Source organism: Isoptericola sp. NPDC057559 (assembly GCF_042801555.1).
GTDB lineage: Bacteria > Actinomycetota > Actinomycetes > Actinomycetales > Cellulomonadaceae > Isoptericola.
Map to the genome: position 1 here is coordinate 25,932 of NZ_JBHVFQ010000005.1, position 56,305 is coordinate 82,236.

The following is a 56,305-nucleotide window of genomic DNA, read 5'->3' on the forward strand; positions in this document are numbered from 1 at the left end:
CGGGGCCGGGGGCGGGGGGGGGGGGGGCCCCCCACCCCCCCCCGGGGCGCGGGGGGGGGGGGGGGGGGGGGGGGGGGCCGGCGGGGGGGGGGGGCGCCCCCACCGCGAGGGGTGTGGGTGACGGGCGTCAGGGGGCGGTGCCGGCCGCGGCGGCCTGCTCGGCCTGCTCGTTCGACTGGTCCAGCAGCTCCTGCATGCGCGGCTGCACCTCGGCGAGGTAGTCCGCGGCCTTGGTCTTGCCGTCGAGGACGGGCTGGATCCCCACCCACAGCTCGTCGTACCACTCGGCCCCGTACGTGAACGACGCCGGCATCTCCCGCCCGTAGTCCTGGGCGATGTCGAGGAACTCCTGGCGGTTCTTCGGCTCGAGGGCGTCGTCCTCGTCGACCTCGGCCGCCCACTCCTCGGCGGTGTCGATCCGGTTCGGGATCTGCACGCTGGCGTCGACGAGGGTCTGCTGCGCGGACTCGTCCGTGGAGAGGTACGTCGCGAGCTTCACGGCGTCCTCGGGCAGCTTCGTGGTGTTCGAGACGCCGATGCCGAGAGAGCCGACCCAGGTGGCGGGCTCACCGGTCCTGCCGACCGGCCAGGGCATGAGGTCGTACTCGAAGTCGAGGTCGTTGTAGACGCTCATGTCCCACGGCCCGACCGGGAAGAACCCGATCTCGCCGGCCATGAAGCGCTGGTAGGTGTCGAGCGTCTGCGCCTGCTCGGGGTTCGGCGTGACGCCGTCCTCGTTCGTGAGGTCGGCGATGAACTGGATCGCCTCGGCGAACTCGGGCGTGTCCACGGTGACCTGCGTGTGGTCCTCGTTGGTCCAGTCGCCGCCGTTGCTCCACACGAAGGCCTGCGAGTTCCACTGCACGTTGAGGCCGGTGCCCCACTGGTCGGTCTCGCCGTCGCCGTCGGTGTCCTGCGTGAGCTTCTTGCAGATCTCGAGCCACTCGTCCCAGGTGAGGGGCTCGTCGGGGTCCGGCCGGTCGACGCCGGCCTCCTTCAGCAGGTCGGCGTTGTAGCCGAACGCGAACGGGCCGATGTCCTTCGGCAGGCCGTAGAGCTTGCCGTCGGGCGTGCCCTGGGTGGTGCCGTCGAAGCGGTAGGAGTCGACGCCGTAGGGCCAGACGTTGTCGAGGTCGACGCCCTGCTCGGCGACCTGGTCCGTGATGTCCATGAGCACGCCGGAGCTGACGTAGGACTGGAGGCTGGCCTGCTCGATGTAGAAGACGTCCGGGACCTTGTTCCCCGCGACCGCGGCCTGGAGCTTCTGGGCGTACTGGTCGGCCGAGGTGACGATCATCTTCACCTTCACGCCGGTGTCCTCGGTGAAGCGGTCGATGGCCTCCTGGTAGGCCTTCTTCTCGTCGTCGCCGCCACGGAACATGAACGTGAGCGTGCCGTCGTCGGAGCCGCTCCCGCCGCCGGAGCTGCAGGCGGTGACGGTGCCGGCGGCCACCACGGCTGTGACGATGCCGGCGATCAGGCGTGACTTCCTCATCACGGGGTCCTCTCGGAGATCCGGTCCGCGGCCGGGGCGGCGTCGCTCCGGGCGGTTTACATCGATGAAGAGCCATCGACGGCGCCCAATCTGACACGGGCCGCGCGCCGCGGTCAAGTGGCCCAGGTCACGGCTCTGCAACGATGAACAGCCGGGCGCCGGGGCCGCGCCGACGCGGCTCCGGGTGTCGCGGAGCGATTGACCGGGCCGGGCGGAGCGGGGCAGGATGGCCGCGTCTACAACGATGTACTCGGTGCCGGAGGGCGCCGCGAGGGGGAGCGATGCCGCACGACCCGACCGACCGGGCCGCCACCCGGGCCGCCAGCGCGCGGGCCGCGACGGCCCGCCCGCCCATGGGCTGGAACTCGTGGGACAGCTACGGCACCACCGTGACCGAGGACGAGGTGCTGGCCAACGCGCGGTTCCTGGCCGGGCACGACGGCGGGGCGATGGCCCGCGCGGGCTGGGACACCGTCGTCGTCGACATCCAGTGGTACGAGCCCACCGCGCGGCCCGGCGGCTACAACGACGCCGCCCCCGTGCTCTTCGACGAGCGCGGGTTCCTGCAGCCGGTGGTGGCGCGCTTCCCGTCGGCCGCCGAGGGCCGGGGCTTCGCGCCCCTCGCCGCCGCCGTGCACGACCTCGGCCTGCGGTTCGGCGTCCACCTCATGCGCGGCATCGCCCGCCGGGCCGTCGAGGCCGACCTGCCCGTGCCCGGCACGCCGTACCGCACCGGCGAGATCGCGGACCCCGCCAGCACCTGTCCGTGGAACTCCGACTGCTACGGGCTGCGGACCGACCACCCCGGCGCCCAGGCGTGGCTGGACGCGATGATCGACCACGTCGTCGGCTGGGGCGTCGACTTCCTCAAGGTCGACGACATGCTGGCGCCGTACCACGCGGGCGCCGTCGAGGCGCTGTCGCTCGCCGTCCGCCGGGCCGAGCTGCGGCACGGGAGGCGCGTCGTGGTGTCCCTGTCGCCCGGCACCGAGCTCTCCCTCGCGCACCTCGAGCACCTGCGCGAGCACGCCGACATGTGGCGCGTCTCCGACGACCTGTGGGACCGCTGGCCCGACGTCGAGGCGCAGCTCGGCCGCATGGCCCGCTGGGCGCCGCACTCGGGGCCCGCCGGCTGGGCCGACGCGGACATGCTGCCGCTGGGACGGATCGGCGTGCGCGCCGAGCGGGGTGCGCCGCGCCAGTCGCTGCTCACGACGGACGAGCGGCGCACGATGCTCACCCTGTGGTGCCTGGCCCGCTCGCCCCTGTTCGTGGGCGGCGACCTGCCCACCTCCGACGCCGCGACGGTCGCGGACCTCGTCCACCCCGGCGTCCTCGAGGTCGCCCACCGGTCCACCGGCGGGCGGGAGCTGCTGCGGGAGGGCGCCGCGGGCGCCGAGACGGTCGTCTGGGGCGCCGCCACGGGCGACGGCGAGGACGCCACGCGCTGGGTCGGGCTGTTCAGCACCGCGGACGAGCCGCGGCGCGTGCGCGTGCTCGCGGCCGCCGCCGGCCTGCCCGGGCGCCCCGCCGCCGTCGTCGACGTGTGGACCGGCGAGCGGGTGGCGCTCGGCGCCCCGGGGCCCGCGACGGGCGGCGACGGCGTGCTCGACCTCGAGGTCCCCGCGCACGGCGTGCGCCTGCTGCGCCTCGACGGCGCCGACCGCCCGGCGCCCGCCGCGTGAGGCGCGCCGCGACGGCGGCGGTCGGCCTGGCACGACGACGCCCGGCCCGTGGCGAGGTGGTCGGGAGGCGAACCGTCCCGCGGGAGCCACGGCGGCGGGCCGAGGGGATCGGCTAGGATCGCGAGAGTCGCGACTGGCGTACAGGTGGATCACCACCGGGGAGCGACGCGCTGTGCAGACGACGGGTCGTTCGCCTGGGCCCGGTCGCCCGATTGACACGATGGTCCGGCACCATGTCCGACATCGTCCGACCGCCGTCCGACACACAGCAGGAGAACGCCTGATGAGCACTCCCGACCCCACGTTCAACGCGCCCCTGGCGGAGCTCGACCCCGAGATCGCCGCCGTCCTCGACGGGGAGCTGGCCCGCCAGCGCGACACCCTCGAGATGATCGCGAGCGAGAACTTCGTCCCGCGTGCCGTCCTGCAGGCGCAGGGCAGCGTGCTCACCAACAAGTACGCCGAGGGCTACCCCGGCCGCCGCTACTACGGCGGCTGCGAGCAGGTCGACATCGCGGAGAACCTCGCGATCGCCCGCGCGAAGGACCTGTTCGGGGCCGAGGCCGCCAACGTGCAGCCGCACTCCGGCGCGCAGGCCAACGCGGCCGTGCTGCACGCCCTCATCAACGCCGGCGACAAGATCCTCGGCCTCGAGCTGGCCCACGGCGGCCACCTCACGCACGGCATGAAGATCAACTTCTCCGGCAAGCTCTACGACGTCGGCGCCTACGGCGTGGACCCGCAGTCGTACCGGATCGAGATGGACGAGGTGCGCAAGCGCGCCCTGGAGCACCGTCCCGACGTCATCATCGCGGGCTGGTCGGCGTACCCGCGCCACCTGGACTTCGCCGCGTTCCGCGAGGTCGCGGACGAGGTCGGCGCCAAGCTGTGGGTGGACATGGCCCACTTCGCGGGCCTCGTGGCCGCGGGCCTGCACCCGAGCCCCGTGCCGCACGCGGACGTCGTGAGCTCCACCGTGCACAAGACGATCGGCGGCCCGCGCTCCGGCTTCATCCTGAGCAAGGAGGAGTACGCCAAGAAGATCAACTCGGCCGTGTTCCCGGGCCAGCAGGGCGGCCCGCTCATGCACGTGATCGCGGCCAAGGCCGTGGCCTTCAAGGTCGCGGGCACCGACGAGTTCAAGGACCGCCAGGAGCGCACGCTGCGCGGCGCGCAGATCATCGCGGAGCGCCTGTCCCAGGCCGACGTGGCGGAGCAGGGGGTGTCCGTCCTCACCGGCGGCACCGACGTGCACCTGGTGCTCGTGGACCTGCGCCACTCGGCGCTCGACGGCCAGCAGGCCGAGGACCTCCTGCACGACGCGGGCATCACCGTGAACCGCAACGCCGTGCCGTTCGACCCTCGCCCGCCGCGCGTCACCTCCGGCCTGCGGATCGGCACGCCGGCGCTCGCCACCCGCGGGTTCGGCGACGCCGAGTTCACCGAGGTCGCCGACATCATCGCGGTCGCCCTGCGCGACGGCGCGGCGGCCGACGTCGACGCCCTCTCGGCCCGCGTCGCGAAGCTCACCGCCGACTTCCCGCTCTACCCCGGGCTGCAGCAGTGACGGCCCGGTTGCTGCCGGGCAAGCCGGTCGCGGACGCGGTCTTCGCGGACCTTGCCCCGCGGATCGACGCGCTCGTCGCCGCGGGGCACCGCCCCGGGCTCGGCACGATCCTCGTCGGGGACGACTCCGCGAGCGCCGGCTACATCCGGATGAAGATGGACAAGGCGACCGAGCTCGGGTTCACCTCGCCGCACATCCACCTGCCGCAGGACGCCACCCAGGCGGACGTGCTGGCGGCGGTGCGGGAGATGAACGACGCCGAGGACGTCGACTCCGTCCTCATCCAGAACCCGACGCCGCCGCAGATCGACTTCGACGCGGCCATGCTCGCGCTGGACCCGGACAAGGACGTCGACGGCCTGCACCCCGTGAACATGGGGCGCCTCGCGCTCGGGATGCCCGGCCCGGTGCCGGCGACCCCGGCGGGGATCGAGACGCTGCTGGCGCACCACGAGATCCCGGTCGCCGGTCGCGAGGTCTGCATCCTCGGCCGTGGCACGACGCTCGGGCGGCCCCTGGCCCTGCTGCTGTCGCAGAAGCGCCCGACGGCGAACGCGGCCGTCACCGTGGTCCACACCGGCGTGCCGGACTGGCCGGAGTACACCAGGCGTGCCGACATCGTGATCGCGGCCGCCGGTGTCCCGGGCATCCTGCAGCCCGAGCACCTGACGCCGGGCGTCACGGTGGTCGGTGGCGGTGTGCGGTACGAGGGCCGCAGGCTGCTGCCGGACGTGGACGAGTCGTGCGCGGAGGTCGCCGGGGCGATCACGCCGCGCGTCGGCGGCGTGGGGCCGACCACGATCGCCATGCTGTTCCGCAACGCGGTCGAGGCCGCCGAGCGATCGATCGCCTGACCGGCGGAGCGGTACGCGGCGCGACCCGCGACGACACCCGGGCCCGTCGACCCCGTTGGGGGCGACGGGCCCGGTCGCGTCCGCCATGATGTGCCCATGATCGCGAAGAGCCAGCGTGGGTGGTCGGGCGAGCCGGGCGAGCTGCTGCGGGTGGGCGAGGGGTTCCGCCTCGCGGACGTCGACCCGGGCTCGAAGCCCGGGTACGGCGGGAAGAAGAAGGACGGCGCCGCCGACCTCCGTGCCGGCGAGGAGGAGCTCGACGAGCTGCAGGAGCGCCTCTACGCCCAGAGCCGCGAGGACCCGTCCGCGCCGGCGGTGCTGCTCGTGCTGCAGGCGATGGACTCGGCGGGCAAGGGCGGCATCGTGCGCCACGTCATCGGCGCGACCGACCCGCAGGGCGTCCACCTGGTGGCGTTCAAGAAGCCGACGCCCGACGAGCTGGCCCACGACTTCCTGTGGCGGGTCGAGCGGGAGGTGCCGGCCGCGGGCTACATCGGCGTCTTCGACCGCTCGCACTACGAGGACGTCCTCATCGGGAGGGTGCGCGAGCTGGCGCCGCCCGAGGAGATCGAGCGGCGCTACGGCGCGATCAACGCGTTCGAGGCCGAGCTGGCCGCGCGGGGCACCCGCATCGTCAAGGTGATGCTGCACATCTCGCCCGAGGAGCAGAAGGCGCGGCTCGGTGAGCGGCTCGAGCGCCCCGACAAGCACTGGAAGTACAACCCGGGCGACGTCGACGAGCGGCTGCTGTGGCCCCGCTACATGGACGCGTTCCAGACCGTCTTCGAGCGCACCTCCACCGAGCACGCGCCCTGGTACGTCGTGCCGGCGAACGCCAAGTGGTACGCGCGCCTCGCGGTGCAGGCCCTGCTGCTGGACGCCCTGGAGGACATCGACCCGCAGTGGCCCGCGGCCACGTTCGACGTCGAGCACGAGAAGGCGCGCCTCGCCGCCTCGTGACGCTCAGCCGGCGACGGCGGGCACGGCCTCCTGCGCGACGTCGTCGGGCAGGTTGGCGTCGAGCGGCTCGCGGTCGGTCTTGGTCCACCCGCGGTGGCCGAGCAGCTCGCGGACCAGCGCCACGGTCACCACGGGCCACAGCAGCCACGTGTAGAGCATGTACGGGATCAGCCCGAAGACGGCGCGCAGGAACGGGTGCCGGCCGGGCTCCGTCGTCATGAGCAGGGTGAGGAAGCTCGGCACCAGGGTGAGCGTCGCGAAGAAGACCAGCGACGGCCACCAGCCGGAGACGAACGGCACGTCGCCGAACAGCCAGAACGCGAGCGACAGCACCAGCCCGAGCCCCATGAGCAGCTGGAGCAGCGGCATGAGCAGGTAGGCGACGTGGTCCAGCCGTGCGCCGACGGAGACCGGGGTCCTGAGCGCGCCGCGCAGGAGGGAGAACGCCTGCCAGTTGCCCTGCGCCCACCGCACGCGCTGCTTGAACAGGCGCCGCAGCCGGGTCACGCCCTGCTGGTCCACGCTGGTCAGCACCGTCTGGCGCCCGCGCCAGCCGGCGCGGACGAGGCGGACGCCGATGTCCTGGTCCTCGGTGAGGCGGTCGCGCCACGGGCCGCGCTCGACGCCCGGCGGCAGCCCCTCCGTGACGACGACGTCGTCCAGCGCGGCGAGCCGCACGTACTGGCCGTTGCCCCCCATGTTGGCCGTGCCCCAGGCCGACCGCCCCAGCTGGTAGACGTACGCCATGACGCCGAACTCGACGTCCTGCCCCCAGGTCAGGTAGTGCCGGCGGTTGTAGATGCGCACGAGCGCCTGCACACCGCCCACGCGCTCGTCCGTGAAGGCCCCGGCCAGGGCGCGCGGCGCGTCGGCGGGGATGCGCCCGTCGGCGTCGACGACGCCGACGACGACCCGCGTCGTCGGCCAGCCGGCGTACCGGCCGGTGAGGACCTCGTCGTGGACGAACTCCCACGCGTCGTCGAGACCCGCGGACTTGCCCACGCGGGCGTTCGGCAGCTCGCGGCGCAGCACCTTCAGCTCGGGCACCTCGGCGCGCAGCCGCGCGAGGACCTCGGGCGTCCCGTCGTCGGACCCGTCGTCGACGACGACGATCGCCTTGTGCGTGGCCTGGACGGCGACGAGGCGGCTGACGCTGTCGGCGATCGTCACCTCCTCGTTCAGCGCCGGGACGACGAAGACCCACAGGTACTCGTCCTCGTGCGCGGTCTCGGCGGCGCGGCGCTGCCGGCGACGTTCGAACCACGCCCGCACCACGAGCCACACGATCACCCCGACCGTGACGAGCGTGAGCGCGAGCAGGAACCACATGAGCACCTGCACGCCCACCGGCATCCCGCGGTACGGGTCCCACCACGGAGCCGTCGCGGCCACCGTCGCGGCGGTCGCGAGGCCGCTCACGCGGACGCCCCGATGGTCGGGGCGTCGTACGGGTCGGCCGTGGACCTCGGGGCGATGACGACGTCCTCGAGGTCCGGGGCGACGTGGTCCACGGGGGTGGGCTCGCGCACGAACCCGGGCCCGTCGACGGCGTCGGTGCGGCGGAACCCCGCCCACTCCAGCACCTGGGCGCGGACGAAGCCGGGGCCGGAGGTGTGCGGCACGGGCGAGTCGAAGACGAGGTGCTCCACCGCGTCCACGATGCGCTCCGCGGCGTGCCCGTCGCCGTAGGGGTTGGGCTGGCGCGAGAAGGCGGCGTGGGCGGCCGGGTCGGTCAGCACGCGGGTGGCGGCGGCGACGATCGTGCCGGTGTCGGTGCCGACCAGCTCGAGGGTGCCCGCCTCGACGCCCTCCGTGCGTTCCGTCGTGGTGCGCGCGACGAGCACGGGCACGCGGAGCGCCGGGGCCTCCTCCTGGATGCCGCCGGAGTCCGTGATCACCAGGGTCGACCGCGCCAGCAGGCGGGCGAACGTGTGGTACTCCATGGGCGCCGTGAGGGTCACGGCGGCGACGGCACCGAGCTCGTCGCGCACCGTCTGCGCCGCGCGGGGGTTCGGGTGCACCGGGACGACGAAGCGGACGTCCGGGTGCGCGTCGGCCAGCTCGTGCACGGCCCGAGCGATGCTCGCGATGCCCCCGTTCCAGTTCTCCCGGCGGTGGGCGGTGACGGTGACGACGCGCGACGCCGTGTCGTCCTCCAGCCACGCCAGCTCGGGCCGGCCGTACGGCACCTGGCGGGCGGCCGCCCAGCGCAGCGCGTCGATGCCGGTGTTGCCGGTGACGAACGTGCGCCCGATGTCGACGCCCTCGCGCACCAGGTTCTGCACGTTGCTGCGGGTGGGCGCCGCGTGGAAGGAGGCGATGCGCGCGACGAGCTGGCGGTTGAGCTCCTCGGGGAAGGGCGAGAGCGTGGTCCCCGTGCGCAGGCCGGCCTCGACGTGGAGCACGGGGATGCGCAGGTGGAACGCGGCGACCGCGGCCGCGGCGGCGCTGGACGTGTCGCCGTGCACGATGCAGGCGGCGGGGTAGTGGTCCTCGCGGACGCGACCGCTGATCCGCTCGGGGGGAGGTCCGTACCGCCCGGTGACGAACTCGTCGAGCCCGGCGATCACCGACGAGGACAGCTGGTTCAGCGTCAGGCCCGGGCGGCCGACGCCGAGGTCGCCGGCCACCGCGCAGCCGGCCTCCTGCAGCACGTGGTCGACGAGCTCCTTGTGCTGCCCGGTCGTGACGACGACCGGGCGCAGCCGCGGATGCTCCTGCAGGCGCTGGATCAGGGGGAACAGCTTGATGGCCTCCGGGCGGGTGCCCAGGACGACCAGGATCTCGGGGCTGACGGGAAGCGGCATGTCTCTACCTTCGTCGGACATTCGGCCGATGGGATGCACCGACACCGATGATTTCCGGTTCGTCGCGCGGTCGGGACGTGTGCCGCGCCGGCCGCGAGGGACGGTGCCCGTCAGGAGGGAGCGGTCATGGTGACCGCACGCACGCACCTGTGGTTCGGGAACAACCGCGCGCACGAGGCGGCGGCCTTCTATGCCGAGCACATCCCTGGGTCGTCGGTGGACTCCGTGCTCACGTCGCCCGAGGGGGTGCCGGGAGCCGAGGCCGGCGAACCGTTCGTCGTCGAGTTCACCGTAGCCGGGCTTCCTGTGACCGGCCTGAACGCCGGCCCCGAGTTCCAGCTGAACGAGGCCTTCAGCTTCTACCTGCGCGTCGACTCTCAGGAGGAGGTGGACCGCTACTGGGACGTCCTCACGTCCGACGGCGGCGAGCCCGGGCCGTGCGGCTGGTGCAAGGACAGGTTCGGCATCTCCTGGCAGGTGATCCCGAAGCAGCTCGAGGAGCTGTCCGGCGACTACACGACCGAGGCGAACCTGCGCACCATGAACGCGATGCTGACGATGGGCAAGATCGACGTCGCCGCGCTGGAGGCCGCCTACCGCGGGGAGTGACGCACCCGACGTCGCGCGGCTGCGGAGGTGTCGGCGTCCTGTGATGGGATGTCGGGCGTGCTGACCGTCGCCACCGCCAACGTCAACGGCATCCGTGCCGCCTTCCGCCGCCGCATGGACACCTGGATCGCCGCCCGCACCCCCGACATCCTGCTGCTGCAGGAGGTGCGCGCCCCCGACGAGCTGGTCCACGAGTACCTCGACGGCTGGCACGTGGCGCACCTGCCCAGCGAGATCAAGGGCCGCGCCGGCGTGGCGGTCGCGTCGCGGCTGCCGCTCCAGGCCGTGCGCACGGGCCTGGCCGCCCACGGTCCGGACGGCGAGCCCGAGCCGCCCGTCGACACCGGCCGCTGGGTCGAGGCCGACGTCGAGCTGCCCGGGGGCGGCCTGCTCACCGCCGTCTCGGCGTACCTGCACTCCGGGTCCACCGGCGCGGGGCAGGAGCACACGATGGTCGCCAAGTACGCGCACCTCGACAAGGTCACCGCCCGCCTGGCCGAGCTCGCCGCCGCCGACCGCCCGGCCGTGGTGGCCGGCGACCTCAACATCGCGCACCGCAACGCGGACATCGCGAACTGGAAGGGCAACCTCAAGAACGCCGGCTTCCTGCCGGAGGAGCGCGCCTACGTCGACCGGTGGACCGGCGAGCTCGGCTGGGCCGACCTCGGTCGGGAGCACGGCGGCGAGGGCCCCGGCCCGTTCACGTGGTGGTCGTGGCGCGGGCAGTCGTACGTCAACGACCGCGGCTGGCGCATCGACTACCAGCTCGCCAACCCGGCGCTCGCGGCCCGCGCCGTCAAGGTCGAGGTCGACCGCGCGCCCACCTACGACGAGCGATGGAGCGACCACGCGCCCGTCGTCGCCACCTACGACCTGTAGTCGTCCGTGCGGCCACCGCCGAGCCTCGGCGGTGGCCGCACGGACACATCGCCTGCCGGAGCGCGTCGTCGGCGATCACGCAGGCGGTGATCGGTCAGGCGGTGCGGCCCGCGGGGGCCGACGGCGGCGCGAGGAGGAAGCCCGGCGCGCGCAGCCCGGCGTCGTCGAACGCGGCCTGGACGGCCGCGACGACCGCGTCGACGTCGCCCGCGCGCACGAGCGCGATCGCGGAGCCGCCGAACCCGCCGCCGGTCATGCGGGCGCCCAGCGCGCCCGCGCCGAGCGCGGCGTCGACGACGAGGTCGAGCTCGCGGGCCGAGACCTCGTAGTCGTCCCGCAGCGAGGTGTGGGAGGCGATCATCAGCGGCCCGACCTCGGCGACGCGGCCGGCGGTGACGAGGTCGCGGAAGCGGGCGGTGCGCTCGATCTCGGTGACCACGTGCTGCACGCGCCGGCGCAGCACGCCGTCGGGGTCGTGCGGTGCGAGCGCGGCGAGGGTCTCGGCGAGCTGCTCCGGGTCCACGTCGCGCAGGGTCGGGACCCCGAGCAGCGCCGCGGCGCGCTCGCAGGTGGCGCGCCGCTCGGCGTACTGGCCGTCGACGAGGGCGTGCTCGGCCCGCGTGTCGACCACGAGCAGCGTGAGGCCCGCGGCCTCCAGGTCGAACGGCACCGGCGTGCCGGACTCCAGCGCGGACAGCCCCGGGCGGGAGTCCACGAGCAGGGCGTGCCCGGCGGTGCAGCGCAGCGAGGCGGCCTGGTCCATGCCGCCCGTCGGCGCACCGGCGATCTCGTTCTCCGCGCGCACGCACGCCTCCACGAGCGTCGCCCGGCCGGCGTCGTCGCCCGCGAGGCCCAGCCCGCCGGTCTCGTCGAGCGCGACGGCCACCGCGCACTCGAGGGCCGCCGAGGAGGACAGCCCGGCGCCGAACGGCACGCACGAGTCGACGACGGCGTCGAAGCCGCGGACGCCGTGGCCGGCCTCGCCGAGCGCCCACGCGACGCCGGCGACGTACGCGCCCCAGCCGGAGACGGCGCCGGGGGCGACGTCGGCCAGCCGGGCCGTCCAGAGCCTGCCCGGGGCCTGCGCGGAGCCGAGGCGGACGACGTCGTCGTCCCGGTGCCGCAGGGCGACGTAGGTGCGGTGCGGCAGCGCCGTCGGCAGCGCCAGGCCGCCGTTGTAGTCGGTGTGCTCGCCGATGAGGTTGACGCGGCCCGGGGCCGACCAGACGCCGTCGGGCTCACCGCCGTCGTCCGCGAAGACCCGCGCGAACAGGTCGCGCACGCGCTTCGCCCCCTCGTCGTCGGACCAGGACTCGAGCCACTCGGGCGTGCTCATGGCGGGACAGCTCCTTCGCAGGGGACGGCGGTGGCGCGCCGGCAGGGCGCCCGGGGGAGGGTATCGCGCGTCAGCCGGTGACGGGGCTGAGGTTCAGCCGCAGGCCGGCGAGCCCGCGCGACCGCCCGGCCAGCGCGCGGGCCACGTCGCGCAGCACGCGCGCCCCGGCGGAGTTGGGGTCGCTGAGCACCACGGGGGTGCCGTCGTCGCCCGCGGCGCGGACCGCCACGTCGAGCGGCACCTGGCCGAGCAGCGGCACCGCCGTCCCGAGCGTGGCGCCCAGCCGGTCCGCGACGCGCTGCCCGCCGCCCGAGCCGAACACCTCGAGGCGCGTCCCGTCCGGCTGCTCCAGCCAGGACATGTTCTCCACGACGCCCACCACGCCCTGCGACGTCTGCGTGGCGATCGACCCGGCGCGCTCCGCGACCTCGGCCGCCGCGGCCTGCGGCGTCGTGACCACGACGATCTCGCTCCCCGGCAGCAGCTGCGCCACGGAGATCGCGATGTCGCCGGTGCCGGGCGGCAGGTCGAGCAGCAGCACGTCGAGGTCGCCCCAGAACACGTCCGCGAGGAACTGCTCCAGCGCGCGGTGCAGCATCGGCCCGCGCCACACGACCGGCTGCCCCGCGGGCACGAACATGCCGATCGACACGACCTTCACGCCGTGCTCGATGGGGGGCAGCAGCATGGAGTCCACGCGCGTCGGCTGGCGGTCCACGCCGAGCATGCGAGGGATGGAGAAGCCGTAGATGTCGGCGTCGACGACGCCCACGCTGAGCCCGTCGGCCGCCATCGCCGCCGCGAGGTTCGCCGTCACGCTCGACTTGCCGACACCGCCCTTGCCGGAGGCGATCGCGTACACCTTGGTCAGCGAGCCGGGCTGCGCGAACGGGATCACCGGGTCGCCCGTGCCCCCGCGGAGCGTGGAGCGCAGCGACTGCCGCTGCTCGGGCGTCATGACGCCCAGCTGCACGTCCACGCCCGTCACGTCGTCGACCGCCTCGACGGCGGCGGTGACGTCGCGCACCAGGGTGGACTTCATGGGGCAGCCGGCCACCGTGAGGTCGACGCCCACCGTCACGTGGCCGCCGTCGCGCACGTCGACGGAGCGGACCATGCCGAGGTCGGTGATGGGGCGGCGGATCTCCGGGTCGACCACCGACGTGAGGGCGGTGCGGACGCGGTCGCTCAGCGGTCGGGGGCCGTCGGGGGAGCCGGTGGTCATGCCTCGATCCTAGGCGCGGCGGGTGGCGGTGCCGGTGCGTCGTGGGTCACGGCCGGAGAGGACCGCCGCGACGCGGTGCGCCAGGAGCGTGACGTCCACCGGACCGCCGGTGTCCACCCGCAGGACGGGTCCGAGCGCGAGCGGCGCGCCGTGCTCCGCCCACCGGGCCCAGTCGGCGGCGAGGTCGCGGCCGTCCGCGTGCACCGGGTGCCGGGCGGCGGCGCGGGCCTCGAACCGCTCGCGCGCGACGTCGGGCGGCACGTTGCACCAGACCTCGACGACGGCGTCCGCACCCGCCGTGGCCAGGCCGCGCAGCGCGTGGTCCAGGTCCCGGGGCCGGAACCACCAGGACTCGACCACGACGCGCGGCAGGGGGGCCGCCGCCAGCCGCCAGAGCGCCTCCGCGGCGGCGATGCCGACGCCGGGGTACGCGGCCGGGTCGACGGCGTCCGCCAGCGCCTCCTTGAGGGCGTCCTTGGCCAGGAGCGGAGTGCCGAGCCGGGCCGCGAGCGGGGCGGCGAGCGTCGTCTTGCCGGAGCCGGGGAGCCCGTTCACCAGCACCACCTGCCGAGCCACGCGTCCTCCTGCGTCCGTTCCGGCCGTCCCGTGCGATCCCTGCCCCGGGAGGTTAGCGGTTCGGGCGGGCAGTGCCGCGGCGCGCCGCCCGGCGCGTCCCGGCCACGCCGGCCGGTGGGCGTCCGGGCGGGGAGGGGTCAGGACGGCGAGGCGTCCCGGCTGCGCTCCGACTCCTTCTCGTCCAGCTCCTCGAGCAGGTTGCGGATCTCCGAGCGGACGAAGTCGCGCGTCGCGACCTCGCCCAGCGCGATCCGCAGCGCCGCCATCTCGCGCGCCAGGTACTCCGTGTCCGCGAGGTTGCGCTCGGCGCGCTGACGGTCCTGCTCGGCGGTGACCCGGTCGCGGTCGTCCTGCCGGTTCTGCGCGAGCAGGATGAGCGGCGCCGCGTAGCTCGCCTGCAGCGAGAGCATGAGCGTCAGCGCCGTGAAGCCGTTCGACGCGCTGTCGAACCGCAGCGCCTCCGGCCCCCACGAGTTCCAGGCCAGCCACACCGCGCAGAACACGGTGAGGTAGATGAGGAACCGGGGCGTGCCGAGGAAGCGGGCGATCCCCTCCGTGGCGCGGCCCACCGCGTCCTGGTCCATCTGCGGCCGCGGGATGAGGGTGCGCCGCGCCTCCTTCGGCTGGTCGAGGCGGTCAGCCACGCGGCACCTCCTCCATGTCCTCGTCCACGTGCTCGCGCCAGTCGTCGGGGAGGATGTGGTCCAGCACGTCGTCCACGGACACCGCGCCCAGCAGCCGCTTCTCGGTGTCGAGCACCGGCAGCGCGAGCAGGTCGTAGGCCGCCAGCAGGCGCGTCACCCGCCCGACGGGGGCGTCCGGGGTGAGCCACTCCGTGTCCGTGTCCAGCACCGACCCCACCGACGCGTGCGGGGGCTCCCGCAGCAGGCGCTGGAAGTGCGCGACGCCGAGGAACCGGCCCGTGGGCGTCTCCAGCGGCGGCCGGGCCACGAACACCATCGACGCCAGCGCCGGCGGCAGGTCCTGCTTGCGGATCTGCGCCAGGGCGGTCGCGATCGACGTCTCCGGGCCGAGGATCACCGGCTCCGTGGTCATGAGGCCGCCCGCCGTGTCCTCGTCGTAGGACAGCAGGCGGCGCACGTCCTTCGCCTCCTCCGGCTCCATCAGCTCCAGGAGGCGGGTGGCCTGCTCGTCGGGCAGCTCGTTCAGCAGGTCGGCCGCGTCGTCCGGCTGCATCGCCTCGAGCACGTCGGCGGCGCGGCCCGAGTCGAGGCGGGACACGATCGAGACCTGGTCGTCCTCCGGCAGCTCCTCGAGGACGTCGGCCAGCCGCTCGTCGTCGAGGGCGCTCGCCACCTCCAGGCGGCGCGTGTCGCCCAGCTCGTGCAGCACGTCGGCCAGGTCGGCCGGGCGCAGGTCCTCGTACGCCTCCAGCAGCTTCGTGGCGCCCTGCTCGGCCGTGGACCCCGCGAGGCCGGTGACCGCGGTGACCGGCACGACGAGCGTCTCGCCGCGCCGCCGCAGCGACAGCCCCCGCGCGGGCTGCCCGCGCCGCACGAAGAGCTGGTCCACCAGCCAGTCGCCCGTGCGCTGGCGCGTGATCGACAGGTCCTCGACCGTCGCCTCGCCCGAGCCGTCCGTGAACCGCACCGTGCGGTCCAGCAGCTCGCCCAGCACCAGCGACTCCATCGCCCGTTGCTCGAAGCGGCGCATGTTGAGCAGCCCGGTCGAGATCACCTGGCCCGCGTCGATCGCCGTCACCCGCGTCAGCGGGAGGAAGACGCGCCGGCGACCCGGGACCTCGACGACCAGCCCGACGGCGCGGGGCGCGCCCTTGGCGCGGATCAGCACGACGGCGTCGCGCACGCGCCCCACCTCGTCACCGATCGGGTCGAAGACCTGGGTGCCGGCGAGCCGTGCCACGAAGACCCTCGTTGCCGCGCTCACGTCGGTCAGCCTACGCGGGGCGGCCCCGTCGGTCCTGGTAGGGGGCACGCGGTGTGGTGCCGGGGGCTGGACTGGGCCAGACTGGGCGAATGAGCTTCAGCCGCCCGAACGCCGTGCCCCGCGTCCCGACCCCGCCCGCCGGGGACGAGGTCGCCGCGTACGACACCTACCTCGAGGCCCAGCAGGCGGTCGACTACCTGTCGGACCACAAGTTCGCCGTCGAGCACGTCACCATCGTCGGCACCGACCTGCGCATGGTCGAGCGGGTCACCGGGCGGCTCACCTACGGCCGCGTGGCGCTCGCGGGCGCGCTCTCCGGCGCGTGGTTCGGCTTCTTCGTCGGCCTGCTCCTCAGCCTGTTCGGCGGCACGACGGCGGGCGGTGTCCTGCTGGTCGCCATCGGCCTCGGCGCCGGGTTCGGCCTGCTCTTCTCGGTGCTGTCGTACGCGCTGACCGGCGGGCGTCGTGACTTCACGTCGTCGTCGCAGATCGTCGCGTCCACGTACGCCATCCTCTGCGCCACCGAGCACGCCGGCGACGCCCGGTCCATGCTGCTCGAGTCCCCGGGCGGGCTGGGCAAGGCGCGCCGTGGCTCGACGGCGCCCGCCCCGGTGGTCCCGGCGCCCGGCGCACCCGTCGCGACCGCCCCCGCAGCCCCCGCCGCGCCCCGGACCCCGGACCCCCGCTGGACCACGCCGAGCGGCGCCCCGCGGTACGGCGCCATGCGCCCCACGGAGGAGCAGCCCCCGGCCCCGCAGGCACCCCCGGCCCCGGCGCAGCCGGCGGAGCCGACGGAGCCGCAGGCTCCCGAGCAGCCGGAGGGCACGGAGCCGAAGGCGACGGACGACCCCTACCGTCCGCCCCAGCCCTGATCGGTCTCAGGTCGGCAGTCCGTACTCGGGTCGGTACATATGTGTGCCGACCCGAGTACGGACTGCCGAACTGTCGAGCCTGCCCCCAGGACGGGCCCGTCCACAGGTCGACACGGGCCGCCGCACGGCTCTCCGGGCTCCCGAGACACTGCCGGCATGGCGAACGGGAGCAGCAGGATCGTCCTGGCACGTGAGGTGCACAGGCCCGGACTGGGAAGGGCGCTCGCGGCCGGCACCGTGGAACGCGTGCGGCACGGTGGGTATCGCACGGTCGGCGGGTGCGCGGACCAGGGCAGCGACCCGCACGCCGCCGAGCGGAGGCTGGCCGTCGACCATGTGCGGGCGGTCCACCGGCAGCTGGTCGCACCGCACGTCTTCAGCCACGAGTCCGCAGCTCTGCTCTGGGGGTGCGCGCTGTGGCGGGCCCCCGCCCGCACGCACGTCGTCCAGGGCTACCGGGCCTCCGGTCGCGCCGCCGCCGACGTGGCCAGGCACAGGACCCCGGTGCCCGCCGACCAGCACGCCGAGATCGACGGGATGCCGGTCACCAGCCTGGAGCGCACCGTCGTCGACTGCGCGCTGACCATGCCGCCCCTGGACGCGCTGGTCGTCGCGGACTCGGCCCTGCGCCACGGGCTCGACCTCGGGGAGGCGCGCGCGATCCTCGCCGGGAGCCGGGCGCGCAACGGCCGGCGTCGCGCGACGTGGGTGCTGGAGCACGCCGACGCAGGTGCGCAGTCCCCGTGGGAGACCTGGCTCCGCTACGTCTGCCTCCGGGCCGGGATGCCCAGGCCCGCGACGCAGGTCCCGGTGCCGACGCGACTCGGAGAGATGCACTGCGACATCGGATGGCCCGAGTGGGGCCTGTTGGCGGAGTTCGACGGGCGGAGCAAGTACCGCGACGGAGCCCTGGGTGCGGCACACGACGGCACGACCGAGCTGCTGCGGGAGAAGCGGCGGTACGAGGCGATCCGAGAGGCGGGCCACGACCCGGTCCGGGTCCTGGCCGTCGGCGGGGCGGGCGTCGACCAGGTCGTGCAGCGGCTCGCGGCGCGGTTCCCTCCCGACGTGCGGCGCACCTTTCGGGTCAACCCCATGCTGCCGCCGCCGTGAGCGAACGGGCCCATGCCGTCAGGTCGGTCATCCGTACTCGGATCGGCACACATGTGTACCGATCCGAGTACGAAGTGCCGACCTGACAGGGTCAGCCGCGCAGGCGCGCCATCCAGGCCTCGACGTCCTCGGGGCGGCGGGGGAGGGCGGCGGACAGGTTCTCGTTGCCGTCCTCGGTGACGAGGACGTCGTCCTCGATGCGCACGCCGATGCCGCGGTACTCCTCGGGCACGGCGAGGTCGTCGGCCTTGAAGTACAGGCCGGGCTCGATGGTGAAGACCATGCCCGGCTCGAGCACCCCGTCCAGGTAGAGCTCACGACGCGCCTGGGCGCAGTCGTGCACGTCCAGGCCGAGGTGGTGGCTGGTGCCGTGCACCATCCAGCGGCGGTGCTGCTGGCCCTCGGGGGAGAGGGACACCTCGGCGGTGACGCCGTCGGGCAGCAGGCCCCACTCCTCGAGGCGGGCGGCGATGACCTCCATCGCGGCGGCGTGGATGTCGCGGAACTTCGTCCCCGGCCGCGCGACGGCGAACGCGGCGTCGGCGGCGTCCAGCACGGCGGTGTAGATGCGGCGCTGCACGTCGGTGAACTCGCCGTCCACGGGCAGGGTGCGCGTGACGTCGGCGGTGTAGAGGGAGTCGACCTCGACGCCGGCGTCCAGCAGCACGAGCTCGCCGGAGCGGACGACGCCGTCGTTGGTGATCCAGTGCAGGGTGGTGGCGTGCTCGCCGGCGGCGGCGATGGTCTCGTAGCCGACGGTGTTGCCCTCGAGGCGGGCGTGCGCGTCGAACGTCGTCTCGATGACGCGCTCGCCGCGGCGGTGCGCGACGGCCTTCGGCAGCGCCGGCACGACCTGCTCGAAGCCCTCGATGGTGCGGGCCACGGCCTCGCGCAGGTGCTCCAGCTCGAGGTCGTCCTTGACGAGGCGCAGCGCGGAGGTGGCCTCGACGAGCTGCTCGTCCTCGGCCTCCGCCTCGACGCCGGCCTCCTCGCGGATGGCCTCGACGAGCGCCTCGATGCCCTCGTCGGAGCCGGTCACGACGAGCACGCGCACGCCGTCGGCGCCGACGTCCTTGGCGAGCGCGTCGCGCAGCTCGTCGACGTGGCGGGCCTCGACGCCGGTGAGCGTCGTGACGTCGTCCAGCGACGGCCGGGCGCCCACCCAGAACTCGCCGTACCGGGAGTCGGCGTAGAACTCCTCGGTGTCGCGCGCGGCGAGCGGGCGGACGTACAGCACGGCGTGGTGGTGGGTGCCGTTGCCGTTGCCGTCGGGGTCGCCCTCGCCGTCGGCCACCGGGTGCAGCACGAGCACGGCGTCGGGCTCCTGGTCGGTGCCGAGGCCGGTGAGGTGCGCGAACGCGGAGTGCGGCCGGAACCGGTAGTCGGTGTCGTTGGAGCGCACCTTGAGCGGGCCGGCGGGGACCACGAGCCGCGCGCCGGGGAAGCTCGCGGACAGCTTGGCGCGGCGCTCCGCCGTGTACGGCACGGCCTCGCCGGGCTCGACGCCGAGGTCGGCGCGCTCGCCCCACTGCGAGGTGATGAACGACTTGAACGCCTCCGAGGCGGGGCGCTGTGAACGGTTGCTTCCGCGGTCCTCGGTGCCGGGCTGGGCGCCGGGCGCGGACTCGTCGACGGGGGTGGTGTCGGTCATGGATCCAGTGTCCCACCCGCGGCGGGCCGCGCGGCGCGGGTCCGCCGTCCGTCGCGACGCCGTCCGGGACGGCCCTGGTCAGGCGCGCGCGAAGTCGTGCAGGGCGCGGGTGAGGACGCGGTTGAACGCCTCGGGGGCGTCCGAGTTCACGTCGTGACCGGCGTCGGGCACGACGACGAGGGCGCCGCGGTCGGCGGCGGCGACGTGCCGCGACTCCTCGAGCCGCATCCGGTCGCGGGCGCCGTTGACGAACCACACGGGGACGCTCAGGGCCCGCGTGCTCGCCAGGGACGACCGGCCGGCGAGGTGGGTGAGGGCGTCGGTGACGATGTCCCAGCCGGGGCGCGGCACGCCGCCGGCGTCGCCCAGCAGGTCCGCGACCTCCGTGCCGCCGGCGCGCGAGGCGCCACCGGTCAGCGCGGAGCGCCAGGCCAGCGAGGCGTCGCGCAGGCCGCGGCGCACGGCCGTGGTGCCGGTGACGGCGAGGCGCGCGACGTCGCGGAAGAGGGCGACGGGCTTGCCCTTCGGGTCCGAGGTGCAGCCCGCGGCGACGACGCCTGCCAGCTGCGGGGCGCTGGCGACGGTGGCCTGGTGCGCCGCCCAGGCGAGCGACGTGTACCCGCCGAGCGAGAGCCCCACGACGACGACCGGGGTCCCCGCGTCGAAGGACCCGGCGGCCTCGTCCAGCACCTCGAACGCGCGCGGCATGGAGAACCGCTCGTGGTGCCGCACGCCGTGGGCCGGCAGGTCGACGGCGACGGCGTCGTGCCCGGCGTCGCGCACGTGCTCCAGCTGGCGCTCCCAGATCGACGACGACGTGCGCATGCCGTGCACGAAGACGATCCCGGTGGGGCCGGGGGTGCGGGCGGTCAGGGCGGGGGGAGTCGCGACGTCGGCGCTGGGAAGATCCATCGCGACGATCGTGCCCTGCCCGTTCGGGCGAGCCGGGGGCGGCTGCGGCGGGCGCGGTGGAGAGGTTGTGTCGTCGCCTTCACGCGTCCGGGCGGCGCGGGAGTGGCCGACGTCGCACCCCGGCGGGCCCCGGATCGGGGGTGCCGGCCCGTCGCGCTCCTTAGAATCGGTGATCGTGACGCCGCCCCGGATCGACCTCCACACGCACTCGCGGGCCTCCGACGGCACGGACTCCCCGCGGGGGGTGCTCGAGGCGGCGGCCGCGGCGGGGCTGGACGTCGTCGCGCTGACCGACCACGACACCACGGCGGGCTGGGCCGAGGCCGCGGAGGCCGTCGCCGTGACGGGCGTGGCGCTGGTGCGCGGCACCGAGATCTCCACGCGCGTGCGGACGGAGGGCGGGAGCATCAGCGTGCACCTGCTCTCCTACCTGCACGCCCCGGACGACGAGGTGCTCCGCGCCGAGTGCGACCGCACCCGCACCGACCGGCTCTCGCGCGCCCGCCGGATGACGGACCTGCTCGCCGAGGACTTCCCGGTGACGTGGGACGACGTCGTCGCGCAGACGGGCGACGGCGCCACCGTGGGCCGTCCGCACCTCGCGGACGCGCTCGTCGCGGCGGGTGTGGTCGGGTCGCGCGACGAGGCGTTCGCGACCGTCCTGCACCCGGGCGCCCGCTACTACGTGCCGCACTACGCCCCCGACACGGTGGACGCCGTGCGGGCGGTGCTGGGCGCCGGCGGCGTGCCCGTGATGGCCCACCCGGGCGCGGGGGCGCGCGGCCGGACGGTGAGCGAGGCGACGATCGCCGACCTCGCCGCCGCCGGCCTGGCGGGGCTCGAGGTGGACCACCGGGACCACGACGCCGAGGCCCGCGACCGGCTGCGCGGCCTGACGGCGGAGCTGGGGCTGCTGGCCACGGGCTCCAGCGACTACCACGGCACCGGAAAGCTCAACCGCATCGGGGAGAACACCACCGCTCCCGAGGTGCTCGCACAGATCGAGGAAAGAGGTCGGCTGGACGTGATCCGCCCGTGAGCCACGTGCTGGACACCGCGCTGTTCACCGAGGTGTTCGTCACCCTGTTCGTCATCATGGATCCGCCCGGCACGGTCCCGGTCTTCCTGGGCCTGACGTCCGCGATGGGCGCGAAGCAGCGCAACCGCGCCGCCCGCCAGGCGATCCTCGTCGCGTTCGGCGTCATCGTCGTCTTCGCCCTGTTCGGTCAGCAGGTGCTGCACTACATGGGCATCTCGCTGCCGGCGCTGCAGGCGTCCGGCGGCCTGCTGCTCCTGTTCGTCGCGATGGAGCTGCTGACCGGCAAGATGGAGGAGCCCACCCCGTCGGGCAACAAGGGCGTCAACGTGGCGATGGTGCCTCTCGGCACGCCGCTGTTGGCGGGGCCGGGGGCGATCGTCGCGACGATGGTCTTCGTCCAGCAGACGCGGATGTCGGACTCCGGCGGCGTGCCCCAGCTCGTCGCCATCGCGGTGGCGATCGTGCTGGTGCACGTCTGCCTGTACCTGTCGATGCGGTTCGCGAACGTCATCCACCGGGTGCTCAAGGACTCCGGCGTCACGCTGGTGACGCGGATCGCGGGCCTGCTCCTGGCGGCGATCGCCGTGCAGCAGATCGCGACGGCGGTCACCGAGTTCGTCCGCATGGCGCAGGCGTAGCCCGGGCGGCCCCGTCCCGGCCGGGGCCAAGGTGGGCAAACATGGGATGTTAGGCTCTTTCGGTGCCTGAACCCGACGCCACCCCGATCTCCCCGCCCCGCAAGGTGTCCGAGCTCGTCGTCGAGCACCTGACCGACCTCGTCGAGCGCGGCGAGTGGCCGGTCGGCTCACGGATCCCCGCCGAGCCGGAGCTCGTTCGCCGGCTCGGCGTCGGGCGCAACACCGTGCGCGAGGCCGTGCGCGCCCTCGAGCACGCGGGCATCCTCGAGCCGCGCCGCGGCGACGGCACCTACGTGCGCGCCGCCAGCGGGCTCGACGCCGCCATCGGGCGCCGGGCCCGCACCTCGGACGCGCTGCAGGTGCTCGACGTGCGCTCTGTCCTCGAGCGCGGGGCCGCCCGGATCGCGGCGTCGCGCCGCGACGACGGCGCCCTGGCCGCGCTGCGGGGCGCGCTCGCCGCCCAGGAGGAGGCAGCACGCGGCGGCGACGAGCAGGCGTTCCGCGCGGCCGACGTCGCGTTCCACTCGGAGCTGGTCCGGTCCGCCGGGAACGACCTGCTCGCCGAGCTCTACGAGGGGATCGACCACGTGCTGGTCCGCACCCTCGCCACGGACGCGCACGGGCGCCACCACCGGGACGTGCCCGGTCATCGCGAGGTGGTCGAGGCCGTCGCCGCCGGGGACGTCGACGCCGCCGAGCGGGCCGTCGAGACCACGATGGCCGCGGTCCGCACGCACCTGGTCGACCGGTCGGCGGGTGAGGACGCATGAGCCTCCGTCGTCCGCTCGGCGCGGGGGCCGTCCTCGCCATCGTCCTCGCCGCGCTCAACCTGCGGCCGGGCGTCGTCGCCGTCTCCCCGCTGCTGGGCGAGATCCTCGCGGAGGAGGGCCTCAGCGCCACCGCCGGCGGCGTCCTCACGACGCTCCCCGTGCTGTGCTTCGGCCTCCTCGCCCCGGTGGCGCCGCTGCTGGCCCGCCGCGTCGGCCTGGAGCGCGCGCTGTTCGGCAGCCTCCTGCTGCTCTGCGCCGGCTTCGCGGTGCGCCTCGTGCCCGGCCTCGGCGCCCTGCTGGTCGGCACGCTCGCCGTCGGCTGCGCGATCGGGCTCGGGAACGTGCTGCTCCCGGCGCTGATCAAGCGCGACTTCGCCGACCGCGTGGGGCTCATGACCGGGCTCTACTCGATGGCGCTGTCGGGCGGGGCCGCGCTCGCCGCCGGCCTCACCGTGCCGCTGGCCACCGCCACCGGGATGGACTGGCGCGCGACGCTGGCCTCCTGGGGGCTGCTCGCCGTCGTCGGCGCGGCGGTCTGGGCACCGCGGGCGCTGCGCGGGAGCCGTTCGGTCGCGCCGCTGCGCCCCGTCGGCGCGACCGCCGCCGACGCCGTGCGGTCCGTCTGGCGCAGCCCGCTGGCCTGGGCGGTCACGGTCCTCATGGGCACGCAGTCGCTGTCGTTCTACGCGGTGAACGCCTGGCTCCCGGAGATCTTCGTCGCGTCCGGCCGGAGCGTCGCGGTGGGCGGCTGGCTGCTCGCGCTGACCAACCTGCTGGGCATCGTCGGGTCGTTCGTCGCGCCGGTGCTCGCCGGGCGGATGCGCCGGCAGCGGGCGATCGGCGTCGTCATCGTCGCGCTCATCACCACGGGCCTGCTGGGCCTGATCCTGGCGCCGGAGGTCGCGGTGCTGTGGGTGGTGCTGCTGGGCCTGGGGCAGGGCGGCGGCATCGCGCTGGCGCTCACCCTCATGGCGCTGCGCACCGAGAACGCGACGCGCACCTCGGAGCTCTCGGGCATGGCGCAGAGCGCCGGCTACGTCCTCGCGGCCTGCGGCCCGCTCGGCCTGGGCGTCGCCCACGACGCCACGGGCTCCTGGACCCTGCCGCTGGTGCTGCTCGTCGGGGCGTCGCTCGTGCAGGGCGTCGCGGCCTGGTTCGCGGGGCGGGACGAGATCGTCCGCTGAGCCCGCGTGCTCAGAGCCCGACCGGTTCGAGCGTGACCCGCACGGTGGAGCCCGGCTCGAGCCCCTCGGCCACGCGCACCGCCTTCTTCATCGGCAGCACGTAGCCCTTCTGCTCGTCGCTGGGGAACACCGACGTCGACCACGTGGTGGCGCCGACGGTCACGGTCACCTTGATCGACCCGAAGCCGCGCGGCGGCAGGGGCAGCTCGGCGAGCGTGTCGGACTCGTCGGGCGGCACGGTGACGAACCACCACGAGTCGGTCCGCACCTGCCACTGCCACAGCGGTGCCGAGAACGTCAGGCGCTGGCCTCCCCCTTCCGGCGCCCCCCGGAATGCCATCGCGGGTGCTCACCTGACCCACACCCCCGGGGTGTGAGGATCAGGTCAGCACGCTCGATGCGTCCCTGCTGGTCAGCCCTCGGCGGGGGCCTGCGGGGCGGCGGAGCCGCCGCCCTCGACCGGGCGGCCGCCGCGGGTGCGGCGCCGGTTGCGGCTGCGGCTGCGGCCCTGGCCGCCCTCGCGCTGCTCGCCCCGCCCGGCGGAGCCCTCGGTGGCGTCGGACGACGCGGCGTCCGAGCGCTGGCCGGACCGCGAGCCGGACCGGGAACCGCCGTGCCCGCCGCGCGAGCCTCCGTCGCGGCGACCGCCGTCGCGGCCCCCGTCACGACCGTGCGACGCGCCCGAGCCGGTGCGCTTGCCCGTCTCGCCGAGGTCCTCGAGCTCCTCGGCGTCCAGGCCGGCGAGCTGCTGCTTGTCCTTCGGCAGGCGGCCCTTCGTGCCCTCGGGGATGCCGAGGTCGGAGAACAGGTGCGGGGAGCTCGAGTACGTCTCGACGGGCTCCGGGAAGCCGAGGTCGAGCGTGCGGTCGATGAGCTGCCAGCGGGGGACGTCGTCCCAGTCGACGAACGTCACCGCGGTGCCCTGCTTGCCCGCGCGGCCGGTGCGGCCGATGCGGTGCAGGTAGGTGCGCTCGTCCTCGGGGCACTGGTAGTTGACGACGTGCGTCACGTCGTCGACGTCGATGCCGCGCGCGGCGACGTCCGTCGCGACGAGGACGTCGATGTGGCCGTGACGGAACGCGCGCAGCGCCTGCTCGCGGGCGCCCTGGCCGAGGTCGCCGTGGATGGCGCCGGCGGCGAACCCGCGGTCGCGCAGCTCGTCCGAGACCTTCGCGGCCGTGCGCTTGGTGCGCGCGAACACGATGGTGCGGCCGCGGCCCTCCGCCTGCAGCAGGCGGGCGAGCACCTCGACCTTGTCCAGCGCGTGGGCGCGGTAGACCACCTGGCGGGTGTTCTTCACGGTCGCGCCGTCGTCGTCCGGCTCGGCGGCACGGATGTGCGTCGGCTGCGACATGTAGCGGCGGGCCATCGAGACGACCGGGCCGGGCATCGTCGCGCTGAACAGCATGGTGTGCCGCACGGCGGGCGTGCGGGACAGGATCTTCTCGACGTCGGGCAGGAAGCCGAGGTCGAGCATCTCGTCGGCCTCGTCCAGCACGACGGTGGCCGCACGGGTGAGGTTGAGGTGGCCCTGGTTCAGCAGGTCGACCATGCGGCCGGGCGTGCCGACGACGACCTCGACGCCCTGGTTGAGCATCTCGATCTGCGGCTCGTACGCGCGGCCGCCGTAGATCTGCGCGATCCGCACGGACCGCTTCTTCGACGCGGTGGCGAGGTCGTTCGCGACCTGGACCGCGAGCTCGCGCGTCGGCGCGACGACGAGCGCCTGCGGCTTGCCGGGGGCCGGCAGCTCGTCGTAGCCGGGCTCGCCCGGCGCGACGACGCGGTGCAGCAGCGGCACGCCGAAGCCGAGGGTCTTGCCCGTACCGGTCTTGGCCTGGCCGATGATGTCGTGCCCCTGCAGCGCCACCGGCAGCGTCATCGCCTGGATGGGGAAGGGGTGGGTGATGCCGGCCTCGCGCAGCGCCTCGACGATCTCGGGGCGCACCCCGAAGTCGGCGAACGAGACGTCCTGCGCCTGGATGGCGGCGGGGGTGGAGTAGTCGGGCTCGCCGGCGGCGGGAGCCGTGGCGGCCGCGGTGGCGGCGGGTTCGGTCGTGGTCACGGGTACCTTCGTCTGCTCGTCGGCGCGCGCGAACCGGGCTCCCGGACGGGCCGGAGGGCCGCCGACGGGCCGCACTGTTCGGGTCGCAAGGAGCGCCGAGGTGGTCGGCAGCCGATCGTGGAAGAACGTCGCTCAGGCCTCACGGGGGTCCGTGGGCCGCTGCGGTCGAGTCAATGCGTGACGACCGGGCAACCGAAGTACGCCCCCCATGGTACGCGACGGCGGCCTCCTGCGGCGTGGCGTGGCGCGGGACACGCCGTGGCGCCTCGCGCCCGCGCACCTATCCTGGGCCGGTGAACGAGCAGCGGAGCGCCCCCGACCCGACCCTCACGACGCTGGTGGGGCTGGCCGGCTACACGGAGCTGGCGGCGTTCGGGCTGCTGGCGAGCCGCTCGGTGGACGCGCCCGACCTCGCCACCCGCCAGACCCTGGCGACGGCGGCCGGCGAGGCGCTCGGCCGGCAGGCGCGGCTGCTCGCCCTGGTCGACGGCGAGCCCGCCGCGGCCATGGCGCCCTTCGACGGCGCGCTCGCCGACTTCGACGCCCGCACCGCGCCCTCCTCCTGGGCGGAGGGGCTGCTCAAGGGCGTCGTCGGTCTCGGCGTCGCCCAGGACCTGTGCCGCGAGCTCGCGGGCGGCCTGCCGGGCGGGCGTGGCGACTTCGTGCGGGCGGTCGGCGAGCCGCGGCCCGACGACGCCGCCACCGCGGTGCTCGCGGGGGCGGCGTCGTCGGACGGCGTGCTCGCGGCGCGCCTCGCGCTCTGGGGCCGTCGCGTGGTGGGCGAGGCGCTCGGCCTCGTGCCCGTGCTGCTGGCGGCGCACCCGCCGCTGGCCGCGCTCGCGGCCGGGGCCCGGGAGGCGTCGTCCGACGGCGGGGCGTCCGCGCAGGCGTGGCTGGTGTCGCGGCTCACCGCGGAGCACACCCGGCGCATGGACCGGATGGGCCTCGCGGCCTGACCGCTCCCGCGGGCGGGGCCCCGAGGGGCCCGCCCTGGGCGTCAGAGCGCGCCGAACCCGACCTTGCGCTGCTCCTCGGCGCCGAGCTCCACGTACCCGATGGTCGCAGTGGGCACCAGGATGGTGCGGCCGCGCGAGTCGGTGAGCTCGAGGACGCCGTCGTCGGCGATCGCCGAGCGCACCGCGGCGGTCACGTCGTCCGCCGTCCCGTCGGTCTCGATGACCAGCTCGCGGGCCAGGTTCTGCACACCGATCGTGATCTCCACGTTGTCTCCTTCGCGAGCCGCGCCGGCCGTGCCGGCGCGCGTCTGTCGGCCGTATCTCTGCCCGGTCTCCCGGACGTCCGGATCGATCCTAGTCACGGCGGCGCCCCGGGAAGGCCCAGCCGGGCCTTTGTCAGCGGAGGGTGAAACCGGCGGCACCGCCGGGCGCGCGCCGGGGTGTCGGTGGGGCGTGGTCGAATCGGTGCCGTGACGTCAGCGCCCCTCCTCGCCCCGCGGCTCGTGCCGCCGGCGCCCGCCGACGTCCCCGAGGCCGACGTCGTGCTCGACGCCACGCAGGAGGCCGCCGTCGGCGCCGCCCTCGAGAACCCCGTGACGCTCGTCGTCGGCGCGCCCGGCACGGGCCGGACCACGGTGGCCACGGCGGTCGCGGTGCGGGCGCTCGGGTCCGGCGACGAGCCCGACGGTGACGCCGCGCCCCTCGACCCGTCGCGCGTCCTGGTGCTGGCGGCGTCCCGCCGGTCGGCCGCCCGGCTGCGCGACCGCGTCACGGCGCGCGCGGGCCGCACGGTCGGCGCGCCGATGGTGCGCACGGCCGCGTCCGCCGCGTTCGCGGTGCTGCGGACGCGCGCCGCGGCGCACGGGGAGCCGGCCCCCACGCTGGTCTCCGGGCCGGAGCAGGACCTCGTGCTCGCCGAGCTGCTCGAGGGCCACCTCTCGGGCGAGGGCACGGACCTCGACCTGCCCGCCGGGCTGCCCGAGGACTCCCTGGGCCTGCGCGGGCTGCGGCAGGAGCTGCGCGACCTGCTGATGCGTGCCGCCGAGCGGGGCCTCGGGCCCGTGGACCTCGACGAGCTGGGGCGCCGGCACGACCGCCCCGAGTGGGAGCTCGCCGCGCAGCTGTACGAGGAGTACCTGGACGTCACGACGCTGCGGCTGGGCACGCCGGACGCGGGTGCGCGGTACGACCCGGCCGGGGTGATCGACGAGGCCGCGCACGCGCTCGCGGGCTGGGACGACGAGCTGCCGGACGTGCCGCGCCCCACCTGGGACCTCGTGGTGGTCGACGACTACCAGGAGGCGACGGTCGCCACCGCACGCCTGCTGCACGTGCTGCACGGGGCGGGGGCCCGTCTCGTCCTGCTCGCCGACCCGGACTCCGCGGTGCAGGGCTTCCGCGGCGCGTCGCCCGGCCTGGTCGGCCGCGCGGCCGCCCCCGCTCGGGCGGGCGTGGTCGGGGCGTTCGACGCGCGCACCGTCGTCCTCGGCACGGCGTGGCGCCAGCCCGACGAGCTGCGCGCGGTGACCCGCGCCGTCACGGCGCGCATCGCCACCGTCTCCGGCGCCCTGCACCGCGGCGCGACCGCGCGCCCGGACGACGAGGAGGCCGAGGAGCGTCCCGCCGACGGGCCCGCGGCCGCCGAGCAGGCGGCGGCCCGGGAGGCGGAACCGCCGGGCGTGCAGGTCGCCGTGCTGGCCGGCCCGGCGCAGGAGGCCGCGTACGTGGCGCGCGAGCTGCGGGCCGAGCACCTGCTGCACGGGACGCCGTGGGAGCGGATGGCGGTCGTGGCGCGCAGCGGCGACCGCCTGGCCTCGCTCCGTCGTGACCTCGTCGCGGCGTCGGTGCCCGTCGCGCTGCTCGGCTCGGACCTGCCGCTCCGCGACGAGCCCGCCGCGTCGCCCCTGCTGGCCGCGCTGCGCGTGTGCGCGGCCGGGGGCGGGGTCGAGCGGCTGATCGCGGACGAGCTGGGGGAGCCGGGCGTCGGCTCCGCGCTGGATCCCGAGACGGCGGCGCTCCTGCTCACGTCGCCCGTCGGCGGGCTCGACGCCGTGGCCCTGCGCCGGCTGCGGCGCGCGCTGCGGGCGGAGGAGCTGTCGGGCGGCGGCGGTCGGTCGTCGGACGCGCTGGTCGTCGAGCTGCTCGACGACCAGGCCCGCGCCGAGACCCTCCCGTCCGTCGTCCGCCGCGGCCCCGTGGCGGTCGCCCGGGTGCTCGCCGCGGGGCGCGCGGCGGCCGCGGAACCGGGGGCGACGGCGCAGACCGTGCTGTGGGCGGTGTGGGCGGCCACGGGTCTCGCGGACCGGTGGCGCGACACGGCCCTCGCGGGCGGGTCCGCCGGCGCGCGCGCCGACCGCGACCTCGACGCCGTCCTCGCGCTGTTCCGTGCGGCCGAGACCTACGTGGACCGCATGCCGGGCGCCCCGGTGGCGGCCTTCGTCGACTACCTCGCCTCGCAGGACCTCCCGGCCGACTCGCTCGCGGCGTCGGCCACCGGCGCCCGCGCCGTCGAGGCGCTCACCCCGGCGGGCGCGGCGGGCCGCGAGTGGGACGTCGTCGTCGTGGTGGGCGTCCAGGACGGCGTGTGGCCGGACCTGCGGCTGCGCGACTCGCTGCTCGGGTCGCAGGCCCTGGTCGAGCTGCTCGCGGGGCGGTCCGACGACGCGCACGGGATGGGCCCCGAGGCCCGCCGCCAGGTGCTCGCCGACGAGCTGCGCGCGTTCGCCGTGGCGACCTCCCGCGCGCGGCGCCGGCTCGTCGTGACGGCCGTGGAGGACGCCGAGGACGCGCCGTCGGTGTTCCTCGACCTCGTCGCGCCGCCCGACGACGACGCCGGTGCCGACGGCCCCGACCCGCGGCGCGTCACCGTGGGCCCGCCGCTCGACCTGCGTGGCGTGGTGGCGGAGGCGCGCGCGACGCTGGTCCGCGCGGCCGGGGCCGACGCCGACCGGCCCGTCGACGTCTCCGAGGGCTCCGAGGGCTCCGAGGGCCCCGCCCCCGACGGGCCGGCGGGCGTGGCGGCCGCGCTGCTCGCCGACCTCGCGGGCACGGGGATCGCGGAGGCCGACCCGCGCACCTGGTACGGCGTCGCCGCGACGTCGAGCGACGCGCCCCTGTGGGGGCCGCGGGACGAGGTGACCGTCTCGCCGTCGAAGGTCGAGACGGTGAGCACGTGCGCGCTGAAGTGGGCGTTCGAGTCGGCGGGCGCGACCGCGCCCGACGCCACCCACCAGACCCTCGGCACCCTGGTCCACGCGATCGCGGAGGACCTCCCGAAGGCCTCGCTCACGGCGCTGCGCGCCGAGCTGGACCGCCGCTGGCCGGAGCTCGCGCTGCCCGAGGGCTGGCCCTCCCGTCAGTTGCGCCGGCGGGCCGAGCAGATGATCGAGCGGCTCGCGGCGTACTACGCCGGGGCGGGCGACCCGCTGCTGGTGGAGCCCGACTTCGACCTCACCGTGGGCCGGGCCCGCCTGCGGGGCAAGATCGACCGCGTCGAGGACGCGGGCGAGGACGGCGTGACGGTCGCGGACCTCAAGACCGGCCGGACCGCGCCCGCGCGCGCCAAGGCCACGGAGCACCCGCAGCTCGGCGCCTACCAGCTGGCGGTGTCCGAGGGCGCGCTCGACCTGCCGCCGGGCACGCCCAGCGCCGGCGCCCGCCTGGTGTACGTCGGGACGCCGACCGTGGCCCCCACGCTGCGCGACCAGCCCGCCCTGACGGTCGAGGCCGACGGGTCGAGCTGGGCCCGCGCGCTGGTCGAGAGCGCCGCCGACACGATGGCGTCGGCGCGCTTCACCGCGCACGAGAACGACCTGTGCCCCATGTGCCCGGTGCGCCGGTCGTGCCCCGTGCAGCCCGAGGGAAGGAACGTCGTCGGATGACCGACCGCAGCACCGGGCCGGCCGCCCCGGACCCCGACGACCTCCCCGGCGAGGGCCTGTTCGACGACGGGCTGTTCGACGACGCGTGGGTCGCCCTGGGCGAGCCCGCCCGCGAGACGGAGCTGGGCTTCCCGGAGCTGGCGTCCGGCGCCGCGAGCGCGGCCTCGCCCGACGCGGTGCTGTTCGACGACGCGGCGCTGGTCGGCGGCGCGCCCGCGGGGGCGGCGTCGCGCGACGACGCCCCGACGACGCCCCGCCTCTCGGCCCGGGAGATCGCCGAGCTGCTCGGCCGCCCCGCGCCCACGGACGAGCAGGTGGCGGTGATCGAGGCGCCGCTCGACCCGGTGCTGGTCGTCGCCGGGGCCGGCTCGGGCAAGACGGAGACGATGGCGGCCCGCGTGGTGTGGCTCATCGCCAACGACCTCGTCGCGCCCGAGGAGGTGCTCGGCCTCACCTTCACCCGCAAGGCGGCGGCCGAGCTGACCCAGCGCGTGCAGTCCCGCCTCGCGCAGCTCGCCCGGGCGCAGGGACGGGCCACCTCGGGGCTCGACCTGCTCGCGCGGCCCACCGTCGCGACCTACAACGCGTACGCCGCGTCGCTGGTCGCGGACCACGGGCTGCGGCTCGGCATCGAGCCCGGGTCGCGGCTGCTGGGCGAGGCCAACCAGTGGCAGCTCGCGGCGCAGGTCGTGGAGTCGTGGGCGGACGACCTCGGCACCGACCGCGCGGTGAGCACCGTCGTGGGGGCCGTGCTGTCGCTGTCCGGCGAGCTGGGGGAGCACCTGGTGCCCGTGGACGTCGCGCGCGACGCCCTCGCGGACGTCGTCGCCCGGCTGGACGCGCTGCCGCTCGGGCCGCGGCAGAAGAAGCGCACCAAGGAGATCCAGGGCCTCGTCGACTCGGTGGCGGAGCGCGGCCGGCTGCTCGACCTCGTGGCGGAGTACCGCCGCCGCAAGCGCGTCGCGGACGCCCTCGACTTCGGCGACCAGATCGCGTTCGCCGCCGAGCTCGCGCGGTCCGTGCCGGCGGTCGGGGCCACGGAGCGCGCGCGCTACCCGGTGGTGCTGCTGGACGAGTACCAGGACACGTCGTACGCCCAGGTCGAGCTGCTGGCGGGGCTGTTCGGCGGCGGCCACGCCGTCACCGCCGTCGGCGACCCGCACCAGTCGATCTACGGCTGGCGCGGGGCGTCCGCCTCGGGCCTGGCGCGCTTCCCCGACCGGTTCCGCACCCGGGGCGGGGCGCCCGCGGTGGTGCGGTACCTCAGCACGTCGTGGCGCAACGACGCGGCGGTGCTCGCCGCCGCGAACGTCGCGGCCGGGCCCCTGCGCGAGCGGGCGCGGCACACGGGCACGGGCGTGGACGTGCCGCCGCTGGACCTGCGCCCCGCCGCGGGCACCGGCACGGTGCGGGCGCACGTCGCGGCCACGAGCGAGGAGGAGGCCGAGGCGGCGGCCGAGTTCGTCGCGGCGCGCTGGCGTCGCGCCACCCGCCGCGACGGGTCCGACCGCGTGACGGCCGCCGTGCTGTGCCGGGCGCGGTCGCAGTTCGCCGCGGTCGAGGTGGCGCTGCGGCGCCGCGGGCTGCCGGTGGAGGTCGTGGGCCTCGGCGGCCTGCTGACCACGCCGGAGGTGGTGGACGTCGTCGCGCTGCTGGAGGCCGTGCACGACCCGTCGCGCGGCGACTCCCTGCTGCGGCTGCTCACCGGCCCGCGCGTGAGCCTCGGCGCGGCGGACCTGCACGCGCTCGGCTCGTGGGCGTCCGACCTGGCGCGGGCCGACGGCGCGCGGCCGGGTGCCGCCCGCGGGGAGCCCGACGGCACGGACGGCGACGCCCCGGTCGTGATCGAGGGCGACGTGGTCGACCACCGGTCGATCGTCGACGCGCTCGACGACCTGCCCGCCCCCGGGCGGCCCGCGCGCGACGGCCGGGTGCTGTCGGCGGCCGGGCACGGCCGGCTGACGGCGCTGGCGCGCCTGCTGCGCGAGCTGCGCGGCCTGACCTACCTGTCGCTGCCCGAGCTCGTGGTCGCGGCGGAGCGGGCCCTGGGGCTCGACGTCGAGGTCGCGACCGCGCAGGTCCTGGCGGACACGCTCGCGCCGGGGGCGCAGGCCGGGCCCGGCGCCCCCGGGGTCCTCGGGGCCGCCGCGGCGGGCGTCAGCCTGCGCGGCCGCGAGCACCTCGACGCGTTCCGCGACGTGGCGGCAAGCTTCGCGCAGTCGGCGGACGTGGCGACGCTGGGCGCGTTCCTCGCGTGGCTCGGGGTCGCGGGCGACCAGGAGCGTGGGCTCGACATGCCGGTCCGCGAGCCCGACCCGGACGCGGTGCAGGTCATCACCGCGCACGCGGCCAAGGGCCTGGAGTGGGACGTCGTCGCGGTGCCCGGGCTGGTGGACGGCGTGTTCCCGAGCCAGGCGGAGTCGTCGCAGGGCCGGCTCGACGGCGGCTGGCTCACCGATGTGTCGTCCCTGCCCTACCACCTGCGGGGCGACGCCCCGGACCTGCCGGAGTTCACGTGGGCGGAGGCCTCGGACACCAAGGACCTCGCCGCCCGCCGCGACCAGTTCCGCGCGGACTGCGGCGCGCACCGCCTGGCCGAGGAGCGCCGGCTGGCGTACGTCGCGTTCACCCGCGCGCGCCGGGAGCTCTTCCTCACCGCGCACTGGTGGGGCACGGGCAGCTCGCCGCGGCGCGTCTCGCCCTTCCTCGAGGAGCTGGTCGTCTCGGGGGTCGTGGACGCGAGCGGCTGGGCGGACCAGCCCGACCCGGCGGCCGGCAACCCGCGCGACGCGGTGGAGCACGCCGCCCCGTGGCCCGCGCCGGAGGACGGCGCGGAGCCCTCGGCGGACGGTACGGCGGACGAGGCTCCCGGCCCGACGCCGCGCGACCTGCTGCGGCTGACGGCCGCCCGGGTGGAGGCGGCCCGCGCGGCGGGCGGGGGCGCGGCGACGGGCGTGCTGCGCGACGCGTCCGGCCGGGACCTCGTGGTCCTGGCCCGCACGCTGCTCACGGAGCGGGGGGAGCGGGCGTCGCGCGAGGTGGAGATGCCGGCGCACGTCTCGGCGTCGGGCCTGGTCCGCCTCGCGGGCGACCGGGACGGGTTCGCGCTCCAGCTGCGCCGCCCGGTGCCGCAGGAGCCCACGGTGCACGCGCGCCGCGGCACCAACTTCCACGAGTGGGTGGAGCGGTTCTTCACGTCGTCGTCGCTGGTCGACGTCGACGACCTGCCCGGAGCGGAGGACGGCGAGATCGCGCCCGACGTCGACCTCGAGACGCTGCGGCAGCGGTTCCTGGACTCGCCGTGGGCGGCACGCGCCCCCCTCGCCGTCGAGGTCGACGTGGAGACGCCGGTCGCGGGGGTGATGCTGCGCAGCCGGATCGACGCCGTGTTCGCGGACCCCGAGGCCGCGCCGCCGGCCGACGGCGCGGCGCCCGCGGTCGTCGTCGTGGACTGGAAGACCGGCCACGAGCCGCGCGACGCGGAGGCCCGTTCGGCCCGCGAGGTGCAGCTCGCGGTCTACCGACTGGCCTGGTCGCGGTACACCGGGCTGCCGGTGGACCGGGTGTCCGCCGCGTTCGTCTACGTCGCGAGCGGCACCACCGTGCGCCCGCGCCGGCTGCTCGACGAGGCGGAGCTGGAGGCGCTGGTGCGCGGGGATCACCAGCGGTAGTCGAGGAACTTCCCGTCGAGGGTCACGACCACCCGGTCGCCGTCCGGGTGCGGGCGACGCGCGATGTCCACCTGGAAGTTGATGGCGGACATGATGCCGTCGCCGAACTCCTCGTGGATGAGCTCCTTGAGCGCGGGCCCGTACACGGCCAGCGCCTCGGTGAACCGGTAGATCGTCGGGTCGGTGAGCACGGCCTCGTCGCGCAGGCGGTACGGCTGCAGCCGCAGCGCCTCGGCGACGTCCTCGCCGAGGCCGAGCAGCGCGCAGGCGGCGGACGCCTGGTCGGCGCTCATCGGGTGGTTGCCCAGCAGCGCGGCCGTCGTCCAGACGAGCGGGGTGCCGAGGGCGTCGGCGATCTCCTGCCAGGTCAGTCCGGAGCGGATGCGGGCGGTGACGACCTGCTCGGCGGCGGCGGCCTTCGTCATGATCGGGTCCACGGGTGTCCTTCGTTCGGGATGACGGGTCGGTGGGGAGCGGGCCGGTCAGCCGACCGGCGTGGCCACGCGGTCCTCGGTGACGGCCTCGACGGGCACGGGGCGGCGGCGCTCGGGCCGGGTGCGGTAGTGCGTGAGGTACAGGGGCAGGCCGACGAAGGTCAGGCCGCCGACGAGGTTCCCGAGCACGGTGGGGATCTCGTTCCAGACGAGGTAGTCCATGACCGTGAAGTCGCCGCCGAGCAGGAGGCCGGAGGGGAACAGGAACATGTTCACCACGGAGTGCTCGAAGCCCAGGTAGAAGAACAGGAACACGGGCATCCACATCACGACGGCCTTGCTGATCGTGTCCTTCGACATGAGGAAGGCGACGACGCCGGTGGAGACCATCCAGTTGCACAGGACGCCGCGCACGAACAGCGTGAGCATGCCGGCGGCGCCGTGGTCGGCGTACCCGACGGTGCGCCCCTCGCCGATGTGGCCGATCGCCTGGCCCACCTCGTTGGGGGCCACCGAGAACCCGTAGGTGAACGTGATCGCCATGAGCACGGCGACGGTGAACGCGCCGGCGAAGTTGCCGCAGAACACGAGGCCCCAGTTGCGCCACATGCCGCCCCAGGTGGCGCCGGGCCGGCGGGCGATGACCGCGAACGGCACCAGCGTGAACACGCCCGTGAGCAGGTCGAAGCCCATGAGGTACAGCATGATGAAGCCGATCGGGAAGAACACCGCCCCGAGCAGCGGGTTGCCGGTGTTCGTCGAGATGGTCACCGCCATCGCGGCGGCGAGCGCGAGGATCGCCCCGCCCATGAAGGAGCGGATGAGGGTGTCCCGGGTGGACATGAACAGCTTCTTCTCGCCCGTGGCGATCATCTGCGAGACGAAGTCCTGGGGCATGACGTACGACATGGCGGACCCTTCGGCCAGAGTGGTGGCGCTTGCGTGCCGCCGAGTCTGTCCGCCGCAGGTTGTCGCCAGGTCGCGGGCGCGTTGAGGTCGTGTTTCGCCTGGCGGGGGTGCGTCATGCCGAGGTTTCGCCCACCTCGCAGCGCGGCCGGCCGGCGCGTGAGGCGGCCGGGGCAGCGGTCAGGCGGGGGCGTCCTCGCGCGTCGCCTCGTCGAGGTCGGCCAGCATCGCCTCGGCGTCGGCGACGACGTCGGGCAGGTCGCGGCGGACGCCGTGCAGCAGCCACCGGGCGAGGGCCAGCTCGCCCACGAGCAGGGCGCGGTCGACGAGCCGCGCGTCGTGCAGCTCGGTGCGGCGCAGCTGGTACGCCTCCATGATCGAGTCGACGGCGTCCGGCGGGGCGGCGACGAGCAGCCAGGCGAGGTCGTCGGCGGGGTCCGCCACGCGGGCGTCGGACCAGCCGCTGATCGCGGTGACCCGCCCGCCGGTGACGAGCATCTGGTCGGTGGCGAGGTCGCCGTGCACGACGACGGGCTGGAAGCGCCACAGCGCCACGTCCTCGAGCGCCGCCTCCCAGCGGCGCAGCAGCGTGGGCGGCACGAGGCCGGTCGCGGCGGCCTCGTCGAGCTCCACGAGCCGGCGCTCGCGGTACTCGGCCGCGGTGTACGACGGGAGCCCGCACGACTCGACGACGGACGCCGGCAGCTCGTGCACCGCGGCGAGGGTACGGCCGAGGTCGGCGGCGAGGCCGGGGCCGGGGCGCAGCGACTCGAGGTCGAGGGCGGTCCCCGTCACGTGCCGGTGGACGACGGCCCGCCCGCCCTCGGGCAGCAGGGCGAAGCCGGCCACCTGCGGCACCGTGAACGGCAGCACGCCCGCGTCGACGTAGAGGTGCAGCGCCTCCAGCAGCTCGGTCTCCGCCTCCAGGGCGGCGCCGGCCATCGTGGTGCGGGGCGCGCGCACGAGCCAGTCGACGCCGTCGTCGGCGGTGACGACGGCGACGTCGTAGTCGCCGGGCAGCTCCTCGGGGCGGACCGAGCGGGCGTCCAGGCCCGGGACGGCGGCCGTCGCGAGGGCGGCGAGGGCGAGCGGGCTGCGTGGCACCAGCCCACCGTAGACGCTGGCGGGGCCCGCCCGGGAGCACCGCGGCGCGCGTGTCCGCCGACGTCCCGCGCGGGCGCCCGGCGGGTACGGTCGGGGCGTGACGGCTCCCTTCCCGCTCCCGGACCTCAGCTACACCCGCGCCACCCACGACCGCGCCTCCGAGCGTCGCGGCGAGCCGGGGCTGGTGCCCGGGCTGCTCGCCGACCCGGCCTCGCGGGTGCTGCTCGTGCTGCGCGGCCGCGTGGCCGTCGACGACGCGGGCGACGTCCTGCTGGTCGACCCGGCGGCGGTGGCGGGGCTGCCCGCCGAGGCGGACCGGGGCGACCGCCCCGACGGGCACGTGCCGGGCCACCGGTGGCTGTTCCTGGGCGTGGAGGACGGCGCCGGGCTGCTCGCCCTCGTGCTGCCGGACGAGGCGGACGCGGACGCGGTCGGGATCGAGGGCGTGTCCCCGGCGTCGCCCGCCACACGGCTGGCGCGCGAGCACGCGTGGGCGGGGCTGCGCGAGGTCGGCGGACGGCGCCGGGACGGGCTCGCGTCCGAGGCTGTCGCGCTGGCCGCCTGGCACGCGTCGCACGAGCGGTGCCCGCGCTGCGGGGAGCCGACCGTCGTCGAGCAGGCGGGCTGGGTGCGCCGGTGCCCGGCGCAGGACGTCGAGGTCTACCCGCGCACCGACCCTGCCGTGATCATGACGGTGGTGGACGACGCCGACCGCCTGCTGCTGGGGCACGCCGCGCACTGGCCGGCGGGCCGGTTCTCGACGCTCGCGGGCTACGTGGAGCCGGGGGAGGGCCTCGAGCAGGCGGTGCGCCGCGAGGTGGCGGAGGAGACGTCGGTCGTGATCGGCGACGGCCCGGGCGACGTGCTGTACCGCGGGAGCCAGCCGTGGCCCTTCCCGGCGTCGCTCATGCTGGGCTTCCGCGCACGGGCCGTCACGACCGACGTGCGCGTGGACGGGGCCGAGGTGACCGACGCGCGGTGGTTCACGCGCGAGGAGCTGGCCGCGGGCGTGCGCGCCGGGGAGGTGGGCCTCCCCGGGCGCCCGTCGATCGCCCGCGCCCTCGTCGAGGAGTGGTACGGGGGCGAGCTGCCCGTCCCGTGACGGCCGGCCGGGTCGGCGAGGGAGGCGCTCAGGGGTGCATGCGCGCGCCCTTGACCGTCTTGTCGACGGCGTTCCGCGGGCCGTAGACCGCGAGCCCGACCAGGTCCAGGCGGTCGGCCGGCACCGCCCGCACGGCCGCGCGGTTCGCGGCGTCGTGGCCGGTGGCGAACAGGTCCCCGGTGAAGACCGCCCGCACGAGGGACCTCGACACCGCGCGGGCGTGCGCGGAGGCGAGCAGCCCCGCGGAGCCCTCGAAGACGAGGACGGGCTGCCGGAACATCGGCAGGTACGCGGTGCCGTCGGCGTCCGCGTACGGCTCGCCGACGACCTCGGGCGCGCGGGTGCCGAGCCCGCTGACGAGGAAGGCCGTGACGTTCAGGCGCTGCCAGGTCGCGAGGTCGTCGCGCAGCACGACGGCGATCTTGGTGTCGAAGCGGACGGCGGCGGTCGGGTCGTCGGTCGAGGGGGCGGTGCCGGGTGCGGTGAGCGTGGTCATGCCCCGATGCTCGCGCCGGGCGCGGGGCGCGGTCTTGTACGTTCTTGGCATGACCCCCAGCCGGCCCGGTGGCGGCCCGACGAGCTCGGTGCGTGCCTGGCGGCCCCGGGTCCCGGGGGTCGCCGAGGTGCTGCACGCGCGCTTCGCGCAGCACGCGTACCCGATGCACGTGCACGACGCGTGGACGCTGCTGGTGGTCGACGACGGCGCCGTGCGCTACGAGCTCGGCCGGCGTGAGCACGGCACCCCGCGGGACACGGTGACGCTGCTGCCGCCCCAGGTGCCGCACAACGGTGCGCCGGCCTCGCGGGAGGGCTTCCGCAAGCGCGTGGTCTACCTGGACGGGACCTGGCTCGACCCCGGCCTCGTCGGGGCCGCCGTCGACGCCCCCGACCTGGTCGACGCCCCGCTGCGACGGCGCGTGGGCCTCCTGCACGACGCGCTGGCGCGCCCCGGGGACGAGCTGGAGGCGGAGAGCCGGCTGGCCCTCGTGGCCGAGCGGCTGCACGCCCGGCTGCGCCCGGGCGGCGCGGGCGAGAGCGCCGCGGCGCCGCCGCCGCGGGGGCTGGCGGCAGACCTGCGCGACCTGCTCGACGAGCGCCTCGTCGAGGGGGTCGCGCTCGGGGCCGCGGGCGCGCTGCTCGGTGCGCACCCGACCCACCTGGTCCGTGCGTTCTCGCGGCGCTTCGGCATCCCGCCCCACCAGTACCTGGTGACGCGCCGCGTCGACCGGGCGCGCGGGCTGCTGCTCGACGGCCGGCCGCCGGCGGAGGCGGCCGCGGCCGCGGGGTTCGCCGACCAGGCGCACCTCACGCGGCACTTCCGGCGGGTGCTGGGCACCACGCCGGCGCGGTTCGCGGCGTCGGGACGGCCCGCGGCGGGGCCGCCCGTGCCGCGCCGCCCGGTCAGGCGGCCAGCCGGGACCTGACGTCGAGCAGCGACGGGTTGGTCGCGGCGGTGCCGTCCGGGAAGACGACGGTGGGCACGGTGCGGTTGCCCCCGTTGACCTGCTCCACGAACGCCGCGGTCTCCGGCTGGTCCTCGATGTCGACCACCGTGTAGCCGATGCCCTCGGAGTCCAGCTGGGTGCGCAGGCGGCGGCAGTAGCCGCACCACGCGGTCGAGTACATCGTGACGGTGCCCGGCTCGGGGAGCTGCGGCGCGGCGTCGGTCATCGGGGTCCTCCTGTGCTGGTCCGGCCGCGCCTGGGGACGGCGGGCGCGGGATGTGGGCGACGGCTGCGAGAATCGCAGACGATGTCGACAGCCACCAACTCCCCGAACGCCCTCGTTCATCCCGACGCGATCCTCGACGCGCTCGACCCCGAGCAGCGGGACGTGGCGCTCGCCCTCGCCGGGCCGGTGTGCGTCCTGGCGGGCGCGGGCACCGGCAAGACGCGCGCGATCACGCACCGCATCGCCTACGGGGTGCGCTCGGGCGCGTACAAGCCGACGTCCGTGCTGGCGGTGACGTTCACCGCGCGCGCCGCGGGGGAGATGCGCACCCGGCTGCGCGACCTCGGGGTGGCCGGCGTCCAGGCGCGCACGTTCCACGCCGCCGCGCTGCGCCAGCTCGGCTACTTCTGGCCGCGCGTCGTGGGCGGGGCGCCGCCGCGCATCCTCGAGCACAAGGCCCCGGCGGTCGCCGAGGCCGCGCGCCGCGTCGGCGTGAGCGTCGACCGGGTCGCGGTCCGCGACCTGTCCTCCGAGGTCGAGTGGGCGAAGGTCTCCCTGGTCACCGCGGAGGACTACGTGAAGGCCGCGGCCGCGGACGACCGGCCCGCGCCGTCGGGCTACGACCACCAGACGGTGGCGCGGCTCATCACGGCCTACGAGGACGTCAAGACCGAGCGGGGTGTCATCGACTTCGAGGACGTCCTGCTGATGCTCGCGGACATGCTGAACTCGCACAAGCAGGTCGCCGACGAGGTGCGCTCCCAGTACCGGCACTTCCTCGTCGACGAGTACCAGGACGTCTCGCCCCTGCAGCAGTTCCTGCTCGACCAGTGGCTGGGCGGGCGCAAGGAGCTCTGCGTCGTGGGCGACCCGTCGCAGACCATCTACTCCTTCACGGGCGCGACGCCGCACTACCTGCTCGACTTCACGCGGACGTACACCGACGCCCAGGTCGTCCGCCTGGTGCGCGACTACCGCTCCACGCCGCAGGTCGTGCACCTCGCCAACCAGGTCCTGCGCCGCGGCCGCGTGCCCGGCGCGCTCGAGCTGGTGGCGCAGCGCCCGTCGGGGCCCCCCATCAGCTTCACGACGTACGACGACGACGACGCGGAGGCCGCCGGGATCGCCGCCCGCGCGGGCCGCCTCGTCGCGTCGGGCGTGCGGCCCAGCGAGATCGCGGTGCTGTACCGCACCAACGCGCAGTCGGCGGCGTTCGAGTCGGCGCTCGCGGACGCGGGCGTCAGCTACCTCGTGCGCGGCGGCGAGCGGTTCTTCCAGCGCAAGGAGGTGCGTGACGCGATCGTGCTGCTGCGCGGCGCCGCCCGCTCGGCGGACCCGGACCAGCCGATGCCGGAGCAGGTGCGCGACGTGCTGACCACGGCCGGCTGGTCGGAGCAGCCGCCCGCCGCCCGCGGCGCGACCCGGGAGCGGTGGGAGGCGATGCAGGCGCTCGTCGGGCTGGCGGACGACGTCGCGGCCGCCGCGCCCGCGGACTCCCCGGCCACCGTCGCCACGCTGGTCGGCGAGCTGGAGGAGCGCGCCTCGGCGCAGCACGCGCCGACCGTGGAGGGCGTCACGCTGGCGTCGCTGCACGCGGCGAAGGGCCTGGAGTGGGACGCCGTCTTCCTCGCGGGCGTGAGCGAGGGCCTCATGCCCATCTCCTTCGCCGAGACGGACGAGGCCGTGGCCGAGGAGCGCCGGCTGCTCTACGTCGGCGTCACCCGGGCGCGCGAGCACCTGGAGCTGTCGTTCGCGCGCTCCCGCAACCCGGGCGGACGGGCGACGAGGAAGCGCACGCGCTTCCTCGACGGGCTCTGGCCGGACGACCCCGCGGACCGCCGCGGCCGTGGCCGCGGGGCGCGCGGGCAGGCCCGGCAGCAGCTCACCGGGGAGCACGACGTGGCCCTGTTCGACGCGCTGCGCGAGTGGCGCCTGTCGGTGGCGCGGGAGACCGACAAGCCGGCGTTCACCGTCCTCGGCGACGCGACGCTCGCGGCGATCGCGGAGCTCAAGCCGACGTCGGTGGCCCAGCTCGCGCGCGTCAACGGGGTCGGCCCCGCGAAGATCGACCGGTACGGGCAGACGATCCTCGCGATCGTCTCCGACTCGATCGACTGAGCACGTACGGGAGTTCCCGTATTTGTGGGCGGGTCCGACCGGAACCCTTGTCGTGGTCCTCGGCGCGGTGCCAGATTGTCCCGGGACGTACCGCGACGAGGGGTGACGAGGATGTTTCCGACCGAGCACGGTGCCGTGCCGATCCGCCCCGGCACGCCGCGATGGCCGGCGGTCGCCGCGTCCGTCCTGCTGGTCTCGTTCCTCGCCGCCTGCGGGCCGGCGGGCGCGACGCCGGGGGACGGGAGCGGCCCCCGCGCCGTGAGCGAGAGCGGGCACGGCGACCACGGCGGAGAGCACGACGGCACGATCCACGACGAGATGTCCCCGGAGGTCCACGAGGCGTACGGGCAGGTCAAGACCGAGCGGGGCAGGGCGATCCTGTCCGACGGCCTGGTCACCGCCGCGGAGGTCGAGGACCTGCGCCAGGTCCAGGTCGACTGCCTCCGCGCAGCGGGCTTCGACGCCGGACGGGACGAGGGCGGCCTCCAGATCCGTGCCGTTCCCGACGGGCTCGACGAGGACGGTGTGGCCGCGGCGGTGGAGGTGTGCCTGGGCGACCTGCGGATCGTCGGCCCGCTCGGTGCCGAGGGGGCCTCCGCGTCGTAGCCGGAGGGCCCCGTCAGGGGGCGGAGAAAATTGCTCCGAAAAAACTTCTAAAAAAGATGTGGCGGTCCCGGCGGCGCCGTCTATGCTCGGAGAGTCCCAGACGGAAGTGGCGTCTGCCGAGAGGCGGATCGTCCGAGAAGAGTGAGGAGGTGGGTGCACAAGATGGACACGATGAATCAGATCGTGATGGCGAACGCGTCTGTTGGCGCGCCGGGGTACACGTCTGCCTTCGGCGAGCTCAGCGCTGTCCGCCCGTTCCGTGCGCGGAAGCACGGAGCAGGCGTCGCCGATCTCCACATCGCACCCGACTCCGCCCCCTGGAGCCATCCGGTCTAGCAACCGGTCCAGGCCGCGGAGTCCACCCGGGACCCGCGGCTTTCGTCTTTCCGCCCAGGGAAGAAGACCTCACCAGGTCGCAGAAGCCGGCCCCCTGACACCAGGGGGCCACCCGCAGGTCCTGAACACCGACGTTCGAATCACACAGGACCTGACGGAGGAACGCGTGCGCCTCGCACAGCTGTTGGACGAGCGGCTGCTCGACACGATCCCCCAGGGCGGATCCGGCCCCTGGACCCCGCATCAACCCCTCACCCAGAGCCCGGCCGAGGTGGCCGAGCTCGACCGCCAGTTCGCGGCGCTCCTGCCGTGCCGCACGGGAGACCCCGAGCTCTGGTTCGCCGAGCACAGCGCCCAGGTCGAAGAGGCCAAGGCGATGTGCCGCACCTGCCCGCTGCAGGCCGGCTGCCTCGCCGGCGCTCTCGAGCGCCAGGAGCCCTGGGGCGTGTGGGGTGGTGAGGTCTTCGTCGACGGCAAGGTCGTCGCCCGCAAGCGCGGTCGCGGCCGGCCCCGGAAGTCGGAGACCGTCGCGGCATGACCGCGCAGCGCTGCCGGGACACCCGGTGCGCCGCTGAACGCACGGGCCTCCGGCGAGACCCGGGGGAGTGTGCCCGCACCTCGTGCGGCCGCACTTCCTCGATCTCGCCGGGGGCCCGTCGTCATGCCCGGGGGCGGACGGGCAGGCGGACGCAGCCGCAGCCGGGGTGCGGCGCGACGTCCCGCGCCCGGGGCACCGCCTCGGGCAGGGCCACCTCCAGGACGCGACCGACCGTGGCGGGGGTCGACCCGTCGAGCAGCGCGAGCACCTGCCCGGCGCCGAGGGCCGCCGCGGTCGCGGCGAGGGTCGTCTCGTGGGCGACGTCCGATGCCGGCCGCCGGTCCAGGTCGGCGACCGTCGCGGGCCAGCGGGCGTCGGCGTCCGCGGCGTGCCGGTCGACGCAGCCGACGCACGCGGACCGGCCGGGCAGCACGAGCGGGCCGACCAGGACGTCCGCCTCGCGGACCACGACGGGCAGGTGCGGCACGGCCGCACCCAGCAGCCGCTCGTAGCGCGCGGGGCGCGGGGCGTGCGCCTCGACCATCACGACGACGTCGGGCGAGACCCCGGCCGGCAGCATGCTCCCCACCCGCAGGGCGGGATGCCGCCGGCGCAGGAGGTCCGCCGCCGCCTCCTCACGAGGACGGCCCACGTCGGCGGGGCCGTAGGCGCCGAGCCCGAGGTCGCCGACGTGCACGGGGTCCCGGTCGTCGAGCACCAGCGAGCCGACGCCGGCGGAGGCGAGCAGCCCGGCCAGCACCACGCCGAGCCGGCCGAGGCCGTGCAGCCCGACGGTACACCCCTCCCGGCGCGCGAGCGTGGCCGTACCGGACCCGTCGGGGCGCAGCGCCCCCAGGACCGCGACGTCGGGGGACCACCCCGCCGAGGCGGGTAGGGCGCCGGCGGCGGGGCGGCGCACGAGGAACCCGCCGCCGTCGAGCGCGCGCACGATCTGCGCCTGGCGCTCCGTCGTCACGCCCCAGTGGCGGGCGCTGCGGTCCAGGGAGTGGTGCCGGCGGGTCCCGAGGTCGCGCAGCCAGCGCGACTCGTGGTCGGCCAGCCCGGACAGCACCAGGCTCCAGCGCGGGTCGGTGCCGAGGAGGACCTCGCCGTCGCCGTGGTCGAGCACGGGCGTCGCGGGCCGCAGCGTGCGGGGGTCGCTCGTCCCGGTTCCCGGGCGCTCGGCGTCTGCCATGCGGTCACCCTGGCACGCGCCGCGGGTGCCCTCGGCGGGTCGTCCACAGGTGCCCGCCGCCCAGGTCTGGTGTGTTCTGCCGCACAAACCGCGCGAATCCCCGGTACCGTCGGTTCCGTGGCCCACGACACGATGACGTCGGTGGAGGTCCGGCGCAGCCGCCGGCGGACCGCCACGGTGAGCGCCTACCGCGACGGCGAACGCACCGTCGTGGCCATTCCCGCGCGCTTCTCCCGGGCCCAGGAGCGCGAGTGGGTCGCGAAGATGCTCGCCCGGCTGGAGGACAAGGAGCGGCGCCGCCGTCCGTCCGATGCCCAGCTCGTGGAGCGGGCGCACGAGCTGTCCGAACGGTACCTCGGTGGACGCGCGCACCCGACGAGCGTGTCGTGGTCGCCCCACCAGGGCCGCCGATGGGGCTCCTGCACGCTGGTCGACGGCTCGATCCGGATCTCGACGCGCGTCCAGGGGATGCCCGAGTGGGTGCTCGACTACGTGCTGCTGCACGAGCTCGCCCACCTGCTGCACGCGGGGCACGGCCCCGCCTTCTGGCAGCTGCTGGAGGGCTACCCGCGCACCGAGCGGGCGCGCGGCTTCCTCGAGGGTGTGTCGTTCGTCCAGGACGACGGCGGCTCGTCGCCCGCGCCGGCGGGCGACGAGCCGGAGAGCCCGGCGGGCTGAGCCCGGCGGGTCCCGTCGCGTCAGCGGACGTCGTCGCCCGGCTTCTTCTCGTCTCCTCGCTCCGACGTGTCGCCGGGCTCCGCCGCGTCCTCCGGTGACGTGTCCCCGGAGGTCCCGGCGTCGTCCGTCCCGCTCTCCGCGGCGTCGAAGATCTGCGCGAGCGCGGCGTCGAGGTCGGACTGCTCGTCCGCCTGGGCGGCGCGGCGCGAGAAGTAGCCGGAGGGGTCGTCGAGGTCCGCGGTGCCCGGCAGCAGGTCCGGGTGGTCCCAGACGGCGTCGCGCGCCTGGGGGCCGCCCTCGGCGAGGACGTGCGCGAAGAGTGCGGTCGCGTCGCGCGAGCGGCGGGGGCGCAGCTCGAGGCCGACCAGCGTGGCGAAGGTGTGCTCGGCGGGGCCGCCGGCCGCGCGGCGGCGGCGGATCATCTCGCGCAGCGGGTACGTGTGCGGCAGGTGGGGGAGGGCGGCGGTCGCGGCGACCTCGGTCACCCAGCCCTCGACGAGCGCGAGCGCCGTCTCGAGCCGCAGCAGGGTGGCCTCCTGCTCCGGGGTGTGCTGCAGGCCGAAGACACCGCCGGTGAGCGCGCCGCGCAGTGCCTCGGGGTCGCTCGGGTCGATGTCGCGCACCTGCTGCTCGAGCACGTCGAGGTCGATCGTGATGCCGCGGGCGTACTGCTCGACCAGCCCGTGCAGGTGCGCGGCGAGCCACGGCACGTGCGTGAACAGCCGGGCGTGCGCGGCCTCGCGCAGCGCGAGGAACAGCCGCACCTCCTCCAGCGGGGCGTCCAGGCCGTCGGCGAACGACGCGACGTTGGTGGGCAGCAGCACCGTGGCCGGCTCGGACAGCAGGGGGACGCCGACGTCCGTGGACCCGAAGACCTCGCGCGAGAGCGTCCCCGCGGCCTGGCCCACCTGCATCCCGAAGACGGCCGAACCGAGGCGGCGCATCATCTGGGCGGGGTCGAGGCCGCCGCCCAGCGCGCCCGGGGGCAGGCCTCCGAGCCCGGGCATGCCGAGCGCGCCCGCGTCGCCGAGGTCGTCGGGGAGCTGGTCGCGCAGCACCGTCGCGAGCGCGTCGGCGACGGACGTCGCGACGGGGGCGACCAGCCGGTTCCATGCGGGCAGGGTGGCCTCCACCCACTCCGAGCGGCTCCAGGCGTGCGTGCGGCCGCCCGCGGGCGGGAGGTCGGTGACGGCGTCGAGCCACAGCTCCGCGACGCCCAGCGCGTCCGTCGCCGCCTTGGCCTGGCCGCCCGTGAGCGACGGGTCTCCCTCCGCGACGGCGACCTGCCGCGCGATGTCGTGCGCGACGTCCGTGTTCACGGGGCCGTCGCCGGACGCCGACAGCAGCCGCTGCACCTGCGCGAGCACGTGCTGCATGGTCGCGGGGTCGGGCGCGCCGGCCCCGGGGATGCCGGCCAGCGCGGCGGGGTCGATGCCCTGCGCGCGCATCTGCTCGAGGACCTCGTCGGTGCGCTCGCCGAAGAAGCCCTCCAGCATCGAGCGCAGCATGCGCTCGCGCTCCTCGGCACCCTCGGGGTCGTCGGGAAGGTTGCTCATGAGGGCTCCTCGCCAGGGCTGCGAATCGGTTGCGGGCGGGTGGCGGCCGTGGCCGACCGCTTCACCGTAACCACCCACGACGTCCGACCGGTGGCCGAGGTTCCGGTGGTTCGCTCTCGGCGCAGATCCCCCGGAGCCCCCTGACGTCCGAGGTCCGGGACCTGACGCGGAGTCCAGGAACGTCGGCGATGATGTGCCCGTGACCTTCGACCGCGACATCCTCGCGCCCGACGACTCCTCGGCGTCCGAGGGCGACGCCGTCCCCGCGCCGCGCGCGTCGCGACGCAGCGTGACCCTGGGCGTGTCCCTCCTCGTCACGGCGCTGCTCGCCGCGGTCCTGCTCGTGCTGCCGACGCCGTACGCCATCCGGGCCCCGGGCCCCACCGAGGACACGCTGGGCCTGCAGGGCGTCGACGTCCAGGGCTCGGGGGAGGCCTCGAGCGGCGGCAAGAGCGCGACGGCTCAGCCGGTCGTCGAGATCGAGGGCGCCAAGACCTACGACGTCACCGGGGAGCTGCGCCTCACCACCGTGTCCGTGTACGGCGGCCCGGGCGGCGACGTGCTGCTCGGCGACGTGCTGTGGGGCTGGGGCTCGCCGGAGCGGTCGGTCCAGCCGGTCGAGTCGATCTTCCCGGAGCAGACCACCCAGGAGCAGCAGCAGGAGGTCGGGCAGGCGCAGATGGCCGGGTCCGAGTCCTCGGCCACCGTGGCGGCGCTGACCGAGCTGGGGTACGAGGTGCCGGCGACCCTGACGATCGCGGGCGTCGCTCCCGGGTCCGGGGCGGACGGCGTCGTCGAGGCGGGCGACGTCGTGCGCAGCGTCGACGGGCACGAGGTGGTCACCCACCAGGACCTGCTCGCGGACCTCGACGACGTCGAGCCGGGCGACGACGTCGTCCTCGGCGTCGAGCGGGACGGGAAGCCGACGGACCTCACCGTCACGACGGCGGAGGGCGACGGCCGGGCGGCTCTGGGCGTGTACCTCGACCCGTCCTACGACTACCCGGTCGACGTCACGATCCGGCCGGGCGACATCGGGGGCCCGAGCGCCGGGACGATGTTCGCGCTGGCGATCATCACGAAGATGACGCCCGAGGACGAGCTGAAGGGCGCGCACGTCGCCGGCACGGGGACGATGAGCGTCGACGGCGAGGTCGGGCCCATCGGCGGCATCCAGCAGAAGCTGTTCGGCGCGCGCGACGCCGGGGCGGACTGGTTCCTGGCCCCCGCGGGCAACTGCGACGAGGTCGTGGGCCACGTGCCGGACGGGTTGCGCGTGGTGCGGATGGCGACCCTCGACGACGCGCGCGCGGCGATCGAGGCGATCGGCGCGGGGAAGGGCGCGGACCTGCCGACCTGCTCGTGACGGGCCCGTGAAGGGGCTGTCGCCCACGGGGGGACGAAGCGTGGGAACCTGAGGGATGACAGGGACGTTCACATCAGACGTCCGTCCGTCCCGAGCACGAGTGAGGTGCCCGCACCGTGTCCTTCGCTGCCCCACCCCGTCGACGTCCTGGCGGCCCGCCCGCCAAGCGTCGACGAAGCCCCCTGGCGATCACGCTGGTCGTCATCGCCGTGGTCGTCGTCGCGCTGCTGCTGCTCGCGCAGTTCTGGACCGAGGTGATGTGGTTCGACGCGCTCGGCTTCAGCAACGTGATCTGGACGGAGTGGATCACCCGCGGCATCTTGTTCGTCCTGGGCTTCCTCGTGATGGGCGGCGCGGTCTTCTCGTCGTTCGCCGTGGCGTACCGGGTCCGCCCCGTCTACGCGCCGTCGACCCCTGAGCAGGCGACCCTCGACCAGTACCGCGAGGCGATCGAGCCGCTGCGGCGCGTCGTGACGATCGCCGGGCCGGTGGTCGTCGGGTTCTTCGCCGGCGTGGCCGCGTCCGCGCAGTGGCGCAGCGTGCTCCTGGCGCTCCACCCGTCGTCGTTCGACAAGAAGGACCCGCAGTTCGGCATCGACCTCGGGTTCTTCGTGTTCACGCTGCCCGCGCTGCGGTTCGTCGTGAGCTTCCTCATGGCGGTCGTCATCATCGCGGGCATCGCCGCGCTGGTGACGCACTACCTCTACGGCGGGCTGCGCCTCGGGCCGGTGCCGCCGGGGACGCCGCGCACCACGCGCGCGTCGCGCGTGCACCTCGCGGTGCTCGGCGCGGTCCTCATGATCGTCATCGCGGCGAACTACTGGCTCGACCGGTACTCGCTGCTGACGGCCACCAACGGGAGCACGACGAACGCCCGGTACAACGGCGCGTCGTACTCGGACGTGCACGCCGTCATCCCGTCGAAGGAGATCCTCACGGGCGTCGCGGTGCTCGTGGCGCTCCTGTTCGTCGTGGCCGCGGTGCGGGGCACGTGGCGCCTGCCCGCGATCGGCGTCGGCCTCATGGTCGTGTCCGCCATCGCGATCGGCGGCATCTACCCGGCCGTCGTGCAGCGCTTCCAGGTGAACCCGAACGCCCAGGAGCTCGAGGCCGACTACATCCAGCGCAACATCGACGCGACGCACTCGGCGTACGGGCTGGACAGCATCGAGACGCAGCCGTACGACGCGACGACCGAGGCGGAGGCGGGCGCCCTGCGCGCGGACGCCGAGACCACGGCGTCGGTGCGCCTCCTCGACCCGCAGATCGTCAGCCCGTCGTTCCGGCAGCTGCAGCAGAACAAGCAGTACTACAACTTCGCCGACACCCTCGCGGTCGACCGCTACGACATCGACGGCAAGTCGCGCGACACGGTGATCGCCGTCCGCGAGCTCAACCTCGACGGCCTCGGCGACGGCCAGCGCAACTGGGTCAACGACCACACCGTGTTCACGCACGGGTACGGCGTCGTGGCCGCGTACGGCAACCAGCCCGGGCCGGACGGGCAGCCCGCCTTCTACGAGGGCGGCATCCCCACGCAGGGGGCGCTCACCGACAAGGGCTACGAGCCCCGCATCTACTTCAGCCCGTCCACCACGGAGTACTCGGTCGTGGGCGCGCCGGAGGACACCAAGCCGTGGGAGCTCGACTACCAGGCGGACGACGAGCAGGGCGGCCAGCAGGTCAACACCACGTTCCCCACGCAGGACGTGGCCGCGGGCCCGTCGATCGGCTCCTTCGGCAGCAAGCTGCTGTACGCGCTGAAGTTCGGGTCGCAGGAGATCCTGTTCTCCGACCGCGTGACGAACGACTCGCAGATCCTCTACGACCGTGACCCGATGACGCGGATCCAGAAGGTCGCCCCCTGGCTGACGCTCGACCAGGGCATGTACCCGGCCGTCGTCGACGGGCGCGTCAAGTGGATCGTCGACGCGTACACGACGTCGGACGCCTACCCGTACTCGACCAGCAGGCCGATGCAGGAGGCGACCGCGGACTCCCTGACCCTCGCGGCCCAGGGCGTCCCGGTGGAGATGCCGCAGGAGGTCAACTACATCCGCAACTCGGTGAAGGCCACGGTCGACGCCTACGACGGCTCGGTGACCCTCTACGCCTGGGACACCGACGACCCGGTCCTCAAGGCCTGGTCGGGCGTCTTCCCGACCTCGGTGAAGCCGATGTCGGAGATCTCGGGCGACCTGATGAGCCACATCCGCTACCCCGAGGACATGTTCAAGGTGCAGCGGACGCTCCTCACCCAGTACCACGTGAACGACGCCGGCCAGTTCTTCTCCGGCCAGGACTTCTGGGCGAACCCGGAGGACCCGGTCGCGAACAAGAACGCGCCCGCGGCCAAGCAGCCGCCGTACTACATGTCGCTGCAGATGCCCGGGCAGGAGGAGTCGGCGTTCTCGTTGACGAGCACCTTCATCCCCGGCGGCAACACCGACCGCGAGATCCTCACCGGGTACCTGGCGGCCGACGGCGACGCCGGCTCGACGGCGGGCAAGGTGGCGGACGGCTACGGCGAGCTGAGGCTGCTGGAGCTGCCCCGCGACTCGACCGTGCCCGGCCCCGGCCAGGTGCAGAACAACTTCGACTCGAACCCGACGATCTCGGAGCAGCTCAACATCCTGGAGCGCGGCTCGTCGAACGTCGTGCGAGGCAACCAGCTCACCCTGCCGGTGGGTGGCGGCCTGCTCTACGTGCAGCCCGTGTACATCCAGTCGGCCGGCGGCACGCAGTTCCCGCTGCTGCGCCGGGTGCTGGTGGCGTTCGGTGACCAGACCGGATACGCGGAGACGCTGGACGAGGCGCTCGACCAGGTGTTCGGCGGCGACTCCGGCGCGAACGCCGGCGACGCGTCGGGCGAGGCGCAGAACGAGGTGCCGACGGCGCCGGTCGAGGGCGAGGGCGACGGTTCGACCCAGCCCTCCACGGAGCCCTCGACCACGCCGTCCACCGAGCCGACCCCGACGACCACGCCGTCGGGCGACGCGCAGACGCGGCTCAACTCCGCCCTCCAGGAGGCGAACGACGCGCTGTCCGACAGCGACAAGGCGCTGAAGGACGGCGACTTCACCGCCTACGGCAAGGCGCAGGACCGCCTGCAGAAGGCGATCGAGGACGCCGTGTCGGCGGAGAAGGAGATCGAGTCGGCCGGCTGACCGGTTGGTCGAGGCACGCGACGCGGGGTCGTCGGTCCGTCGGGACCGGCGGCCCCGCCGTCGCCGGGACGGGTGTCGTCGCTGGTCGGAGGGCGTCGTCGGTGTGACCTCCGTCCCATTCGCCCGATGCGATTTGATTCGGGCCCGATGACGCCGTAATGTTCAGGGAGTCGACGCGGGGTGGAGCAGCTCGGTAGCTCGCTGGGCTCATAACCCAGAGGTCGCAGGTTCAAATCCTGCCCCCGCTACCACGGGATGTCGTCGACATCCAGAAGGCCCCGACCGGATTCCGGTCGGGGCCTTCGTCATGTCCGGGCGGCGACGGTCCGGGCGGCTGATCGGGGCAGGCGGCCCAGGTCGCGGTGCGAAGAGTTGTTCGCATCTATTGCGAAGAACTCTTCGCATCCCTACGGTGCCCGTATGGATCACGACGACGAGGTCCCCGGGCAGCCGGCCGAGGTCGGCACCGCCCAGCTCCGCGTGCTGGCCCATCCGATGCGCCTCGCCTTCCTGCGGCGGCTCCGGACCGACGGACCGAGCACCGCCCGTGCGCTCGGGCGCGAGCTCGGGCTGGACTCGGGCGCCGCGAGCTACCACCTGCGCCGCCTGGCCGAGGGCGGCCTGATCGTGGAGGAGCCGGGCCGCGGCACGCGGCGCGAGCGGTGGTGGCGCGCCGTCGCGGACTCGGTGCAGTTCGACCCCGCGGCGCACGAGGACGACCTGTCGCGCGAGTACGTCGGGTCGTCGCTCGTCGCGCTGGCCGACGACCTCCGCGACCTCGCGGCCACCGTCCCGGCGGCGTCGGCCGAGTGGCTCGAGCGTGCGGCGTTCGTGGACGACCGCCTGCGCATCGACGAGGCGACCGCCGACGAGCTGCGGTCGGAGCTGCTCGCCCTCCTGGCGCGCTACCGCGCCAGGTCGGTGGCCCCCGGTGAGGCCGACGAGGGCGCGGCGCAGGTCGCGCCGACGATCGTCCAGGTGCAGCTGTACCGGCGACCATGAGCGGCGACGCGGGCTGGCGGGGGAGCGCGGCGCGCTGGGTGGTGGCGTACACCGCGGCGGTCGTGGGCGACGTCAGCTACTTCCTGGTCCTCACCTGGGCTGCCGCCGAGGCCGGCGGGCCGCGCACCTCGGGCGTCGTCCTGGCGCTCGGTGCCGTGCCGCGCGCGCTGCTGATGCTGCTCGGGGGCGTGCTCGCGGACCGGGTCGATCCGCGCCGCATCGCGATCGCCACGGACGGCGCCCGGACCCTGCTGCTCCTGCTGGCCACCGGCGCGGCGTCCTGGTTCGGGCTGGTGCCCTGGTGGCTCGCGGTGCTCGCCGTCGCGTTCGGCGTGGTCGACGCGTGCTTCATCCCGGCGGTCGGTGCGATGCCGGTGCGGCTCGTGCCCCCCGAGGCGCTCCCGCGGCTGCAGGCGTGGCGGCTGACCGGGCTGCGCGCCGGCAACGCGGTCGGTCCGGCGCTCGGCGCGGGGCTCGTGGTGCTCGGCATCCCCGCGGCGCTCGCCTCGGTCGCGGTGCTGTTCGCCCTGTCGGTCGTCCTGCTGCTCACCGTGCGCAGCCGCGACCGCACGGCGCGGGTCGCGGCGGACGCCCCGCCGGAGCCGCCCCTGCGGCTGTCGCAGCTGCGACGGCAGGGGCTGGTCCCGCTCGTGGTGGGCACGGCCCTGTCGGAGCTGCCGTTCTCCGGGCCGGTCGCGATCGGCGTCGTCCTGCTGGCCCAGGAACGGGGCTGGCCCGTCGCCGCCGCCGGCGCCGTGCTCGCCGCCTTCAGCGTCGGGGGGATCGTGGTGAGCGTGCTGCTGGCGACGCTCCCGGTCGCCGCGCCGGGGCGCCTCACGACGCTCGTCGCGCTCGGGGCGACCGCCCCGCTCCTGCTGCTGCTCGGGAGCACCCCGGACACGGCGCACGCGATCGTCGCGGGCGCCCTCCTCGGGGTGACCACGGGCACCGTGATGGTGATCTGCCACGGGCGGATCCAGCAGTCCACGCCCCCCGCCCTGCTGGGGCGCGTCACCGCCCTGCTCTCGCTGGCGACGCTCGGGCTGAGCCCGCTCACCTACGGCGCCGTAGGCGTCGTGGCCGGGTCCTGGGGCGTCGGGGCGTTCTTCGCGCTGGCCGCAGGCGTCATGGTGCTGGCCGGCGTGGTGCTGGCCGGCGCGCGCCTCGCGCGACCGGGCGAGGACCGGGTGCCCGACCTAGGGTCGGAAGGAGCTCGGACCTCGCACGAGGGCGACCTCCGCGTGGAGCCGACGCGCGGGCGGCCGCGGCAGGACGGAGGGAGCTGACCATGCCTCGACGGGACGCAGGACCCAGCGTCAAGGACAAGGAGCTGTACGAGGAGCTCCGCGACGAGGGCAACAGCAAGGAGAAGTCCGCGCGGATCGCGAACGCCGCCGCGGCGCGGGGCCGAGGGAAGGTCGGCGCCAAGGGCGGCCGGTCCGGCTCCTACGACGACTGGACGGTGGCCGACCTGCGCAGGCGCGCCGCCGAGATCGGCGTCGAGGGCCGGTCGTCGATGCGGAAGGGCGAGCTGATCGCCGCGCTGCGCTCCCACTGACCCGGTGCCGGCCGCCGCGCTGCCTGGCCCCGCGCGTCAGCGCATGATGGGAGGACCGGGCTCGGGCGGCGGGCGGACGACGGCGCGAGGAGGCGGCGATGAGGGCGACGGTGGGCGACCGGATCGTGGTGGCGTCGGGGGTGGTCGGCGGTGCGGTCCGCGACGGGATCGTGATCGCGTGCCCCCACGGGGACGGCTCCCCGCCGTTCCAGGTGCGCTGGTCGGACACGGGGGAGGAGACGCTGGTCTTCCCCGGGGCCGACACGCTGGTGCAGCACGACGGCGGGGGGCCCGAGCCGGCGCGGCCTTCGCGGCGGGAGCCGGCGCGGGCGCTCACCTGGGACGTGCGGGTGACCCTCGTGGAGGCGGCGGGCAGCACGACGGCGGAGGCGATGCTGACCCCGGGTCCGGACGTGGGCTCGCTGCGCGCCGTCGGGCACGCGCGCAAGGACCCGGGCGACACGGAGATCCCGGTGATCGGGGACGAGGTGGCGGCCGCTCGCGCGCTGCGCCGGCTCGCGGACGTGCTGCTCGAGCAGGCGGAGCAGGACATCTCGGCGCAGACGGGCCACCGGGCGCACGTGCACCCCTGACCGGTGCCCGTCAGGCGAGCTCGGCCCGCCGGCGGCGCAGGTGGTCGCGCTCCGCGGCGTTGTCGCAGAGGGCGACGGCCGCGTCGTAGGCGTGGCGCGCGCCGTCGAGGTCCCCGGCGCGCCGCAGCAGCTCCGCGCGCAGCGACGGGAGCCGGTGCCCGCGCAGGGCCACGCCGGAGAGGGCGTCGAGGCCCGCCCGCGGCCCGGCGACCTCCGCGACGGCGACGGCGCGGTTGAGCCGCACCACGGGGGTGTCCGTGAGCGCGAGCAGCTCGTCGTAGCGGGCGAGGACGCGGTCCCAGGCGGTGGCGGCGGCCGTGGGGGCGATGGCGTGCTCCGCGGCGACCAGTGCCTGCAGCAGGTACGGGGCCGGAGGCGCGGAGGCGAGCGGCGCCAGGAGGTCCAGGGCCTCGCCGATCTCGTCCTGGTGCCACGCGGTGCGGTCCTGGTCGGGCAGGAGGACGGGCGCGCCGTCCCGGACCCGGGCGTCGCGGCGTGAGTGCTGCAGGAGCACCAGGGCGAGCAGCGCGTCGAGCTCCGTCGCGCGGTCCAGGTCGCCGTCCGGGGGCCGGACGTCGCGCAGGACCCGGACCAGCCGGACCGCCTCGCCCGCGAGCTCGGCGCGCACGACCGCGTCCCCGGTGGCCGGGGCGTACCCGGCCGTGAAGGCGAGGTAGGCGACGTCCGCCGCGACGGCGAGCCGGTCCGCGAGCTCCGCGCCCGGCGGCAGGGCGAACCGCTCCCCGGCGAGCTTCTTGCGGGCCCGGGTGAGCCGGGCGGCCATCGTCGGCGTCGACTGCAGGAACAGGCGGGCGACGTCGGCGGTCGGCACGCCGAGGACGAGGCGCAGGCTCAGCGCGGACGCCGCCTCCCGCGACAGCCGGGGGTGCGCGCACAGCAGCACCAGGCGCAGCCGCTCGTCGGTGAGCGGCTCGCCGGCGTCCGCCATCACACGGCGGGCCCGCGCGGCGAGGTCCGCCTCCACCTCCAGCAGCGGCATCGCCCGGGCCAGCACCTGCTCGGAGCGGAGCCGGTCGAGCACGCGGCGTCGGGCCGCGGTGAGCAGCCAGGCGGCGCCGTTCGCGGGCGCGCCGTCGCGCGGCCAGGTGCGGGCGGCCGCCTCGAACGCCTCCGCGAGGCCGTCCTCCGCGAGGTCCAGCCGGCGGAACCGCGCGACGAGCAGGGCCAGCAGACGGCCCCACTCGTCGCGCATCAGGTCGGCCAGCCGCGCGGAGGGCTCCGGCGCCGTCACGTGGGGTCGACGAGCGACCCGACCGCGCGCCTCACGCGTCCGGCCCCCCGTGGTCGACGGCGGCGCGCACCTCCACGACGCCGTCGGCGGTGGCGTCGCCGGGGTCGCCGGCGAGGAGGGCGCACACCTGGAGCAGGTCGTCGAGGTCGTCGGACTCGACCAGGTAGAACCCGGTGAGCTGCTCCGCCGTCTCGGCGTACGGGCCGTCGGTGACGACGACCCGGCCCCCGCCGCCGCGGCGGACCTGCTTGGTGGTGCGGGAGTGCGTCAGCTCGGCGCCTCCGGCCACGGTGTGCCCGCGCTCGGCGAGCGTCCGGGCGAACTCCTCGTGCCGCGCGTAGATCGCGGCCCGTTCCTCGGCGCTGGCCTGCTCGAAGACGTCCTCGACTCCCGGCAGCAGCACGACGTAGGTGGTCATGGTCCCATCGTCCTTCCTCGTGGTGGATCGTCCACCTGGATGACGCGCGAGG

Annotated in this window: 49 protein-coding genes, 1 tRNA gene and 1 riboswitch; of the genes, 28 read left to right on the plus strand and 22 right to left on the minus strand. The window is 75.4% G+C overall.

From position 1 onward, the window contains the following. Positions 1–127: 127 nt before the first annotated feature. The gene (locus ACFU5J_RS07195) at positions 128–1,495 is read right to left on the minus strand and encodes an ABC transporter substrate-binding protein (RefSeq protein WP_430578256.1); all 1,368 of its coding nucleotides are present in this window, start codon (positions 1,493–1,495) and stop codon (positions 128–130) included. Positions 1,496–1,776: 281 nt separating this feature from the next. Here ACFU5J_RS07195 and ACFU5J_RS07200 point away from each other — a divergent pair, with 281 nt between their 5' ends. From ACFU5J_RS07200 to ACFU5J_RS07215, 4 genes are all read left to right on the plus strand, one after another. After that, the gene (locus ACFU5J_RS07200) at positions 1,777–3,180 is read left to right on the plus strand and encodes a glycoside hydrolase family 27 protein (protein WP_430578257.1); all 1,404 of its coding nucleotides are present in this window, start codon (positions 1,777–1,779) and stop codon (positions 3,178–3,180) included. A 119-nt stretch (positions 3,181–3,299) separates the two neighbouring features. Beyond that, positions 3,300–3,387: riboswitch (ZMP/ZTP riboswitch) on the plus strand. Between the two features lie 76 nt (positions 3,388–3,463). Then, a complete protein-coding gene (gene glyA, locus ACFU5J_RS07205; RefSeq protein ID WP_430574750.1) occupies positions 3,464–4,747 on the plus strand; it encodes a serine hydroxymethyltransferase in 1,284 nt (427 codons plus the stop codon). Continuing rightward, entirely contained in the window at positions 4,744–5,601 is an 858-nt protein-coding gene (locus ACFU5J_RS07210) for a bifunctional 5,10-methylenetetrahydrofolate dehydrogenase/5,10-methenyltetrahydrofolate cyclohydrolase (RefSeq protein WP_430574751.1), read from the plus strand. Before glyA ends, ACFU5J_RS07210 begins: the two co-directional genes overlap by 4 nt. A gap of 96 nt (positions 5,602–5,697) precedes the next feature. Continuing rightward, positions 5,698–6,561 carry a polyphosphate kinase 2 family protein gene (locus ACFU5J_RS07215; protein WP_430578258.1) on the plus strand — a complete coding sequence of 288 codons (864 nt, stop codon included), beginning with the start codon at positions 5,698–5,700 and terminating at the stop codon, positions 6,559–6,561. A gap of 3 nt (positions 6,562–6,564) precedes the next feature. On the opposite strand, the gene ACFU5J_RS07220 is transcribed toward ACFU5J_RS07215, so the two are convergent. Then, a complete protein-coding gene (locus tag ACFU5J_RS07220) occupies positions 6,565–7,980 on the minus strand; it encodes a glycosyltransferase family 2 protein (RefSeq protein WP_430578259.1) in 1,416 nt (471 codons plus the stop codon). Continuing rightward, entirely contained in the window at positions 7,977–9,368 is a 1,392-nt protein-coding gene (wecB, locus tag ACFU5J_RS07225) for a non-hydrolyzing UDP-N-acetylglucosamine 2-epimerase (protein ID WP_430578260.1), read from the minus strand. Before wecB ends, ACFU5J_RS07220 begins: the two co-directional genes overlap by 4 nt. Before the next feature lie 126 nt (positions 9,369–9,494). On the opposite strand from wecB, the gene ACFU5J_RS07230 reads away from it, so the two are divergent. Both ACFU5J_RS07230 and ACFU5J_RS07235 read left to right on the plus strand, forming a co-directional pair. Continuing rightward, positions 9,495–9,977: a VOC family protein gene (locus ACFU5J_RS07230; RefSeq protein WP_430574755.1), complete on the plus strand. Its 483-nt coding sequence runs from the start codon at positions 9,495–9,497 to the stop codon at positions 9,975–9,977. Positions 9,978–10,034: 57 nt separating this feature from the next. Beyond that, entirely contained in the window at positions 10,035–10,856 is an 822-nt protein-coding gene (locus ACFU5J_RS07235; protein WP_430575361.1) for an exodeoxyribonuclease III, read from the plus strand. Between the two features lie 94 nt (positions 10,857–10,950). On the opposite strand, the gene galK is transcribed toward ACFU5J_RS07235, so the two are convergent. The 5 genes from galK to ACFU5J_RS07260 form a co-directional block, all read right to left on the minus strand. Beyond that, the gene (galK, locus tag ACFU5J_RS07240) at positions 10,951–12,192 is read right to left on the minus strand and encodes a galactokinase (RefSeq protein ID WP_430578261.1); all 1,242 of its coding nucleotides are present in this window, start codon (positions 12,190–12,192) and stop codon (positions 10,951–10,953) included. A gap of 70 nt (positions 12,193–12,262) precedes the next feature. Beyond that, positions 12,263–13,417 (minus strand): P-loop NTPase, encoded by a 1,155-nt coding sequence (locus tag ACFU5J_RS07245; RefSeq protein ID WP_430578262.1) that lies wholly within the window; start codon positions 13,415–13,417, stop codon positions 12,263–12,265. 9 nt (positions 13,418–13,426) lie between these two features. Next, the gene (locus ACFU5J_RS07250; protein ID WP_430578263.1) at positions 13,427–13,993 is read right to left on the minus strand and encodes an AAA family ATPase; all 567 of its coding nucleotides are present in this window, start codon (positions 13,991–13,993) and stop codon (positions 13,427–13,429) included. 137 nt (positions 13,994–14,130) lie between these two features. After that, positions 14,131–14,637, minus strand: coding sequence for a DUF1003 domain-containing protein (locus tag ACFU5J_RS07255; protein ID WP_430574759.1), 507 nt, complete (start codon positions 14,635–14,637; stop codon positions 14,131–14,133). Further along, the gene (locus tag ACFU5J_RS07260) at positions 14,630–15,901 is read right to left on the minus strand and encodes a magnesium transporter MgtE N-terminal domain-containing protein (RefSeq protein ID WP_430574760.1); all 1,272 of its coding nucleotides are present in this window, start codon (positions 15,899–15,901) and stop codon (positions 14,630–14,632) included. The genes ACFU5J_RS07255 and ACFU5J_RS07260 overlap by 8 nt, the downstream gene beginning before the upstream one ends. 89 nt (positions 15,902–15,990) lie before the next feature. Here ACFU5J_RS07260 and ACFU5J_RS07265 point away from each other — a divergent pair, with 89 nt between their 5' ends. Continuing rightward, entirely contained in the window at positions 15,991–16,773 is a 783-nt protein-coding gene (locus ACFU5J_RS07265; protein WP_430578264.1) for a general stress protein, read from the plus strand. 246 nt (positions 16,774–17,019) lie between these two features. Further along, positions 17,020–17,886, plus strand: a complete 867-nt coding sequence (locus ACFU5J_RS07270; RefSeq protein WP_430578265.1) for a hypothetical protein — start codon at positions 17,020–17,022, stop codon at positions 17,884–17,886. 91 nt (positions 17,887–17,977) lie between these two features. Here the strand turns inward: ACFU5J_RS07270 and ACFU5J_RS07275 are convergent, their stop codons facing one another. Both ACFU5J_RS07275 and ACFU5J_RS07280 read right to left on the minus strand, forming a co-directional pair. After that, positions 17,978–19,537, minus strand: a complete 1,560-nt coding sequence (locus tag ACFU5J_RS07275) for an aminopeptidase P family protein (RefSeq protein ID WP_430578266.1) — start codon at positions 19,535–19,537, stop codon at positions 17,978–17,980. 78 nt (positions 19,538–19,615) lie between these two features. Next, positions 19,616–20,449 (minus strand): alpha/beta fold hydrolase, encoded by an 834-nt coding sequence (locus ACFU5J_RS07280; RefSeq protein ID WP_430578267.1) that lies wholly within the window; start codon positions 20,447–20,449, stop codon positions 19,616–19,618. A 175-nt stretch (positions 20,450–20,624) separates the two neighbouring features. Between ACFU5J_RS07280 and ACFU5J_RS07285 the strand changes: the two genes are divergently transcribed. The 4 genes from ACFU5J_RS07285 to ACFU5J_RS07300 all read left to right on the plus strand — a co-directional run bounded on the left by ACFU5J_RS07285 (position 20,625) and on the right by ACFU5J_RS07300 (position 24,080). Further along, the gene (locus tag ACFU5J_RS07285; RefSeq protein ID WP_430578268.1) at positions 20,625–21,488 is read left to right on the plus strand and encodes a PHP domain-containing protein; all 864 of its coding nucleotides are present in this window, start codon (positions 20,625–20,627) and stop codon (positions 21,486–21,488) included. After that, on the plus strand, positions 21,485–22,126 hold the full coding sequence (locus ACFU5J_RS07290; RefSeq protein WP_430574766.1) for a MarC family protein: 642 nt from the start codon (positions 21,485–21,487) through the stop codon (positions 22,124–22,126). The genes ACFU5J_RS07285 and ACFU5J_RS07290 overlap by 4 nt, the downstream gene beginning before the upstream one ends. A gap of 62 nt (positions 22,127–22,188) precedes the next feature. After that, the gene (locus tag ACFU5J_RS07295; protein WP_430578269.1) at positions 22,189–22,896 is read left to right on the plus strand and encodes a FadR/GntR family transcriptional regulator; all 708 of its coding nucleotides are present in this window, start codon (positions 22,189–22,191) and stop codon (positions 22,894–22,896) included. Then, on the plus strand, positions 22,893–24,080 hold the full coding sequence (locus ACFU5J_RS07300; protein WP_430578270.1) for a CynX/NimT family MFS transporter: 1,188 nt from the start codon (positions 22,893–22,895) through the stop codon (positions 24,078–24,080). Before ACFU5J_RS07295 ends, ACFU5J_RS07300 begins: the two co-directional genes overlap by 4 nt. Before the next feature lie 10 nt (positions 24,081–24,090). On the opposite strand, the gene ACFU5J_RS07305 is transcribed toward ACFU5J_RS07300, so the two are convergent. Both ACFU5J_RS07305 and ACFU5J_RS07310 read right to left on the minus strand, forming a co-directional pair. Beyond that, entirely contained in the window at positions 24,091–24,420 is a 330-nt protein-coding gene (locus ACFU5J_RS07305; RefSeq protein ID WP_430578271.1) for a DUF1905 domain-containing protein, read from the minus strand. 72 nt (positions 24,421–24,492) lie between these two features. After that, a complete protein-coding gene (locus ACFU5J_RS07310) occupies positions 24,493–26,145 on the minus strand; it encodes a DEAD/DEAH box helicase (RefSeq protein WP_430578272.1) in 1,653 nt (550 codons plus the stop codon). Between the two features lie 293 nt (positions 26,146–26,438). Between ACFU5J_RS07310 and ACFU5J_RS07315 the strand changes: the two genes are divergently transcribed. Further along, a complete protein-coding gene (locus ACFU5J_RS07315; RefSeq protein WP_430578273.1) occupies positions 26,439–27,101 on the plus strand; it encodes a ferritin-like fold-containing protein in 663 nt (220 codons plus the stop codon). Between the two features lie 41 nt (positions 27,102–27,142). Here ACFU5J_RS07315 and ACFU5J_RS07320 read toward each other — a convergent pair whose 3' ends face one another. After that, positions 27,143–27,367 carry a DUF3107 domain-containing protein gene (locus tag ACFU5J_RS07320; protein ID WP_430574772.1) on the minus strand — a complete coding sequence of 75 codons (225 nt, stop codon included), beginning with the start codon at positions 27,365–27,367 and terminating at the stop codon, positions 27,143–27,145. 204 nt (positions 27,368–27,571) lie between these two features. Here ACFU5J_RS07320 and ACFU5J_RS07325 point away from each other — a divergent pair, with 204 nt between their 5' ends. Next, on the plus strand, positions 27,572–30,982 hold the full coding sequence (locus tag ACFU5J_RS07325; protein ID WP_430578274.1) for a PD-(D/E)XK nuclease family protein: 3,411 nt from the start codon (positions 27,572–27,574) through the stop codon (positions 30,980–30,982). Beyond that, positions 30,979–34,653, plus strand: a complete 3,675-nt coding sequence (locus ACFU5J_RS07330; RefSeq protein ID WP_430578275.1) for an ATP-dependent DNA helicase — start codon at positions 30,979–30,981, stop codon at positions 34,651–34,653. Before ACFU5J_RS07325 ends, ACFU5J_RS07330 begins: the two co-directional genes overlap by 4 nt. On the opposite strand, the gene cynS is transcribed toward ACFU5J_RS07330, so the two are convergent. From cynS to ACFU5J_RS07345, 3 genes are all read right to left on the minus strand, one after another. Then, the gene (cynS, locus tag ACFU5J_RS07335; RefSeq protein ID WP_430578276.1) at positions 34,641–35,090 is read right to left on the minus strand and encodes a cyanase; all 450 of its coding nucleotides are present in this window, start codon (positions 35,088–35,090) and stop codon (positions 34,641–34,643) included. The genes ACFU5J_RS07330 and cynS overlap by 13 nt on opposite strands. A gap of 45 nt (positions 35,091–35,135) precedes the next feature. After that, positions 35,136–35,996: a formate/nitrite transporter family protein gene (locus tag ACFU5J_RS07340; protein WP_430578277.1), complete on the minus strand. Its 861-nt coding sequence runs from the start codon at positions 35,994–35,996 to the stop codon at positions 35,136–35,138. Positions 35,997–36,173: 177 nt separating this feature from the next. Continuing rightward, positions 36,174–37,097 (minus strand): macrolide 2'-phosphotransferase, encoded by a 924-nt coding sequence (locus tag ACFU5J_RS07345; RefSeq protein WP_430574777.1) that lies wholly within the window; start codon positions 37,095–37,097, stop codon positions 36,174–36,176. 97 nt (positions 37,098–37,194) lie between these two features. On the opposite strand from ACFU5J_RS07345, the gene nudC reads away from it, so the two are divergent. After that, complete coding sequence (gene nudC, locus ACFU5J_RS07350; protein WP_430578278.1) at positions 37,195–38,199, plus strand: NAD(+) diphosphatase; 1,005 nt, start codon at positions 37,195–37,197, stop codon at positions 38,197–38,199. A 28-nt stretch (positions 38,200–38,227) separates the two neighbouring features. On the opposite strand, the gene ACFU5J_RS07355 is transcribed toward nudC, so the two are convergent. Beyond that, positions 38,228–38,695, minus strand: coding sequence for a DUF2000 family protein (locus tag ACFU5J_RS07355; protein ID WP_430578279.1), 468 nt, complete (start codon positions 38,693–38,695; stop codon positions 38,228–38,230). A gap of 49 nt (positions 38,696–38,744) precedes the next feature. Between ACFU5J_RS07355 and ACFU5J_RS07360 the strand changes: the two genes are divergently transcribed. Further along, complete coding sequence (locus ACFU5J_RS07360; RefSeq protein WP_430578280.1) at positions 38,745–39,623, plus strand: AraC family transcriptional regulator; 879 nt, start codon at positions 38,745–38,747, stop codon at positions 39,621–39,623. Here the strand turns inward: ACFU5J_RS07360 and ACFU5J_RS07365 are convergent. Then, positions 39,601–39,870: a mycoredoxin gene (locus tag ACFU5J_RS07365; protein WP_430574781.1), complete on the minus strand. Its 270-nt coding sequence runs from the start codon at positions 39,868–39,870 to the stop codon at positions 39,601–39,603. The two genes, ACFU5J_RS07360 and ACFU5J_RS07365, sit on opposite strands and share 23 nt — an antisense overlap. A gap of 81 nt (positions 39,871–39,951) precedes the next feature. Here ACFU5J_RS07365 and ACFU5J_RS07370 point away from each other — a divergent pair, with 81 nt between their 5' ends. The 3 genes from ACFU5J_RS07370 (at position 39,952) to ACFU5J_RS07380 (ending at position 43,468) form a co-directional block, all read left to right on the plus strand. Beyond that, a complete protein-coding gene (locus ACFU5J_RS07370) occupies positions 39,952–41,988 on the plus strand; it encodes an ATP-dependent DNA helicase UvrD2 (protein ID WP_430578281.1) in 2,037 nt (678 codons plus the stop codon). A gap of 111 nt (positions 41,989–42,099) precedes the next feature. Next, positions 42,100–42,594, plus strand: coding sequence for a hypothetical protein (locus tag ACFU5J_RS07375; protein WP_430578282.1), 495 nt, complete (start codon positions 42,100–42,102; stop codon positions 42,592–42,594). 502 nt (positions 42,595–43,096) lie between these two features. After that, on the plus strand, positions 43,097–43,468 hold the full coding sequence (locus tag ACFU5J_RS07380; protein ID WP_430574784.1) for a WhiB family transcriptional regulator: 372 nt from the start codon (positions 43,097–43,099) through the stop codon (positions 43,466–43,468). 121 nt (positions 43,469–43,589) lie between these two features. Here the strand turns inward: ACFU5J_RS07380 and ACFU5J_RS07385 are convergent, their stop codons facing one another. Continuing rightward, positions 43,590–44,663: a ThiF family adenylyltransferase gene (locus ACFU5J_RS07385; protein ID WP_430578283.1), complete on the minus strand. Its 1,074-nt coding sequence runs from the start codon at positions 44,661–44,663 to the stop codon at positions 43,590–43,592. Positions 44,664–44,795: 132 nt separating this feature from the next. Between ACFU5J_RS07385 and ACFU5J_RS07390 the strand changes: the two genes are divergently transcribed. After that, the gene (locus tag ACFU5J_RS07390; protein WP_430575362.1) at positions 44,796–45,341 is read left to right on the plus strand and encodes a M48 family metallopeptidase; all 546 of its coding nucleotides are present in this window, start codon (positions 44,796–44,798) and stop codon (positions 45,339–45,341) included. A 20-nt stretch (positions 45,342–45,361) separates the two neighbouring features. On the opposite strand, the gene ACFU5J_RS07395 is transcribed toward ACFU5J_RS07390, so the two are convergent. Next, positions 45,362–46,897 carry a zinc-dependent metalloprotease gene (locus tag ACFU5J_RS07395; RefSeq protein ID WP_430578284.1) on the minus strand — a complete coding sequence of 512 codons (1,536 nt, stop codon included), beginning with the start codon at positions 46,895–46,897 and terminating at the stop codon, positions 45,362–45,364. 199 nt (positions 46,898–47,096) lie between these two features. On the opposite strand from ACFU5J_RS07395, the gene ACFU5J_RS07400 reads away from it, so the two are divergent. From ACFU5J_RS07400 to ACFU5J_RS07430, 7 genes are all read left to right on the plus strand, one after another. Further along, entirely contained in the window at positions 47,097–48,263 is a 1,167-nt protein-coding gene (locus tag ACFU5J_RS07400; RefSeq protein WP_430574787.1) for a PDZ domain-containing protein, read from the plus strand. A 116-nt stretch (positions 48,264–48,379) separates the two neighbouring features. Further along, complete coding sequence (locus tag ACFU5J_RS07405) at positions 48,380–51,430, plus strand: UPF0182 family protein (protein WP_430574788.1); 3,051 nt, start codon at positions 48,380–48,382, stop codon at positions 51,428–51,430. Between the two features lie 174 nt (positions 51,431–51,604). After that, positions 51,605–51,681 (plus strand) — tRNA-Met (locus ACFU5J_RS07410). Positions 51,682–51,850: 169 nt separating this feature from the next. Next, positions 51,851–52,432, plus strand: a complete 582-nt coding sequence (locus ACFU5J_RS07415) for a helix-turn-helix domain-containing protein (protein WP_430578285.1) — start codon at positions 51,851–51,853, stop codon at positions 52,430–52,432. Continuing rightward, positions 52,429–53,718 (plus strand): MFS transporter, encoded by a 1,290-nt coding sequence (locus tag ACFU5J_RS07420; protein ID WP_430578286.1) that lies wholly within the window; start codon positions 52,429–52,431, stop codon positions 53,716–53,718. The genes ACFU5J_RS07415 and ACFU5J_RS07420 overlap by 4 nt, the downstream gene beginning before the upstream one ends. Positions 53,719–53,720: 2 nt before the next feature. Continuing rightward, the gene (locus ACFU5J_RS07425) at positions 53,721–53,990 is read left to right on the plus strand and encodes a Rho termination factor N-terminal domain-containing protein (protein ID WP_430578287.1); all 270 of its coding nucleotides are present in this window, start codon (positions 53,721–53,723) and stop codon (positions 53,988–53,990) included. A 98-nt stretch (positions 53,991–54,088) separates the two neighbouring features. After that, positions 54,089–54,583 carry a dsRBD fold-containing protein gene (locus tag ACFU5J_RS07430; RefSeq protein WP_430578288.1) on the plus strand — a complete coding sequence of 165 codons (495 nt, stop codon included), beginning with the start codon at positions 54,089–54,091 and terminating at the stop codon, positions 54,581–54,583. 10 nt (positions 54,584–54,593) lie between these two features. Here the strand turns inward: ACFU5J_RS07430 and ACFU5J_RS07435 are convergent, their stop codons facing one another. Together ACFU5J_RS07435 and ACFU5J_RS07440 are read right to left on the minus strand one after the other, a co-directional pair. Then, positions 54,594–55,835 carry an RNA polymerase sigma factor gene (locus tag ACFU5J_RS07435; protein WP_430578289.1) on the minus strand — a complete coding sequence of 414 codons (1,242 nt, stop codon included), beginning with the start codon at positions 55,833–55,835 and terminating at the stop codon, positions 54,594–54,596. 31 nt (positions 55,836–55,866) lie between these two features. After that, positions 55,867–56,253: a YciI family protein gene (locus ACFU5J_RS07440; protein WP_430578290.1), complete on the minus strand. Its 387-nt coding sequence runs from the start codon at positions 56,251–56,253 to the stop codon at positions 55,867–55,869. Positions 56,254–56,305 lie beyond the last annotated feature (52 nt).

Bases quoted from the DNA above. Each gene is read 5' to 3' on its own strand.
- ACFU5J_RS07195 (WP_430578256.1), bottom strand. From the start codon at position 1,495: ATGAGGAAGTCACGCCTGATCGCCGGCATCGTCACAGCCGTGGTGGCC.
- ACFU5J_RS07200 (WP_430578257.1), top strand. From the start codon at position 1,777: ATGCCGCACGACCCGACCGACCGGGCCGCCACCCGGGCCGCCAGCGCG.
- glyA (WP_430574750.1), top strand. From the start codon at position 3,464: ATGAGCACTCCCGACCCCACGTTCAACGCGCCCCTGGCGGAGCTCGAC.
- ACFU5J_RS07215 (WP_430578258.1), top strand. From the start codon at position 5,698: ATGATCGCGAAGAGCCAGCGTGGGTGGTCGGGCGAGCCGGGCGAGCTG.
- wecB (WP_430578260.1), bottom strand. From the start codon at position 9,368: ATGCCGCTTCCCGTCAGCCCCGAGATCCTGGTCGTCCTGGGCACCCGC.
- ACFU5J_RS07230 (WP_430574755.1), top strand. From the start codon at position 9,495: ATGGTGACCGCACGCACGCACCTGTGGTTCGGGAACAACCGCGCGCAC.
- galK (WP_430578261.1), bottom strand. From the start codon at position 12,192: ATGAGCACGCCCGAGTGGCTCGAGTCCTGGTCCGACGACGAGGGGGCG.
- ACFU5J_RS07245 (WP_430578262.1), bottom strand. From the start codon at position 13,417: ATGACCACCGGCTCCCCCGACGGCCCCCGACCGCTGAGCGACCGCGTC.
- ACFU5J_RS07265 (WP_430578264.1), top strand. From the start codon at position 15,991: ATGAGCTTCAGCCGCCCGAACGCCGTGCCCCGCGTCCCGACCCCGCCC.
- ACFU5J_RS07275 (WP_430578266.1), bottom strand. From the start codon at position 19,537: ATGACCGACACCACCCCCGTCGACGAGTCCGCGCCCGGCGCCCAGCCC.
- ACFU5J_RS07280 (WP_430578267.1), bottom strand. From the start codon at position 20,449: ATGGATCTTCCCAGCGCCGACGTCGCGACTCCCCCCGCCCTGACCGCC.
- ACFU5J_RS07300 (WP_430578270.1), top strand. From the start codon at position 22,893: ATGAGCCTCCGTCGTCCGCTCGGCGCGGGGGCCGTCCTCGCCATCGTC.
- ACFU5J_RS07305 (WP_430578271.1), bottom strand. From the start codon at position 24,420: ATGGCATTCCGGGGGGCGCCGGAAGGGGGAGGCCAGCGCCTGACGTTC.
- ACFU5J_RS07330 (WP_430578275.1), top strand. From the start codon at position 30,979: ATGACCGACCGCAGCACCGGGCCGGCCGCCCCGGACCCCGACGACCTC.
- ACFU5J_RS07340 (WP_430578277.1), bottom strand. From the start codon at position 35,996: ATGTCGTACGTCATGCCCCAGGACTTCGTCTCGCAGATGATCGCCACG.
- ACFU5J_RS07355 (WP_430578279.1), bottom strand. From the start codon at position 38,695: ATGACCACGCTCACCGCACCCGGCACCGCCCCCTCGACCGACGACCCG.
- ACFU5J_RS07360 (WP_430578280.1), top strand. From the start codon at position 38,745: ATGACCCCCAGCCGGCCCGGTGGCGGCCCGACGAGCTCGGTGCGTGCC.
- ACFU5J_RS07365 (WP_430574781.1), bottom strand. From the start codon at position 39,870: ATGACCGACGCCGCGCCGCAGCTCCCCGAGCCGGGCACCGTCACGATG.
- ACFU5J_RS07370 (WP_430578281.1), top strand. From the start codon at position 39,952: ATGTCGACAGCCACCAACTCCCCGAACGCCCTCGTTCATCCCGACGCG.
- ACFU5J_RS07375 (WP_430578282.1), top strand. From the start codon at position 42,100: ATGTTTCCGACCGAGCACGGTGCCGTGCCGATCCGCCCCGGCACGCCG.
- ACFU5J_RS07385 (WP_430578283.1), bottom strand. From the start codon at position 44,663: ATGGCAGACGCCGAGCGCCCGGGAACCGGGACGAGCGACCCCCGCACG.
- ACFU5J_RS07390 (WP_430575362.1), top strand. From the start codon at position 44,796: ATGACGTCGGTGGAGGTCCGGCGCAGCCGCCGGCGGACCGCCACGGTG.
- ACFU5J_RS07395 (WP_430578284.1), bottom strand. From the start codon at position 46,897: ATGAGCAACCTTCCCGACGACCCCGAGGGTGCCGAGGAGCGCGAGCGC.
- ACFU5J_RS07415 (WP_430578285.1), top strand. From the start codon at position 51,851: ATGGATCACGACGACGAGGTCCCCGGGCAGCCGGCCGAGGTCGGCACC.
- ACFU5J_RS07420 (WP_430578286.1), top strand. From the start codon at position 52,429: ATGAGCGGCGACGCGGGCTGGCGGGGGAGCGCGGCGCGCTGGGTGGTG.
- ACFU5J_RS07425 (WP_430578287.1), top strand. From the start codon at position 53,721: ATGCCTCGACGGGACGCAGGACCCAGCGTCAAGGACAAGGAGCTGTAC.
- ACFU5J_RS07430 (WP_430578288.1), top strand. From the start codon at position 54,089: ATGAGGGCGACGGTGGGCGACCGGATCGTGGTGGCGTCGGGGGTGGTC.
- ACFU5J_RS07440 (WP_430578290.1), bottom strand. From the start codon at position 56,253: ATGACCACCTACGTCGTGCTGCTGCCGGGAGTCGAGGACGTCTTCGAG.